The sequence below is a fragment of the Xylophilus sp. PBN-3R genome (assembly GCF_057747805.1).
In genome coordinates, this window is the sequence record NZ_JBYLEE010000002.1 from 57,672 (window position 1) to 111,951 (window position 54,280).

A 54,280-nucleotide genomic window follows, 5' to 3' on the forward strand; every position below is an offset into this window, starting at 1 on the left:
GATGCTCGCCGGCGGCTTGGACGTGCATGAGAGCGCCGTTGACGCGTTGAGAGCAGCAGCGGACATGCTTTCGAGAAGCAGTGTCAGGCAGCCTTTCGACTCGGGCGAGCCTTGCCCGTCGCCACACTTGCAAGCTTTGCGGCATCCTTCTTCGCTGGGGCAACCGGCGCTTTGACTGCAGGCTTTGCCTTGGATGCTACCGCCGTTTTTCGAGACTTGCTCGGAGCCGGCGCGACCATGCTCAACTGGGTTGGCTCGTGGCCCGATTTCCGCTGGAGGCTGCGCTGCAGCAAGGCAGTTAGGTCTACAACTTCGCCAACCTGTGGCGCTGTTTCGTCATCCACTTTCGATACCGCATGGATTTCGCCTGACTGGGCTTTTTCCTCGATCAGCTTCATCACTTCGTCAGCGAACGAGTTGCGGAACTGGTCCGCGTCCCAGGGCTGGCTCATGTCCTCGATGAGTTCGAGAGCCATATTGAGTTCGGCGTCCCGGATGCCGGCTTCCTTGGCATTGTTGGGCGGCAGCTTCAATGCCTCGGTCGAGCGGATTTCCCCGCCCCAGCGCAACAGGTTCAGGATGAGCGCCGGACCACACGGGATGAGCACGGCGAGATGCTGCTTGGTTGCAATCACCACCTTCGCGATCCCGACCTTGTTGCTCTTTTTAAGCGCCTCTCGCAGCAGCGCGTAGACCTTCTCTCCCCGGTTGATGGGTGCCAGGTAGTACGGCTTCTCAAGGTAGACGAACGGCACCTCGTTGGCATCCACGAAGGTCTCAATCTCGATGGTCTGAGTCGTCTTTGGGTAGGCGGCCGCGATCTCCTCTGGCGACAGGATCACGTAGCGCCCGTCACCGTAGTCCACCCCCTTGACGATGTGCTCGCTGGCGATGTCCTTGCCCGTCTTCTTGTTGATGCGTTTGTAGCCAACCGGGTCCATCGAACGCTTGTCCAACCAGTCGAAGTCGATGCCGGTGGTCGTCGTAGCAGAGTACAGACCCACGGGAACGTGGACCAAGCCGAAGCTGATCGCGCCTTTCCAGACCGTCCGGGTGGACGTGGGAGCCATGCCAGAGGAAGCCATATCTTCTCCTTACAGAACGACTCATCGAATCAGTCCCGCTGTTGACGGTAGGTTGCCGCGCCACGGTCCGGAGTCGGTGGTTAGAGGTAGGCCCAGCAACAGCCATTTCCTCGAGCTACCTGTTCATGGCGGATTCTGCCTAATTCCGGTTGACTCAAGGAGCGTTTCTGCTGCCTTTCATGCATGGGTCAAGTTGCCGAAGCCTGGTCGGAGCCGCTGGCGCTTTCAGCCTCGTCCACGCGGTCGTCATTCGTGGTGCTGCGAGTACCCTTCAGGTGCATCTCTACGTCAGTCGCGCGATTGCCGACCTGGGTAATCGCTTCGCGAATCTGCATTGCCGTCGAGTCGAGCTTTTTAGCCCACTCAGAAACGGACTGGTCCGAGGACGAGTCGATGAGATCTGGCTCTGCGCCGCCGGTGGGAGGTGTAGATTTTTCGCTGGTCATGATGGGTCCTTTGTTGTGGTGAGCGATCAGAGCACCTGGCTGATTTCGGCAGCCTGGCGTTGTTCGGCCGAGTAGCTCGCAAGCGCTTCGTCCCATTCCGATCCGGACGCGGGGTGCTGCGCTGGCGGCAGAAGTTGCAGTTCGGGTTTCCTGGCAACAGTGCCACTATCAGAGGAAAGAGGCTGTGCTGGCTGACGACTCTCGTCGAAGTAGAGGAGCTCGCCTCCAATCGAAACAACGTACTTCACGTTCATGCTGGTCTCCAATTCAAAACCCGACCGTACTTTTGCACTTGCGCCTTATTGCGCGGCAAACACCTTGTGCAGACGTCAGCGAAGCTCTGGCATTCAGGCCGGATAACCCAAGGTTTTCATTGCCTTGGTCAGCGCTTTGGCAGCCTTCGCGTAGCCCGCCCATGGCTCGTTACCCTTGTCGAGCCGATTCTGCGCAGTGCGGATCGTCCAGTGATCGCCACCGCGCAACGACTCCGGCTCATCCCATGACACGGGCACCGAGATACCGAGACCTGGCCTGGCACGCGCCGACCAGGCGCAGACGGTCGTGGCGCCAAGTCCATTGCGCAGGTAGTCGATGAAGATCTTGCCGACCCTGTTCTTCGGCCCACTCTTCGCCACAAACATCTGGGGCAGTGTCTTCGTCAGATGGTCCACGACCGCTTGTGAGAACCCTTTGGCCACATCCCATTCATGCTGCCGCTTGATGGGCACGACCACGTGCAGCCCCTTGCCGCCACTGGTCTTCAGAAACGAAGGCAGTCCCAGCTGGTCGAGGAAGACGTGCATCACGTTGGCGGCTTTCTGGATGTCAGTCCAGGAGACCCCTTCGCCAGGGTCCAAGTCGAACACCAGCCGGTCTGGAAACTCGAAAGTCGTCGAGACAGTGTTGAGGGTATGGAACTCAACGACGTTCCACTGCGCTGCGGACAGCAGTCCCTCCTTCTCCGCAACCTCCAGCATCGCCGGATGGCTCGCATAGAGGGCCGGGTCAAGTTGCCGGATTCCGGGTAGCTTTTCTGTCTCCGCGTGCTTTTGAAAGAAGAGCTGCCCGTCGACGCCCGAAGGTGCCCGCACGAGCGAGACCGGCCGATTCTTCAGGTGCTCCATCATCAGCGTGCCGATCAGGGCGTAATGGCGGACCAGTTCCACTTTTGTGATGCCGGTACTCGGGTCGATGACCCGGTCCGGGTTGGTCACGCGTAATTTTGTGGACAAAGCATGTGATGGCGGCTGCGACGCCTTCGTCTTGGGCGCAGCCGCTTTGGCCTTTGTACCTTTCGGCGCGCTCACGGCCTTCTCGCGGATGATTGCCGAAGCGTCCTTGTCCGTTCGCAGTCCGTGAAACACCGAGTGCCGGATATGGCCGCTGCCGGTCCATTCGCCGAACGTGACCTCCGCCACCAAGGTCGGTTTGACCCAGTGCGGCTTGCCGACCATCGCCGGTTTTTCGGCGAAGGCCGAGGTTGATGCCGCAACGCTGTCCAGCTTCTCCCGAACGTCTTGCAAGGATTTGGAGTTAAAGCCGGACCCCACATTGCCGACGTAGACCAGCTTGCCCTTGTCGTCGTGCACACCCAGCACCAATGCCCCGATACCGCGTCGCGAACCCTTCGGCTCCGTCCAGCCGGCGATCACGAATTCCTGCCGGTGGCTGCACTTCAACTTGATCCAGTCTGCCGACCGGGATGAGCGGTAGACCGAGTCCTTGCGTTTGGCGATGATTCCCTCGAGGCCGAGTTGGCACGCTGAGGTCACGATGCTCTCGGGCGGCGCGTCGAAGACGTCGCTGAACCTCACGGCATCCGACGGACGCTTTGCGAGTGCCGCCGACAGGAGATCGCGGCGCGCGGTCAGCGGTAGGGCCCGTAGGTCTCTACCGTCGAGATAGGGAGCATCGAACACAAAGTAGACGATCTCCGCGGTCTTCACTGCGTCGAACGCGTTTTGCAAAGCGCCGAAATCGGGCACACCCTTGTCGTTGAGCACCACGATCTCACCGTCGTACCACCCCTGAGGCAGCTTCATTTTCTTCAAGCTGCCATATAGGCCCTTGAGCTTGGCCGTCCAGTCGTTTCCGTTGCGTGTGAAGAGCTTAATGTCTGCGCCGTCGACCCTGGCCAAGAGGCGGTAACCGTCGAACTTCACTTCGTAGAGCCAGCCTTCCGGTTCATGCGGCGGGCCGTCAACAAGAGTGGCCAGTTGGGGTGCGAGGGTGTCAGGTATGGCTGCTGCTGGAGCGTCTGCTCGAGGCTCGGACTCAGCAGAGGGTGTCGTCGACTTCTCGGTTTTCGACGCTGGGAGATTCAAGCCCGCAACGCTGTCTGGAAACTCATCCACGACGCTGAACTCGGAAGACGGCTTCACATAGGCGTCCTTTTCTTTGATGAGCAGCCAAGCATCCTGCTTAGAGTCGCGCCTATTCTTGATGCGGATCAGGGCCCACTTGCCCAGCAGCTTGTGCCCCCTAAGCTCGAACTTCAGGTTTCCATCCCGGTAGCCCCGCGCGGGGTCGCCAATGGGATGCCAGGTGCCCTTGTCCCAGATGATGACCTTGCCCGCCCCGTACTGTTTCGCCGGGATTTCTCCCTCGAACGACGAGTAGGAAATCGGATGGTCCTCGACGTGGACCGCCATGCGTTTGTCGGCGGTGTCGTAACTAGGGCCCTTGGGCACGGCCCAGCTGAGCATCACGCCGTCCAGCTCCAAACGGAAGTCGTAGTGCAGCCGAGTCGCCCAGTGCTTCTGGACCACGAAACTCAATGCATCGACACCGTGCGTGCCGCCTTCAGCTGGCTCGCTGGTGATCGCAAAGTTGCGCTTTGCCTTGTAGCGGTCGAGCTTCTCGGCGGCAGCCATGGCGATGGCCTATTTCTTGGACTGAAGATGCTGTTCAACAGCAGTAGCGCTGACGCCCACTGCCTTCACCGCAGAGCGCAGGGTGTCGGCGTCGACACCGAACTTCTTCGTCCAGTAGGCCAACTCGTAATTTTCATTGACGTTGATGCGAGTGCGGTCTGCAGGTCCCCGATTTTCCTTGTTGTCAGACATTTTTGGCCCCGGTCCAGTTGAGAGGACCTCAGCATGCACCACGCGAGCGCCTTCGGTTGATTTGTTGCAGGTTTCCGATGTAGGACACCTTCCATGAAGGCGTACACACTGAAGTTCGCCTCGATGCCGAGGTCCCTCGCAACATGCGGCCCATCGCCCTAGGTTGCTTGACCAGCATCACCGCTTGCCGCTTGACCTCGTCCGTAAACGTTCTCGGGCCGCCGTCACATGAGGGCGGTCACTTCAACTTCGACCTTCAGTCCGAAATGCAGAGCTCCGGTCGGAATCACGGCCCGGGCAGAGCGGGACGCTCTGGCCCAGAGCGCATACAGCCGGTCGAATGCAGGCCAGTTGGTAACGTCGTCGACATAGACACGCACCTGTAGCAGCTTTTCGTTACCGGAACCTGCGGCGCCAAAGCGGCTTCAACATTCGCCAGCACTTGCGAGGTCTGCTTCGAATGAGGCCTCAAGCGCGTCACCGCCTTCTCGAGACAGCGGTCCGGAATGTTATGGACCACCGCAGTTGGTTGGTCGGGCTGACGGAATGCTGCCACTGCCACCGGGCAGCACCTTCCATCTTGTAAATGGACCGCGGCTGCGCGAGCAGCTCCACGGGCCTGACTGCCGAGTCGCCAGGCCGGTGCGGGTAGGGCCGAAAGCGAAGCCGTCCTTCTCCACCAAGAGAGACGCCGCAAATGACCTCGAAGTCCGGCACATCCCGGTGCCAGCCTAGAGGTGTCCCTGGCGCGTACTCCGCCACCAGCGCGTGCACCAGGTCTTCAGGAGGGACGTCCAGCCACGCTGCGACCCTCGCTCGTAGGGGCAGCAGCCGTGCATCCAGGGCTTCGCCCGGTTTGAGGGTGTTCGTATCGAAGTCGTATGAGCCTCCATAGCTCACGATGCGCCTGCGGGCCGTGTATTGCTTGTACAGGGCAGCACGCAGCGGAAGGCTACTCACCACCTGGAGCAGGTTGGTCTCTTCGGCGATGGTAAGGAAGTCAGCCTGGTACAGCAGCCCAGGGATCGCCTGCGTGGGTGGCTCTGCGTCAAAAAGGCCCGGTTGCACTGGCATACACATTTCGAGGGTTCGGCCCATCTGCGAACGATAAGGTTGCGCGTGGACCTCCCGCGGTTCCTCCCTGGCCACTACGACCGATGTTCGGCCCGAGCGCAGAAGTGGACTCGCGCGCGCTGGTTGATAAAGCTGAGCGGTGGGTTTTTTTCTTCTTAAGGTCCGTGGAGCACACCGGGGCGGTTGCCCGCCAGGGCATGGAGGGCTTCGCTCGCTGACGACTGCCACCGCGCGGAGCATGCGAGCATGCGAGCATGAGGTTGATGGGTAGGCCGAAGTCTTCGACCAGCATTCCCGACCCTGTCTCCCGCAGATGGCCATCGGCATCGCGTTCACAGCCAGTGACTGCAGCAGCTTCGACCCGATCTGCGTAGGTCGCAGCAGGAAGGCCATACCCCACCACAGGGATGCCTCGCGCAATGGCAAACCCGACCTCAAACACCGTGCCCGAGTCCGGCTCTACGCCGCGGAATGGTGCCAGGTTGGCGATGACCGCATCAGCCTCCTGCAGCTTCGCAAGGTTGCACTGGTAAATGTGCTGTGCAACCTCGGACGGCGTTGCGCCAGCAGGTGCCGGGTCGCAGTCGACAGGTGCCAGTGGCGTGAGGCCCAGCTCCCTTGCCTCAGCACACAGCGCATCGAAAACCGATGCTGCGTTGGGCTTGAAGACGTCAAAGCCGGCGAGGTACACCTTCATATGTGTTGGTCCTTGTGTGCAGCTCGCGTCTAAGCTAAGACCAGAGGCATCTCGTCCCAAGAGGTTGTGTAGTTTGGCGTCCTGCGCTCGGCCTTCGTCAGCCATTTGCGCCTTGCCCCGCCGGTGCCGGCACTGGCCATGGCAACCGTGCCGCGACCGTACCGGTCGTTGAGCTCGTCCATTGCCTGCATCAGGGGCGCTCTGTCTTCAACGCCTTCGCCCAGGTCCAGTTCACCCTGCTCGATTGAACCGTCCTGCAGGTCCAGGAGATGCACCCCAGCTTTGGCAATGTTGAAGCCGGGCCGGAAGATTTTCTGCAGCCCACGGACGGCCGCCTGCACCAGGAGGCCTGAGTCGGCCGTTGGTGAGCGCAGAGGAACAACAGTGGCCTTGCTGTATTGCTGGTCCTGCCGACGGAAAGGGCTGGTGTGGATGAACACGGCGACCTGACCGGCAACGCTATCCTGCTTGCGAAGCTTCTCGCCGGCACGTTGGGCGAACTCGGTCACGGCCTGGACCAACTGGTCGATGTCCGTCACCGTTCGCCCGAAGCTGCGGGTGCTCGCAATTTCCTTCTTGGCCGCAGGCTGCGTCTCCATGTCGACACAAGGTTGGCCCTGCAGCTCCCGCACTGTGCGTTCCAGCACAACGCCCCACCGGGCCCTCACCATGGCCGTATCGAGCCGTGCGACGTCCAGGGCTGTCTTCAGGCCGTCGGCCTGCAACTGGGCACCGATCCGCCGGCCAATGCCCCAGATATCACCTAGCTCAGTTGCCGCTAAGACGGCATCCATGTCCGACGCTGGCAGTGCGGCCAAGTTGGCGATCTGCTTGAGGTCATCGGGGTAGCTGCCAGGCTTGCGTTCGGCGGTCTTCGCCACGTGATTGCCTAGCTTCGCCAGGGTCTTGGTGCCAGCAATGCCGATGCCACACGGGATGCCTATCCACTGGAGGATTCGTCCCCGAACGATGACCGCACGCCTAGTCACGTCCCGCACTCCGCTGACGTCGATAAAGCTCTCGTCGATGGAGTAAATCTCTTGGCTCGGCCCCAAACCCGCGGCCAAGCTCATCATGCGATTGCTCAGGTCTCCGTAAAGCGTGTAGTTACTGGACAGCACGACAACCGAGCCCGCTTCGAGCTTGTCCCGGATCTCGAAATATGGAGTCCCCATCTTGATGCCAAGGGCCTTGGCCTCGTTACTACGCGAGATCGCACAGCCGTCGTTGTTCGAGAGTACGACCACGGGCTTGTCGCGCAAGCTCGGCCGGAAAACGCGTTCGCAAGACACGTAGAAGTTGTTCCCGTCGACCAATGCAAAGAGTGGCGCGCTCATTTGCGGAACTGCTTAATGGAGGCCGTCACTACTCCCCAAATCTCAAGGGTCTGACCCTCCCGCGGAACGATGTCTGGGTACGTCGGGTTGGCGGCAACAAGGCGAACATGGCCAGCACGCCTCTGCAGATACTTCACCGTGAAATCGCCTTGGTCTAGAACAGCGACAACGATGTGCCCGGGGGTTGGCCGCAGTGCTCGGTCCACAACCAGCACGTCACCATCGAAGATCCCGGCCTCCTTCATCGAGTCGCCGCGCACGCGAAGTAGGAAAGTCGCCTGTGGATGCTGAACTAACTGCTCGGTCAGGTCGATGCGGCTGCAGTTGAAGTCGTCCGCTGGGCTAGGAAAGCCACACTGGACCGTGTACTCGGCCAGTGGCAACACTAGCGGCAGCAGAGAGATGGGGACCGGGAGCCCCGGCAAAAGAGCGAGGCTCATGCGTCAAGTGGACAAGCAGGACAGCAGCGTTGCCGCTCAGGTCAGGCGGATCTCGAAATAGGCATCGAGGTCTTCGCCGAGCTCGCGACCGCCTGCCTGCTGGGCGGTATTGCAAGCGCGCTGCCAGGAGCTTGCAAGAGCTGCCACCTCTGCGCGAGGTGCCTCCTCTGAGTCAGCGGCTGATTGAAACGCAGCGAAGGCTTCCACAACCTGCTCAGCGCCGCCGAGCGCCTTTTCCAGCGCCGCGGAGTACCGGGTCTCAGCACGCATTCGTTGTTCGCAAGGTAGCGACTCCCCGCCTTCGAGGCTGACCACATAGGGAGAGTCGGTGATGGTGTCGTCCATATCGGCCTCACTCACAAAAGTTAAAACACTGGTCAAATATACAGTGATTGGGCAGAATGGCGCAATGCGATTTGACCGATTCCTTTCCGCCGTCCTTTGTTCTTCATCCTTCCGCATGGGTGACATATGGGGCACTTCCTACGAGTCGCGTGAATGGCCCTTACGAGTGGTGATTCGGAGTGGGACCCTAAAAATCGAGTGGAAACAGAGCCGACCCGACTGACCCGTTACGGAAGCGGCGGAAACGCGCGCAGGGAGACGGCAGGCGGATTCCGCCCATACACGCGTATCGGTTGGTCACGGTGCAGGTCGTAATGAGCCTCAGACTTTGAAAACAACCGGAGTTTTCATGGAAAGCCACGCCCTTCAAGTCATCTCTGACGATGCCGGATCTTTCCGGTGGCAGCTTCTGCAGCCGGGCGATGTTGCACTAGCATTCGAGCCACACAGCCACTCGGATGATGTCTTTACGGACTACGAAACAGCCCTGAACGCCGGCACTTTGGCCCTTGCCGCAGCTGATGACCAGGCTTACGAAAACGAGTCTGCTGACCCGGTCGGCGACAGTGATGGCGGTGTGGTTGCCGACGTTCCGCCTACATGACATGTGCAGCCGTTACGAAGCCCCGTTGAGGCAGCTGCTTCAGTCGAACTACCCCACCGCGGCAATCCCGGGCGCTTGGGACAAGCCGAAGGTCTGGCCTAGCTACGCCGCTCCGTTCATTCGCCGCACCCCGGAAGCCGATGCTGGAGACGAAGCGGTGCCACCGCTGCAAGTCGATGTTGGAAGCTTCGGGCTGATCCCGTTCTGGGCGAAGGACGACAGCATCGCGAAACGCACTACAACGCGCGCTCGGAGACCGTGGCTGAGAAGCCGGCGTTCCGGGACGCCTGGAAGCGAGCGCAGCACTGCATCATCTCAGCGCAGGCCATCTACGAGCCGGACTGGCGCAGCGGTAAGGCCGTACCGACACGCATCACACGAGCCGATGGCTTACTGCTGGGTATCGCAGGTCTGTAAGAGCGGCGCAAGGCCGCTGATGGCAGTTGGGCCTACAGCTTCACCATGCTGACGCTGAATGCCGATGCGCATCCGATCTTCAATCAGCTGCACAGACCGCACCCGAAGCGTCCAATCGAGCTGCAGGACAAGCGAATGGTGACCATCTTGCCGCGTGGCCTCTATGATGCATGGCTCGACGCGCCGCCTGAACAAAGCTTGGAATTCATGCGCATGTTCCCAGCGGATCGCCTGTCTGCGAAGGCGCGTCCAAAGGCGCCTGTATCGACCGACGTTTCTCTGCCAGGCTCACCAGACTGACCAACGACGGAGATGCCATGGACCCCAAGAAAAAGTCACTTGAACGCTTTGTCGAGGCGCAGGAGCCTATCTATTCGGAGGTCTGCGAGGAGCTGGCCGCGGGACGAAAAGAGCCGCACTGGATGTGGTTCATTTTTCCGCAGCTGCAGTCGCTCGGTCGGAGCTCGACGGCCCAGTATTTCGGCTTGGCTGGCAGGGCTGAGGCTCTCGCGTACTGGCAGCATCCGGTGTTGGGTTTGCGGCTGAAAAAATGCTGTGAACTCATCCTCCAGGTCGACGACCGTTCCACCCTCGAGATCTTCGGCACCACAGATGCGATGAAGCTATGGTCGTCGATGACGTTGTTCGCTGAAGCGGCGCCCGAGTCGACCGTTTTCGAGGCAGTCTTGCAGAAATACTGTGACGGCCAAAAGGATGCTGCCACCCTGGCATTGCTTGGCCACTGAGCGGCCTTCACTACCCCTGCGCGCGCCCGCGAATGCGCGCGTAGTTAACTCTGCTGAGGTGGGTGTTTTAGAGTCCAGGCTCACAGGAGACTCTCCTAAATACCAGTGGCCAGGGGAACAGCCTCACCTCGTTTTTAACTCGGTGTAGCGAACGACGTTTGCGCCGTAAGGTTGTACCGTGAACAGGCTCCGTGCAACAAGCTGCGGCTGAGCACCCAGCTGACCTGCGATTCACGCCCAACGACTTGCTCCATTGGGGTGCCCTGTCGTCTAAACCCAATACGCGGGCTAAATTCCGCAGACGGCTGCGTTCGCCTCCGAAGCCTCGACCCGCAAGGGTCAGGTGCCGCCTCGAATGCTGTTCGCGATGCCTGCCGCGTCGATGCACGCACTCGCGACAGCAGCATTCTCAGTGTCCCATTCCTCGATGGAAGGCAAATGGCGAAGCCGTCCATCGCGCTCCAAGATGTCAATGACACCAACCCACTTTTCGCCAGCTTTGCAGGCCTTCGGGAACAGCGTGAAACCGAGCACGTGATGAAACGGAAGCATGGGCTCAGTATGGATTGCAGGAGCGCGCGGGACAAGCCGTGCACACTCGGTCCGGGCAGGTAGGTTGGAACCTTTGGCTCCAACTGCCTACGCGTGCAGAACTTCAGCGGCCTTGGTGTCAAGGGCCTCGCGCAGCAGTTTGATTTTTCCGTTCTCCGCAATGAGGAGCCCCGCATAGGTTTGCCGGTAGACCTGGCCCCCTGCCGCCAGCGGTGCCTCTACGTCGTATTCGGCGAACGTCCTGTCGGGCGTCTCTATCCAGAAACGGATGTTCTTGAATCCGAAGCCCGGTACCTTGCCCAGCAGTCCCGTAATCAGCCGTTCGATGGCTGCAAGTCCCTGGGCGCGAGCCCCTACCCAGGGCAGTTCAAGTACGCCATCGGGTGCGAAGAGGGCGGCGCTTTCTGCCGGTGACTGGATGCCGGCAAGGTAGGTACGAAGTAGTTCGGGCGCAGTGTTCATGGTGTTCTCCGGAGGGTCATTGCCGAGATCAGACCTGGGCCTGGCCGCCGTCGGCGAACAGTTCGACGCCATTGACGAAGGACGAGTCATCCGATGCCAGAAACACGGCGACCTTGGCGATTTCCTCGGGCTGGCCCACCCGACCCAACGGCACTTGGCTGCTCATGTAGTCGAGCAGGCCCTGTTGCTGCGCTTGGTCCGGACCAGCTAACTCGACCAAGCCGGGCGTCTGGATGGGACCGGGCGACAGCGTATTGACCCGGATCGCCTTGCCCTTCAGGTCCAGCACCCAGCTACGCGCCAGGTTGCGCACGGCGGCCTTGGTGGCGCTATAGATGCTGAAATTGGCCGTGCCCAGAATGCTGGTGGTGGAGCCTGCGAGGATCACCGAAGCGCCTGAACTTGCTTTTTCCAGCAGCGGCAGCGCCTTCTGGACGGTGAACACCACGCCTTTGACGTTGCGGTCGAAAGTCTCGTCGAAGTGCGCTTCAGTGATCTCGCCCAAGGGCAGCATCGAGCCCCCGCCGGCATTGGCGTAGAGCACGTCGATGCGACCGTGCTGGGCAGCGATGGCGGCATAGAGAGTGTCGAGGTCTGTGAGTCGAGACGAATCGGCCCGGACGCCGACGGCCGACGAGCCCATGGCGGCAACAGCAGCATCCAGTTCGGCCTGGCGGCGGCCGGTGATGTAGACGACCGCACCTTCGACTGCGAACGCCTTGGCGGCTGCCAAGCCGATGCCCGATGTTCCGCCTGTGACGACTGCGACCTTGCCTGCGAGTTTCTGAGCCATGTTTTTCTCCGGTGTGTGGTTGATGGCTCAAGTTTGATTGCGCTGAATCAATGAATAAAGTAGCTGACGGCTACAACATAATTCATGCCCATGAATAATGCGAGCGGATATGGACCAACTCCTTGCCCTTCGAGTCTTTCTTCGCATCGCCGAATCCGGTGGTTTCTCAAAGGCCGCCGACCTGATGAACATCCCTCGGCCGACCGTGACCAAGCTGGTGCAGGACCTCGAGCGACACCTGGGCACAAAACTGCTGAGGCGCACCACACGCAAGGTACAGGTGACGGCCGAGGGTGCGGCGTACTACGAGAGGGCGCTGCGGGTGGTCGCAGAGGTCGAGGAAATGGACCAACTCGTTAAAGGCTCGCGTGTGCAACTGCGCGGTCGGCTGCGTGTCGATGTCGGTTCGGTACTGGCCCACCGCATCCTGCTGCCGGCACTCCCGAGGTTTCGAGCGCTTTATCCATCCCTGCGCCTGGAGCTGGGTGTGAGCGACCGACCTATCGACCTGGTCGGCGATGGCGTCGATTGCGCCATTCGGGGCGGGGAACTGCCTGACACCAGCATGGTGGCGCGGCGGCTGGCCTCACTGGGTTGGGTGACCTGCGCGAGCGCGGAGTATGTTCGCCTGCGAGGCGAGCCAAAGCATCCAGACGAACTGGTCGGCAACGGCGAAGGCAAAGCCGGCCACGAACTCGCCAGCTATTTTTCTTCACTGACCGGCCGTGCGTTTGCGCTGGAATTCCATCGCGGCGCACAGACCATTCTGGTCAAACCCGAGGGCGGTGTGCTATGCAATGAAAGCACGGCGCACGTCCACGCGCTGGTGTGTGGGTTGGGCGTGGGCCAGACCTTCCGATTCGCAGCAGCACCGTACCTGGCCAATGGCAGTCTTTGCGAAGTGCTACCCGACTGGACCCGGCCCGCTCAAACCTTCAGCTTGGTCTACCCGGGCGGGCGCGAGCTAAACGCCCGCGTCCGAGCGTTCTCGGACTGGGTGGCGGAGTTATTTGCGTTACTCGACGAGGGGAAAGTTCAAGTCACAGAAACTCTGTCCGAGAACACGCCAGCATCGCGTCCGGGCAGCTGCAAATGAGTTGACCGTTCAGGGTTGCACCCGGATTGTATTGATACGGCCGTCTCCACAGCCTTGGCTATGCCGGGGCGATGGGTCTTAGGATTGGCTGCCGCCATTGCGGTCGGTGCCGTCATATCTGCTGGTGCAGCAGTCGTTACCCTAAGCGAGCAAGCTGTTAAGCGGCCAGACGCGGTGATTGAGCTCCGCGATCCGGCGGCGAATAGCGGGCAAGTAATTGGTCCGCATCTCGGCCCGGTGGTAGACCGAAGGCACGTGCGTATTCACGGCTGAACTGGGTTGGGCTTTCGTAGCCGACTTCGAACGCTGCACTTGTCACACTCTTGCCACCGACGATCAACAGCGTGCGCGCCTGCAAAAGTCGCACCCGCTTTTGATATTGCAACGGGCTGAGCGCGGTAACGGCCTTGAAGTGCCGGTGGAACGCCGACACGCTCATGGCTGCCTTTCGGGCTAGCGCTTCGACGCGCAACGGTTCTGCAAAGTCGCGGCGAATCCATTGGACGGCCGAGGTCACCCGGGCGATAGCGCTGTCGGGCGTCGCGACGTCTCGCAGCATGGCACCCTGGGGACCCTGGAGCACGCGATAAAGAATTTCCCGCTCGTAGACCGGTGCCAGGGCCGGGATGTCATTGGGGCACTCCATCAATCGCAGCATCCGCACCCAGGCATCCATCAGTTCAGTCGTTACTGCAGTGACCGAGAAGCCAACTTCAGCTAGTGGCGTTGGAGCATTTTTGGGCAGGTCATCAATCAGCGATGCCACGATGGTGGGACGCAGCGTTAAGGCCACCGCGAGATAGGGCTCGCCTGTTTCGGCCGGCCACACCGTACCAAACGCAGGCAGGTCGACCGACATGACGAAATAGTTTGCTGGACAGTAGTGCAAGGTCTGGTCGCCGATGGACATCGACTTGCTACCCCGGAGAATGAGATTGACCATGGGGTCGTATACCGCACTCAGTTCATGTTCGGGAATCTTGCCCTGCACCATCGCGACACGCGGGATGCCGGTCTCGGTCATGCGATTCTGCGCCTTGGATGCGAGACGGCGGAGTTCTGTCAGTTGCTGTTCCATGGAAGCATCAGACCTCAATGCCACGGGAACCGCAAGTACTGACCAGTGTGATGGAAGAGGATTAGGCAGGTTTGAGGCAGGAACGGGCAGGCTCGAAAGCCGCTCGGCTCCTATCGTTCAGTCACCAACTTACTGAACGGGAAATCACATGAAAGTCGTCATCATCACCGGCGCAAGCCGCGGCCTCGGAGCCAGCGCCGCCCTTCAAGCTGCCAAGCGCGGCATGGGCGTTATCGTCACTTACAACAGCCACTCGACCGGTGCTGACGATGTCGTCCGCAAAATCGAAGCCGAAGGCGGCAAGGCAGTCGCGCTGAAGCTGGACGTGGCGCAGGTCGCCTCCTTCGCCGCCTTTCGCGACAGTGTCGCTGGCGTCCTGCAGGCCACCTGGGGCGTCAAAAGCTTCGACGCGCTGGTCAACAACGCCGGCTACGGTGCGTTCAACACCATCGACTCGGTCACTGAGGCGGAATTCGACGGTCTTCTGGGCGTGCACCTGAAAGGTCCTTTCTTCCTGACCCAGGCTTTGCTGCCCCTGATGGGCGTGGGCGGTCATATCGTCAACATGACCAGTGCCACCACGCGCGTCGCCACGCCGGGTGCAGCACCTTATGCAGCCTTCAAGGGCGGTCTGGAAGTGCTGACCCGATACATGGCCAAGGAGTTCGGCGCGCGCGGCATCCGTGCCAACTCGATTTCGCCTGGCGCCATCCGCACCGACATGACTAACGGCGCCTTCGACCAGATGCCCGAGTTCGTCACCCTGCTCGAAGGACAGACGGCTCTTGGCCGAATCGGCGAACCGGACGACGTGGGTCGTGTCATTGCCAGCCTGCTGTCCGAGGACAACGCCTGGGTCAACGCGCAGAACATCGAGGTGGCCGGCGGCTACGTCATCTAATTGAAGGACACCGACGATGCTCGACCACATCTTCTTGTCGGTGACCGACGTGGCACGATCGGTGGCCTTCTACGAGGCCACTCTCGCTCCACTCGGCATTCACCACCAGCACGACTACGACGGCAAAGATGGGCCGCCTGGGCATCCCGACCTCAAGGGGTTCGGGGCAAATGGCCGAGTCTTTTTCTGGTTGCGCGAAGGTATGGCCGAGGGTCGCGCTGTCCATGTTGGATTTGTAGGCACGGGGGCCGCAGCGGTAGATGCCGCCTACATGGCCGCGATGACTGCTGGCGCCACCGACAACGGAGCACCCGGGGCCCGATTGCATTACGACCCGCGGTACTACGCGGCCAATGTTCTAGACCCTGACGGGTACAGCCTGGAGTTCGTCTACAAGAGCTGGCAGCAGGCTGAGAAACCATGAGCCAGCAACTTGGCTACAGGCTTCCGGCTTCGCCGGCAGGGGTATGGCGCGACGTGCGTAGGTGGCGGGCCTGGACTTCGTCGTCCCGGGAAGGGGATGCACCGGTCGCTCCAGGCACGTGACGTCAAGAATCGCGGGAGTTGCTCCTGGCGCAGCAACGTGGGCGGATCAGCGCGTCGGAGCTGCGGCTGCACCAAATTCAGCTTCGAGTGCGCGTCCGGCAACCCTTGAACAATTCACAAGCTTGTCGGTGGAATAACCAAGACAGGCGTAAGAGGAAAGGCCGCGCAGAGTCAGCAGCACATAGTCCAAGATGCGGTCAACGTCGTCGGCCGAAGCATGGGCTTCGATGTAATTGCGGATGACGTCACTTCCGAGACCTGCCAGGCCGGTTGCGACGGCGGCGGCGTCAGGATCATCCGCGCGCATCGCTTCGGTGACCATGCAGCCGCGTTGGACCGTATCCCGTGTGTAGTGACGCGCTGCGGCAACGAAGAGGTCGGTCAACTCCTCCGCAGGAGGGGCGGTTGAAACCAGTATCCGGTCCAGAGACAGGAAGTCGGTCGCCACGTACTCGTCCAGCGTCCGCTGAAAAAGCGCGAGCTTGCTCCCGTATGCGGCATAGAGGCTCGGCGGCACGATGCCCAGCGCCTTGGTCAGATCGGCCACGCTCACCGCGTCATAGCCTCGCGCGTGAAAGAGCGCTTTTGCGATCCGCACGCCCTCGTCACGGTCGAACGGCGCTCGGCGTTGGCGCAGCGGTTTGTCCGACGGTTTGGGCTGGCTTTTCATACGGCTTTCGGCGGGCATCGCAAATATAGCGACCGCTATAAAATTCTTGCTTGGGACCACATTGTCTCATATAGTGCTCGCTAATATAGCAATCGCTATATGCAACCCATGGAAACCATCATGCAGTTTCAACACAAGATAGCACTCGTTACCGGCGGCTCTTCAGGCATCGGGTTTGGCATCGCTCAGCACCTGACTTCACTGGGTGCCAAGGTCATCGTGACTGGACGAAATGCCGCGAAGTTGGACAAAGCCGTCGGCGAACTTGGAGGCCAGGCTACCGGCCTTGTCGTGGACCTGACCAAGGTGTCGGAAATCGACGCGATGTACGAGTCGGTCCGTGCCAGCCACGGTCGCCTCGACGTACTGGTCGCCAACGCTGGAGGCGGGACGATTGCTCAACTGGGTTCCATCACCGAGGAGCAGGTCGACCAGATGCTGCACACAAACGTCAAAGGCGTCATCTTCACCGTCCAGGGTGCGCTTCAGTTGATGATGGGCGGCGGTGCCATAGCGCTCATCGGTTCGAGCGCGTCATTCAATCCTCCAGCGGGCATGAGCGTGTACGGTGCAACCAAGGCCGCAGTCCGCAACCTGGTTCGCGCCTGGATTCAAGAAATCAAGGGTTCGGGCGTCCGCATCAACGTTGTCAGCCCGGGCCCGGTTCATACCGACAGCCTGGAAACTTTTTTCTCGAAAGAACAGGCCGATGCCGCATTGGCCTATCTCAGAGAGCAAAGCATGGTTGGCCGGATCGGCACGCCCGACGACATTGCGAAAGCCGTCGCATACATCGTGAGTGACGACGCGAGTTACGTGAATGGCATAGAGTTCTTCGTCGACGGTGGTGCGTCGCAAATCTAAGATGAAAAATTGCCCGCCGTTGACTTTGGTCAGGGCGGGCAGTGCGGCGGACTCTCCGTCCACATTCTCGCGATGGAAATTTTGAGACGGAGAGCGCTGGGGCAGATCCTCTGCCCCAACCGCATCGCGTCAGGGTTGATTTGTCAGAACTACCACGGTTGTCGGCCGTGGCTTCCGAAGAAGCCGCCCGTGGGACCATCTACTCCGATAAGCGCGAACTTGATGGCTGTCTGGGCACCCTCGGTCGTCGTCACTTCGCCGGTGTGGTTGTTGAGGTCGGTACGAACCTGCCCGGGCTCCACGACATTCACCTTGATACCGAACGGAGCCAGCTCCTTTGCAAAGCAAACGGTCACTGCACTAAGTGCAACCTTGGACGTGGTGTAGTCCATGAAGTTGACGCTCGAAAAGATGGACGTGGGGTCGGTGATTAGGGCGAGTGAGCCGACGCCACTACCCATCATCACCACGCGCGCACCGCCAGCTGCTTTCAGAAGAGGTGTGAAGGCCTGTGTTACGCGAATGGGTCCGAAGAGGTTGACTTCGAAAGTTGCCTTGATGTCCACCATTCGAAGCACGCTTGGCGGCGACTCTTTATCGACCAATACGCCGGCATTGTTGACTAGCACGTCCAGTGCAGTGATCTTCGAAGCCAGAAAGTTTGCTGCATTCCGAACGCTGGATTCGTCTGCAACATCCATTTCCAACAGGTGAACTTCGTGCCCTTCGTCCCGCAAGAGTGCGACCGCAGCATTTCCGCGCGCCTTGTCCCGGGATCCTATCCAGACCGATAGGCCTTGTTCTGCAAGTCCTCGAGCAATGGCAAGACCGATACCCTTGTTCGCCCCGGTCACGAGCGCCTGTTTCTGTGCCATGGCGACGCCTGCCTCAAGCCGTCGCGACAGCTGCGGGTGGAATGACATGATGCGAGACGTCCCCGAAAAGGCGCGGAACGACCGCCCGAGAGCTAAACCGCCACTCGTCATCAATCAGCTCGAAAGTATCGTCATATCGACCCGTGACGATGGGCTGCAAATGAAGCTCGTCCACTTGCTGGTGGACGGTGAAGTAACTCTGCGCGGTCGCGGAAGTCGCAGACTGCATGTCGATGAGCGTATTGGCAATGGTGTGCCAGGTGCGCGGTGTGCCGTCTTCGTGGTGGCGAACGTTGCTCCTGAAAAATTGCGCGATGTTGTGTTCGCCGGTCACCACGACATCGACGACCTTGAAACGGGCGTCCGAGAGCAGCTTAGCGTTGTCCTCCACTTTGCCGTCGTCGAGATTGTGAACGTACGTGGCGATCAGTCGCTTGATGTCGCTTTCGGCGATAAGGCGCTCAACAGCAGTTGGTTTTGATGGATGTGTAGACATGGTTCTTCCTTAGGAGATGGTCAGAAGGACCGACATTCGAGCGTCGCGAAAACGAGCAAACCCAACGCCAGTCCACATATAGCGAACACTATATATCGAGCACTATAAGTAGGAGCCACTTGTTTGACAAGCGGCTTGTAGTTATCGCTACATAGATGAGCAGGGTCTATTTGCCCAGCGCTGTGGCCGGCCCTGGAAGGTCCTAATCTGCCCCCCCGCGTATCGCCCACTACAAGGACCCCCATGGATACCGCTTCCACCGCCGCAGCAGCACAGCCCCGCCATCCGCAGCTGACACTGGCTGCGACCATCGTGGGCTCGAGCCTGGCGTTTGTCGACGGTTCGGTGGTGAACGTCGCGCTGCCCGACATCGGCCGTGGGCTCCAGAGCGACACTGCAGCGCTGCAATGGACCGTCAACGCCTACCTGCTGCCGTTGAGCGCCTTACTGCTTTTCGGCGGGGCTGCGGGAGACCACTACGGCCGGCGCCGCATCTTTCTCTGGGGCGTTGCCATCTTCGCGCTGGCATCGGTGGTGTGCGCCCTGGCCCCTGGCCAGCCGGTGCTGCTGGCCGCGCGCGGGTTGCAGGGCCTGGGTGCAGCGATGCTGATGCCCAATTCGCTGGCCATTCTGGGTGCCGCCTTCTCTGATGAGGCTCGGGGCCGCGCTATCGGCACCTGGGCCGCAGTGGGTGCCATCTCAGCTGCTGTCGGACCGCCGCTGGGCGGTTGGCTGGTCCAGGCGGCCGGCTGGCGGTCCATCTTCCTGCTGAACCTGCCATTGGCCCTCGCGGCCTGGTGGTTGGCATATCGCTACGTGGATGAAAGCGCCAATCCCAACCGGCCTCTTGACGGGGTAGGTGCGCTGCTCGCCACGATGGCGCTCGGCGCGTTGAGCTGGGCATTGACGGTTTGGTCCGGTAAGGGGCCATCGGGTCTGGCGGTGCTGCTGCCGCTATTGGCAGGTGTCGGGCTGCTGGGAATGTTCCTGCTGTTCGAGGCCAGACTCGGCGACCGGGCCATGATGCCGCGCGGCATGTTCGCCTCGCGCCCTTTTGTGGGACTAACCGTACTGACCTTTCTTCTGTACGGTGCGCTTGGAGGCTTGCTGGTTCTGCTGCCGTATTTCCTCATTGAGGCCGCGCACTACACGCCGCTCCAGGCAGGACTGACCTTTCTTCCGTTTTCCATCATCCTGGGGTTCGGATCGCGCGCCATGGGCCGACTGGCCGAACGCGTGGGCCCGCGTTGGCCGCTGACCTTGGGGCCGCTGGTCGCCGGCTTGGGCCTGCTGCTGTTCATGCGCATCACGGCCGACGCCAGCTATTGGGTATCGGTTTTTCCTGCAATGGTAGTTATGGCACTCGGCATGGCCGGCGCGGTGGCACCGCTCACGACTGCCGTGCTGTCTTCGGTCGACCGACATCACACAGGTACTGCATCCGGCTTTAACAGTGCTGTAGCCCGCACTGGAGGGCTGATCGCCACAGCCTTGTGCGGTGCTGTGATCGGGCAGCAAGGTGCCGAGCTTGCATCTGCCTTTCATGCCGCCGCAATGCTGGGTGCAGGCTGCGCCTTTCTATCAGCGCTGGCGGGATTTCTTACGCTGTCGAGCGTTAAGAGGCAGCAAGCGTAAGTCACCCAAGATGAGGACTGGAACGCAACGGTGGTGCTGGCACGGGTTGGCGAGCGCCTGCAGTTAGGCAGCACCAATGGCAACGACACCGTGCCGGCTGGTGAGCGGTGGCAGGCCGCAACATACCTGTAACAGCTCCGGTGACAGGTGGTGTATGGGCATTACCGGCAGAATGCGCTTCGCTCTTCGAGAGAGGAGTGTCTAAAGCGTCTGCAGGCTTCGCGTAGCTGCGCAGGAACTGCCCTTATCTGCATCGCTATCGTCGTCGCTTTGCAGAATATGGGCTTGCGTGCGCAGTCCCGAATAAACGGACCAGCCACCAACTGTGAACAAGGGCACCGTTAGACAGAGCGTAGCAATGCATGCAGCCCGAAAAATCATGCCGCGCCGGTACGCAGTTGCAGCCTTGGCTTCCGCCCCAGTCAACCGAGCCATCGTGTCGGCGGCAAATGCTGACTGAGACAGATACCGAAGGCCGGAACTCAACGCAACCAAGACAAAGGCGCTGCCGAAGCTAAGTAATGCGGAGCCGATGCTATCGATTAGCACCTGGGTGACCTCGCTCTGCGCAGAAGTCACCAGGTGACCGAGGAACGCCAGGAGTGCGGCAGTCCCGCCGCTGGCGACCAGCAGTGCGCTTTTGATGGCCTGCTCTCCCGACGAGACTGTCGCCTTGAAGATCTCGGTGGCCATCGAGATGTTGAGCGGGTGCAAGGCGCGGTGTTGCAGCAATTGGTCTAACTGAGCCTTGGCGACGTCAATCGGTATCGTTTCGGCACCGCCATCTTGCATCTTCTGGAGCTCGGATTTGAGCTGCTGTATCTGGTCTTTCAACTGCATCACTCCACGCACAACCTCCGATCTTAAAACTGCGTGGGTAGCCGCCACCTGTAAACAGGGCCACGGAGGGTAAAGGTAGAGCACTCCATACACAGGTCTGGCGGCAATGGTGCTGCCGAAAAAAGGACCTCATGGACAAGAACCTCTACGCTCGCGTTAACGCTGCCTACAATGCCGCGAGCTCGTACGCCCGCCACATCGTGCCGTTCGCAGTTGCCACGACGGACGTCGTGCGCACAAACTCTGTCAAGCAAGGGATCATTCCGGTTTTCAGCGCTTGTTTCGCCGAAGGCGGTTTTGGCGAAGTGCTGAGCACATTCCCGACGGGGATCACCCCGCTCGCCATTGGCGATGTCGACACAATCTGTTTTTGGTACCGGAGCGGGCGAGTGGTGCGGATGGTGATCTGCGATGCGGAGGAATCGAGAGTGCATTCGATGCTTGCAGGCATCGACGCATACAGCCGCCTACCTGATTCCGACTACAGCGAGCAGTACGACGCGTACAACCGAGAAGCTATTCACTCGATGCAGTACGTACCTGGAAGCATCAAAAAGCCTGCGCACAACCCGTTGGCGTTTACCTTCCCCTGGCCAGTCACTGCGGCTATCCGCCTAGGGCAAATGCCACGCATCGCGCAGATGTTCCTCAAGGACGAGCGAGTGACCGATGTGAAGGCCTGCATTCTTCTAGACCGCGAGTCCGAACGCGCCTTCGGCTTCGCTGACCCAATGCCTGAAGCTGAGGCAGACAATCTGATCCGGGTTCGATAAGCGTGCGCGGTCGGCTACGTCACACCAGCGGCCGGCCGCTCCTGCGGATCACGGGTACCTCGCGCGCTCCTCATCCGAAGCAAATACGGATGGGCACATTTGGCCAGCGAGGTCCATCTCCATATCCAGCGGGTAGTGCCGCAACAATGTCAGCGCCTTGTGCCGAACCTCCTCCGGAACGCCCTCAGCTGCCGCAGGGGAGATCAGCCAGTTCAGCAGCATGCGGGTCCTGATGACCGAATTCGTTCGCTCCGATGGCGTCGTCACTGGGCGCTCCTCTTGAATGGGGTGGTCAGAGCTTGCCGGATTGCCGGCAAATGGTCTGGCAGCAAGCCAACATTCACGTCGCAAAGCACGACTCGACCGCTTTGCCGCCATGGCGGTTCGTTGAGGCCTGTGCCGCTCATGGTGTCGTCGAGAATGACGAACGGCTCACCACGATGGTTGGAAGCAAGCCAGTTGGCGATGGCGTCAGCACGGGTTCGGCCGCGAGTGAATGGGGCCTCGGGTTGTCCATGGAGATTGTTGGCAACGAAAGCTAGGCCGGAGCGCTGGAGGATCTGAACCATCCCCTCTGGATGCACGAATTGGAGCCAGAGGTCGTGATCACAAAAGCCGGAGAGAACCCGTCGCTGACCTTGCGGAGTACTGCGACGGCAGGGGCGTGGAAGAGGTTATCCCAGAGGTCGGCCGGCGGATTCGAACCAATGGCGTTATAACCGCCGTACTTGCCTTCGCACGTTCCATCGTCAACCCAGATGACGTCGTCGAAATCTAGGAATACAACCGGCCTTTCATTGGCGCTCACGAGAGGCTACGAGTGTGTCGGTACTCTGACATCGTGGCTTTAATCTTGGCGAGGCTGTGCTCAGAGAGGGGCAGTCCGATATCGCATGGGGCTATGCGCCCTTTCACCGGCCACTGTGAGTCGGCTACCCACGTGAAGGATTCGACAGACTCAGGACGAAAGTGCTTTTCAGCAAGCTCCAGTGGGCCTCTAGATGGCCCGGCCTTTGTGAAAGTGCCGCCGGTGACCTGACTAGCGAGGTTGTCGTAGTCCAGGAAGACGGTTAGACGCAGGGAGTGGGGCCAGGACGTAGACGGACCTTCGGCGAGCTAAGCCTGCCCTGAGCATTTGTGGAAGCCGCCTCCATAGTCACATCAACCACCTTCCCCTTATCGCCACCACCTGCCACCGAGGCCGATGGTCACATCGCTGCAACCGTCGGTCAAACAGCGCCAATTAGCCGACAAAAACGTTGGTAAAGGCGGATCTGGTTTTGGCTGACATCAATGGCCACGGACCGTAAGAATGAGGACTCTTAAGGCCGAGCAGCCAAGTGATGGGGCAAGGCGCAGAAAGTCAGAAACTGCCTTACCTTGACGCGTCTCCTGCCTAACAGGCATCGCATCTGCCACACCACCTAGCTACTGGCCAAACAATCCTGGCGGCGCTTATAACTGAGGCGAGAGGTGTCGCCATTGTTCGCGGGCGAACTGCAAGATGCCTACAGCGCCTTTGTACGCGGCGTTTTCGCGCTGCCGGTCCTGGGGATGTTCATTGCTCTGGACCTTTTCCCAGGCCTCGAGGACAGCCTCCAGGTCTTCGACTGCATAGGCTTCTTCCAGTTCATGAACAGGCGCACCGCGCCTACCGCGAGGCGGTGGACGGTTTTGCCGCCGCCTTCGTTGATTTCACCCGGCCGCTGGTGCCGGCCATGGCCAATGCCAACGCGCTGATCGCGCCGGCCGCGGTGCTGGGTGTAGTGCTCATCGCGGGCACCGGTTTTGTGGCCGGCGGCTGGATGGAGCCGGTCGAACTGCTGCCTTTCGTGCTGGTCGCGCCGGGCATTTCCGGGCCGCTGTTGCTGCTGCATTACCTGACCCACGACCTGCATGCCGCCACGGCCGTAGCACAGCGGGTGCAGGTGCTGCTGCAGACACCGGTGCTGCCGCAGCCATCTCAGACGAACGCGGTACCGTCGGCCAACGCCGAGGTGCGCTTCGAGAGGGTCAGCTACCGCTACGACACCGACACGCCGCTGCTGGCGGACATCCTTGTACGCTCTTCTCGCAGTTGCGCTTTGTTATCACGCCTCCGCGTTGCAAAAAGAGCCAGCTCAGCTGCGCTGGAACGCTGGGCGGCAGCAGGATCACTGGCAGGAGGGGTAACGTTCTTTGGCTTTGCCGCAGCAATAGTGGTCTTGCTGACAGTGGCGGAGACCAGAGAAGACAGTGCGTAGTTAGTAGCCTCGTGCGTGGCCGCAACGATAACGGTGGCTCGTTGCAACCAGCTAGCTGATCACGCCAACGGGAAGCAGGTGACACACGCTGTTGAGCCAGTTGCGCGAGACAACTGATTCTGGCGGGGTGACACGGCCGGTGGACAGCACCTGCAGCAAGCGTCGCGCGGCTACCGCATCGAGGCTATCCGGCTTCTGCTGAGCCGTTACGTTAACAAAACGGCCGGGTGTTCAAGCCGTAAGTTTACGGTTCAGGGTGGAGCTCTATACGGGTCTGAAGCCGCTTCGTGCTTCGGAACCAAGGACCCAACATGAACTTCCAAAAAGCCTCTTTTGACCCGCTGAATGCCCTGTCCCAGTTTGCTGTGCCCTGGGCCTCGATTGCTCCTCCCCACATCCGCGACTATTACGCCGGCGGGAACCCCCGAGTCGGCCGCGCCCCGCTCATCGCGGGTCACTTTCGCGACGTCGAGTCGATTCCGAGCTACAACCCGCGGGTGCAGGAACTGGACATCCGCATGATGAGGATCGGCAACGCAAACGTGGCCACTTTCTTCGCGCAAGTCGATAGCACGCTCTTGATGTATCTCGCGGACTCGAGTGACGCTTCGACCTGGTCTTTGCTGCGCGATTGCTCGTCAGAGGGCGGGATCCTCTTGGGCGTTTACAAAGCAGCGCGCCTCGACATGGTCGGTGCACGGCTGCGCAGCTTCGACTGCGACGCTTTGCGGTCTTCCGTCGAGGCTCCGCATGCGCCGGGGGCGTTCTATTCGGACGTCATGAAAACCGTGATGGATGGCAGCATTGAGGAGATCGGAAAAAAGGCCTGGATCGCCCCGGTAAAGGACGTGCGTGCTTGCATGCTCGAGACGCCCGACTCCCCGCGGGTGGTTGTCTCGCCTCAGGGGTTGAACAGCAAAGCCAAGAGAAACCTGGTGCGGATCTGACACAGCCGTTCTGCTGCATCCACGGCGGTCGCGGAGAGCTGCGGTTCACGCTCAGCGGCTCTGCACCACAGCCCTCCGTCGCTGGGCCTGGAGGCGCACCAGTCGACGCTGGCCTTTCACGTGGCAGCGTGCGGTGGTCCAGGATAGCCGGCTCATCGTCGGGCCTCTGTCGGCAGGACGTCGAGACTACGAGAAAAAGCAGCCCCCGAGGGGGCTGCTTCAATCAACTCATCATTGCATCAGCTTGTCGGCTTTGGGGCGGAGATGTCCGGTCTCTCTCAACCGCGCTGTGATGAAGGTGAAGCTGCCGCGCCCAAGCTCGGCGTACACGTTCCGGGTGGTGATGCGCCTTGCCTTCTTCTTCAGCTCTTCGACCGCCTGGTCGACGTTCTGGTTGGTTAGGCCCTTCGGGCCACGTTTTTTTGCGGGATCTTCAGTGGTCGTCACATGGTCTTTCAGCGCAGGCGAAGGCCCTTGCTTCGATGTGTAGCGACAGGAAAAGAATCGGGTGAAATTGATAACAAATTTCGCTTGGCTGATTCGCCGGCCTCGCGCAAGATAACGACGAAGAACACTGCAGCGGCGATATGAAAATCATCGCAAACAAACACTCAGGATTACTGTCGCCTCGGTCTGATTTCGCCCCCCAAAAAAGTCGAATTTTTAGTTTCGGGTAATTGAAGCCGCGCCACATTGGCACGAGTGATTCGCGGCTTTATGCGTCGTCACGGCGACCGAAAGAAACTCACGCAAACCATCTACCAAAATGTCTAAAACAAGTATTCGTTTTCGCGCTTTGAATCTTATTGGCATAGACCAAGAGTCACTCGTGGATGCGTTAAATTCGGTCGACTGGGATGATGAGGCCGGTACTAAAGATGCGGTTTCTCGGTGGGTTAGCGAGTATGGGGTAAAGGTCCCTGCCCTAGAGTTGTACGTAAAGGAACGGCTGGTTCAGAAATTGTTTCGGCCTGCACCGCCAGCGCGTGAAAAAGCCATCTGCATCGCCATTGGTGGCGGCAAGGGCGGCGGTGGCGGATCACTCGTTTCCACTGCCTTAGCATTCACCGCTGCCCATCTTGGTTACCGGGTCGCGCTATGTGAGCAGCACGTGTCCTGCGTCAACCCAGTAATTATTGGAGCAAGCACTCCCTACAACATCCCCAATAACGTCACACTTTATCCGCCGGAAAAGCAGGCGCATCCAATGCGATACGACATGATTTTTGTCGATGTTCCATCTCGGGAGTTCATGGCTTTCAAGAACGACGCGCAAACGATCTTAGATGTTTATGGGCGCTATGACTTTGTGCTTATTCCTTGCAATCTGGCAAATAACCTCGACCTCACGACAGAAATGTTTTCATACATCGACAGCATTTCGAATTTCCCCAAATGGGGAGTCGTACACGTGTGCCAGGAAATGTATGTCTCCAAGATGCTGCTATCCGGGAGTAAGATTCAGCCATGGGCCAATAGAATTTTCTCGGAGCCACTCATCACAGAGCCTCAATGGTCACTTCATAATCAGGCTTTCGTAGCAGATCCCGCATTTCATATTTGCTGCAAGCTTTTGGATGAAGTCTGCTCCCGAATCGGCTTAGAACTACCGGACGGTTACTTGTATGAAGAGGGGGCGCGGGCCATGTCACTAGAGTACCTGGTAGACCGACTTGAAGCGCGGCAACAAGCCCTCGTATTTGCCTGATTTAAACACCATCGGATGGACCAAAATTACAACCCGAAGGATGGGGCTCGAATTGGTGCAAACGTCAAACCTACGGTCCTATTAGACTTCGACGACGTCATTTGCCTTAATAAAATATATGGGGGTTATGATGCTATTGCTGAAAATCCGCCAGAAGACCTATGGCAGCACCTGTTCCATGCACCGGCCGTTGCGGTCCTGCGCGCAATTGCCGAAGAGTTTTCTCCTCATTTTGTCATTACCACCTCTTGGCTCCAGTTTTTGCATCCGGAGGGCCTGGTTCAAATTCTCACACGTTCAGGTCTGAATTTCGTTGCTGAGAATTTGCACCCGCATTCAGAAGCGCCTTTCACACGAGGCCACACACGGGCGGATGCGATATCGAAATGGCTTCGAGAGCATCATGCCGGTGAGCCTTATGTCGTATTGGATGACACATTGAGCGGTACCGGGCTTGACGGGTTTCCTTGGAGCAACACTGGCAGGGTTGTGCTTTGCGAAGTTTCAGTTGGTCTGCTTGAAAAACATCTGCCCGCGATACGTTCGGCGCTTTCTCGCCCTGCTGGTACTGACGGTTCACATTCAACGGCGCATCCATAAAGCGCTCCGCACTTGAGGTGGAATTTCATGACAGTCCCCTACGAACGTTCGCTGGCGGTCCTCAAAACGCGAGAGTTCCTGAAATGGCTTGAGGATCCTGGGCAGTCCAAGCGGATTCCGAAGGGGGTGCGAAAGAAGGCCACGCATTTGCTCCGGCACTATCCGCACCCGATGGAAATGGAGCTCGCAGCACACACGTCCCCATCCATATTCGCCGTGCGAGATCTGTGATGAAACCGGTGGCCAAACATCTTGCGATTTTGGGGCAGGGCGGTTTAAGCAAAGCAGCCGAGCCGCATGTGGTTCGCCATCAGGTAGTGGGTATGTCTTGTGTTTAGTCTTCAATAGACCTCCGAGCTTCACCCTCAGATGAAGAACACGAAGCGGATCCTGCCGAAAGAGGCCAAGTGTTCTAGCGATCGAGCCCGAACCGTCCTGGCGCTGGGGAGCTTCTTCGCCTGCCTCATCGGCCTGGGGGTCGTGCTGCTCGCCAACGCAATTTATTTGTAGGTGGTAAGAGTAGGATGCCCCCGCATGCGCGGGCTCGCAGGCAACCGGTCAGATGCCAAGGCATCTGTAAACTGCTTTCGTGACCGATGCCGCCAACCTAACCACACCAGACGGACGATACTTTGTGGTCAATGGCCGGTTGTGGCGGTCGACGAATCCTGCGTTGTCCGAGGGTGACAAGCAGTTCTGGGTCGACCAGCTCATGCGTGCACGACGCAGGGTCGCGGCAGCGTTGAAAGCCGACGACCAACCTGCCGAAAAGGCAGCTCGGGCCGCAGTGGATGCCGCCAAGCGGGCATTAGGCGAACGGGGACCGGTGTGGGGGACTGACGGCACACCGGATTTCAACCGCCGCAAGGTGACTGACACACCTTACAAGTCTTGGTTTGACCAGCTGCCCTTTGACTGAATTGCTGCCTTTTTAAGCGCCGTACGCAAAGCAAGCACCCGTGCGGGTTCGCAGACTTTCCACCAGAGTTTTCGACAAGTCTTTCCACAGGTCGTAGGGATAAGTTGGATTGCTCTAGCCCGGCATCGCGTCACCGTTGGCCTGTGCCCGGTGTGCCACTGGAATGCACCCGCGTCAGCACGCGCGCATGCAACACGCACGTAGCCAGTAGACATGAAATCGCCGAGGGGCAGGGTGGCGGACGTTTGCGTATAAAACCATGACCTATAGGAGGGGCAGAGGCAACGATCTGGCGCGCCGCAAACCTTGTTGTGGAATTTGAGCCTATGCTGCGATGAGCAGGCTGGCTCCTTTCCGGCGGAAGGCTAGCTTCATTCAGGCGGCCCCGCCGTAGACTTGAGTTGGACGTCACACTCGCTTAGGTTCTGTGTGGCCGACGGTACGTTATCCGGCAGCTGCGGTAGGCCATTACCCATTGCCGGACACCGGTTCCGCTGGGCCCTTCATCAGCTAGTCTTCTAGCGAGCTGAAGCAGGCCATGCAGATCGATTTCCCGCCCCTGTCCTAACTCAGCGCGCACGCTGAAAGGTCGTCGTCCGTACATTGGCCGCGGTACTGATGTCGGTGGCCAACCCGTTCGCCCCTGGTCTGACAACCCGTCGTCATAAAATCGAATGGAGGGGCAGCCGATTCCTCGGCCCCCCTCGCAAAGCCGCAGAACACCGCGGCTTGTTGACGCTTAGATCGCGAACTGCGCGCGATCCTTGCCGGCAATCCACTTCGGCGCCTTGCCCCGGCCGGCCCAGGTAACGCCGGAGATAGGGTCCCGGTACTTCGCGGCGACCTTAGTGCCCGCAGCCGAAGAAGGGCGATTCACGGTGAGCGGTTTGAACACCTCGGCTTCGGTCAAGCCGAACTCAGCAATCAGGGTCAGCACCTTCCGTACCGCTTCAGCGATTTCGTCATCGCGAGCAGCAGCGATCTGCGCGTCGAGCGCCACTTTCTGCACGAGGAGTTCTTTGTGAGATGCCAAAGGTTTGGAGGTGGAGAGATCCTGGCTAACGACGCGGGCATCGACGTTCTCCGCGACCTGATCCGAGGCCGCTTCCCCAGTGGCGCTATCGGGGGTGAAGGACGTCTGCTGGGCACACTCCGGGAGCACGCCAGCCGCGGTCAAGGGCCAAGCTTCGGGGAGGTCGACCTGCGGTGCCAGCTCGACAGTGGTGGTGTGGGTATGAGCGGTGTCGGTAGTCTTTTTCACGAGTTTTCCTATGTTGCTTGCAGCGGGGTGCTGCGGAGAGGTGTAGCGAAGTAAGGCAGCCGGGCCTGCCTTACCGTTGGGGCTTTACGCTTCGATGGACGCGTCCGCGCCCATGCCGTTCGTGTTGGTCGTTTCCCGGCGGTCTTTCACCTTTGCTGGCAAGACCAGGGTCGCGCGACCGCGCCCGGCGTTCGTTCCCGCGGGACTCATCGCCGTGTTCTCCTCCGTGGTCAGAGCCATGGCCACATCGGACGCGGAAACAGCCGCAGGGGCGGCTATGCCGACGTCGTGATCGGCCACATCGAGGATCACCGGAGCGTCAACAGACGTGTCATCGTCGTTGCCCAGGCTTGCTTCCCCCGTGAGCGCTTCGGTGATGATCGGAGCGTTCTGGACCTCGCCAATGAGGAACGAGGCCTTGTCCTTGCCGACGATCCAGCGCGGGGCCTTGCCGCGGCCGACCCAGGTTTCGCCGGTAAGGGGATTGCGGTACTTCGGGGGCGCTTTGTCACCCTTGGGCGTGGAGGCCCTGCCCACGGCGAGCCCGGGGAACAGGTCTTCTACGGTAATCGCGAGGTCCCGGATCTTGTCCAGGGCTTCGCGCACAAACGCCAGCCGCGTGTTCGCGAGAGAGGCAGAACGCTCCTCCCGCAGCGAGAGAATGATCTGGTCGTGTTCCGAGAGGTGGGCGTCGATTTCTTCGACAGTGCGCATGATGAATCCTTCAATGTGGTTACGGGGGTACTACGGCGCCGCATTCGAGGTGCCGCAGGGCAACGCGAAATCGTCACCAGGTCCTATAGGCACCAGAGCTATGTGAGGCGGGCGGTCTTTAAGGTTGGCTTGTTTACCGTCGGGCAGTGCACGAGGTGCGCAGCGCTCGGCCCCCCACGCTTACGCATGCGTTGTCGGCCGGGCACACGTTGACGTATCGCCTTTCGGCGCCATTGCGTCGCCGAGGCGTGCCGCTGTAGGAGGCGTCATCGACTCAGCGGCAGCAGAGACATGGCTAACGTCGATGTTTACTGTTCGCCCCCCCAAACGGCTCATTTCGTGCCGCTGCAGGCGGTATTTCGAACATCAGATGACCCGTGGGCGGTCGTCGAAATGACGGCGGGCCACATTCTTCGGACAGTCTGGGGAGAGCTGGCGGTGGCGTTGCAGGCTTCGCACGCGCTGTCTCTCGTGCTGCGAGCCTGTGGAGGTCGGGCGAGCAGGCCCGTAGCATTAAGAAAGAACTCTCGCAGCGGATCGATTGGTCTGCGTTTCCGTCAACCGATCGCCTGTGAGGATCCCGATGTGCAGCGCGAATTGCCCCAATTCACGGGCCACAACTAACCGCACGGCATGCCGAGCGGCCGACGCAATGGCCGTTGACCTGTCGCAAAGGCGACGGCATCCAGCTCTTGGGCGAGACCATTGGCGCGCATGACAACGGCAGCTTCATCGCTCGGTGGGTCAGCCATCTTGGATGATCTCGCATGCTGGTTATCGCGAGCTGAGACGTCGGCGAATTTTGGCCTTGGCAGATGGCATGCCGTCCCCACGCGTAAGACAGGATCTTCTTGATGCCCGGTACTAGCAAGAGGGGCATGCGCAAGTTCTATCCCAGCGCAGCCAAGCAAGATCGGGCCCGGCTCCGTGCAAAAAAGGTCGCAGCGCGAGCGCACAGGCCACCCCCCAACAGGCCGGGATGCAAGATATGGACGCCTTGAACGCCTGGTGCCCGACGGGGCAGAGTTACGTCGGAAAAAATCACCGGGCTCTTGGCATCCGCAAGTTTGCGCTGGTGCTACGGAGCAACAGCGGCTGGCGTTACCTTCTGCTTCGCAGCAGTGATCTGCTGCTTCCGCTCCATCGCCTCCAATTTTTGGCCGAGGCGATTTCCCCGCATGGGACTCTCACTCACCGCCGAAGAAACTACTACGTTGTCATTACAGATAGACGGAAGAGTCATCCTGGCAATACGGGTAAGGTGCGTCATGCTGGTCAGGTTTGAGACGTGCCTGGCCACGTCAACATGTGCCAGGAACGGGCATGCGTTTACGTCTTCGGAGAGTGGAAAAGGCATCTCGATTTCGAAGGCGCCGAGAAATTCCGTGCCGTTAGCCGCCGTGATTCGGACGCTAAGTTGGGTGCACATGAACTTGATGCTATAGAGCAGCTCCCAGAGCCTCGGGTCGTAGCGGTCAACAAGACACATATGTAACTGGCCAAAGAAGTCAAACGAGAAACAGACCAAAGGAGTACCAGCAATGTTGAGAAGTCGGCAGTCACCATCCAGTTCGTCCTGGCCGGCTCCGTCCGTTCGAATCTCGATAACTTTGCTGCCGCTGTCGGGATAGGAGAGAGCAATGCCATCGTCATGCTCAAGCGCGCTAAAGGTGTGATGGAAGGTCAGCTGGCTGGAAAGGATGGTGTGACGCGCTTTCGCGTCATCAAGGCTGGTCACGTGAATCATGGGATGCTTTCAGAGGTAGGCAGCGGATTGCTGCTTCACCGTCTAGGCACCGGAGCCAAGCGTAAGGAGCCAGCTTGTTTACAACTGACGGTATGCATCGTTGTATCGGGTATGCGTTCTGCCTGCCTGCCAACGTCAAGCGGGGAGGGAGGCGACGCAAGGCGAACGGCGCAGCACATGCCCGCACCGGGGGCCAAGCGTCGCGCAGGTCTCGATCGGTTGAGGCAGATTCTTGTCGCACACTGCGAACGAAGATTTGCCCACCTCACCGACTCTCTGGCGCCACAATGCGCCCCGTAAGTCTTCAGTTCGGTGAGAACAGGTTGACGACCTGGCCACTTGCAATCGGCTGACCGTGCCCAATCAAATCTTCGAGCAAGCGCGGTTGCACCCACATCTGGCGAGCCACCGCCGGAAGAGATACGCCTAGGTGGTCGCGCATCATCTGCAGTCCGTCGGCCACGACTTCTGGTGTTTCAATCACCATCGCCGCGTCCTCATGTTCCTCAATGGCTTCTCCGTGCCGGTTGAGCTTGATATAAGCGGAGCGGACTTGCTCGTCGGTAAAAACACCCAGCTGTCGGCCGCGATAGATCAACGCGGATTTCGACACGCCCCAGCGTAGCTTGAGCTCGCTGAGGCCATCCCAGTTGAGGCGTGACCGACGCAAGGCCTTGTGGCTCTCTGCCAGGAACGCTGCCCGTGGCAGCAGGAACGAGCTCGCGAATCGGTTGGCTTGCGTCTCCGTCAGCCGATCGCCTGTTAGAACGCCAATGTGCAGTGCGAAGTGACCGAGCTCATGCGCCACGCCGAAGCGGGCGCGGCATGCCGATCGGCCGACACTGTTGAGTGCAATGACTGGGCGACGTGTTGCGAACGAGACCGCATCTACCTCCTGAGCCAGGCCGTTGACGCGCATGACAACCGCGCCGGCGTTTTCTGCCACGCGCGTGATATTGCTGATCGGTCCCCAACCAAGGCCCCAATCTGAGCGGCACTGTTCTGCACCCCGCTCAATGGCTTCGTCGCTCGAGGAGTCCGCTTCCTTTATGCGGTACTCAGGCAAGTCGAGATGGTCATCGAGTACACACACAAGGCGCTTGAGCATTTCTCCGCGCGCCCGCGCGTACTGGCGTAGTGCCACTTTCGTGGTCAGTTGCTTGCGGAAATGGCATTGCTCGTCCATCAACGGCATCGGGTCCACATGGCGGAGGAATTCCGGCAGGATGCCCAGATGATCGACCAGGCCCTGCTCTAAAGCTGCGGACACAGGCTCGGCACCGGTCTCGATTCGACTCAGGTACTGCTTGGATTTGCCGAGGATTTCGCCGAGCTCTGCCAGCGATAAGCCGTTGAAAAGACGCGCGAGACGCACGTTTGTAGAGAGTACCGGGCTCATGCTCCTGCCATGGCACCAGCACTCCCGCTTCCGAGGTCACGTAACTTCGGTTTGATCGCGGGCTTGGGCACATCAATGGCCACGGGCAGTGTGGCCTGCGCATCGCCAAGTCTGCGAAACACCGAACCGGAGGTCCACCGGCACGCCTCTTCGCCGGATTGGGTAAACCCTAGGACCACCACCCGCGGATCACTGGATTCATCCATTCCACGGTCAATCACGAACACGAAACGCGCTGCCTCGTCCGGTGCGGCTTCCTCAAGCAAGGGGATCTGGAAAAGATGGGGCTGCAAAACAGCTCGCTTGCGGGGAGCGTCCGCACAGTCATTGCTGAATCGGAAGGGGATGTTGCAGATCGAGAAAACAATGTCGAGGCTGTTGTTCTCGACGCGGAGCCAACGGTGGCGGCCCGACAAGTATTCGAGGGTGATGCGCTGCTTCTGACGGCCGAAACGGGCGGTACCCCGTGTGTACGACGTGTCGGTCTCTCGGGCCAGATCATCCTCGGTCGCCCGCCATTCGTCCAAGAACCATGAGGCAACCATTTCAAGGTACTCGACCTTGAGGGCTTCGGGGAGGCTGCCGGCATGGGACTGTGTTGCGTGCATATTTGTGCAGTATGGCGAATTCGTCAATGCATTATGTGCAAAATTCGACGATCGTCAACCAATCTCCTGCACGCAGTCGCTCATCACTGAACCGAAGTTGGCTAACCAGAACCAATTTAAGGCCAAGGTGCAAATCCGGCATTCGACGTCGGGGCAGGCACGGTGCATGGTTGCCCGGTGACGGGCAACTCAACGCGACTCTCTATTGCTTGTCTGTCGTCGATGCCTCCGTCGGGCACCACAAACGGCAGAGGTCTTCAGCGCCCCGACGCAAAGGTCGGGTTGGCGTTCGGCGATAGAGCCAAGCGCGTGCATGGCCTGAAATTCTTGGCCGTTAGCGCTGCCTCCTGGATCGCAATCCACGCAGGTCTTCCCGTTCGAACAGTAAGGTAAAGACGCTAGTAAGGCAGTGCGATAGTGGCGTGCCTATACCCGGGGTGCATGTGCACAGTTTCAATGGACCCCATCATGTTCGACAACTTCAAAACCACCACCATCTTTGACGCGATGTACAGCGAGAAGGCCGACGCTTGGCCGCTCGTTCACCAGATCGCGCAGTCTTGCCGTTCCAGCCTGTATGGCGAGAGCTCCCCCTGGCTCACCCCGGTGAATACCACTTACCCGGCGCTCTTGGAGGAGTTGGTCAAGAACGATGTTCTCGATGATCGCCTTCTCCTGAAGTTCCAGGTCCTTCATCTTCCCGAGCACTTCGAGTACCACCTGGACGAGCTCAAGGAGTTGGGCTACATGAACATCAACATGATGTGCGAAAACGGTCTTCGCTCCCATAACGTCAACCGCATTTACACAAAGCATATTAGCTTGTCTTTCCCGTCAGCCAGGTGGGAGCCTATCGATCTCCGGGGTGAAAAGGCGGAAGGCCGGAACTTGCTGGCAGTCATCTGCAGCAATCGTTTTGTCCTCTTGGACATTCAGGTTAACTGGGAGCAGTTTGGCGACCAGTGGGAGTATTGGGATCTTGGCTCAAGCGTTTCTGACTACACGCCGTTTGAGCAACCAGGCTGGGCCGAGCGCAAGAAGCGCCGTAAACTGCCCGATCCTTTTTTTTCAGTAGCGGTTATCGTCCCTTGGCGAGATCCGGAGGCGATACCTAATCGCTTCCGGGCCAATTGACAGGCAAAAGGTAACGCTTAGCCTCAGCTCCGGCTGGGGCTATTGCACATCATCAGCTGCGTATACAGAAAGGGTTGGACGCTTCGTGCTAACAGGTCAAGTATGCGCAACGAGCCGAGTTGTTGAACTGCATTGATGAAGTAGCCACCTTGATGTTAAAGTGGCAACTGAATCATGAATAGCTACCTAGCATCGCAGCGTCATCAAAGTTTTGATGGCCGCTGGTCAGGCGAGCATGGGGACGTGCTGGTCGCGATAAAGCGCAGCAGCAACATCCGCGACGTCCGAGCTTCGCTTCTTGCCCTGACCTATGTCTTGGCCGAGGAGCAAAATGCAGCCTCTGTACTGTGCGTACTGGTGGAGTCAAAACTGTCCGACGCTCGACTCCGAAATGAACTTGAGCGATTTCGAGCGCTGATCAAGCCCAACCTGGCGAGCAAAATCGAGGTCTGCTCGATGGAGCGACTGCGACGAGGCCCACTCGCCATGACCCTGCAGCCACAAGCGGCGTTCCTTTCTTGGCTCGACGAGTTGGTAGAGCGAGAGACAGGCTCGTCCCGTGTTGCTAAGCAAACAGTGGTTGCGGCGCTGGCAGTGAGCTGGTTGCGCGGGCAGGAGTTCGAATCGACCAAACAAATACAAGGCGGTTTTGGCGCGAGCTATCCGACGGTGGTAGCGGCCTTGAAGGAGTTCTCTGATCGGGAACTAACCGAGGCAGGCACACGCGAGTTCCGGCTTAGCCATATGCCCACGGACTTTTGGATGCAGCTTGCGGACAAGCAGCTCCATCAACGCAAAGTGCTGCGCTATGCAGATCCGTCCGGGCTCGCCCGTTCCCCGGAAAGCATGTTCAAGCGGCTGGAAAAGCTCTGGCTGCAAAGGGAAGCGCTACAGGTCGCTGCCGGAGGAGTCCTGGGTGCGAAGTGCTATTTTCCCGAGCTGGACATCACGGGTAGCCCGCGCCTTGACCTCAGCGTCTATGGTCAGCCCCCAAAGGACTTAGTGAAGAAGCTCGATGCAGCCCTGGAGCCAGTTGGCCCCAAAGAAAAGGCGCATTTGGTCGTGCACATCACGCACGAGCCAGGCTTTCTGATGCACACGGTAGGCCCCCAACAATGGGCCTCCGAGATGGAGTGCACCGCCGACCTTATCGAAATGAATCTGACACGCGAAGCTCGGGAGATGGTTTCGCACATGCTGAATACAAGTAGGACCGAGGCTTGAACCGCCCTGCAATCAATCCGCCGGCGCCACCCCTGTTGCCGAGTGAAGTGCTGGCACAGGTTGCTGCCGCACTACCTTCGCAGTGCCGCCAGGATGTGATCATCATCGGTAGCCTGGCAGCTGGATGCTACTTCGCCAAAGACGGCATCAGGACCTTGCGAACGAAAGACGTGGACTGCATGTTCTCGCCACACGCCAAGGCGGTGATAGCCGCACAACGTGTCACGGAGGAGCTGTTCGCTGCAAACTGGACGCAGCGGCCGGGTCCTCAGTGGACGGAGGCGGGGAAGCCTTCAGATCCAACCGACCAGTTACCCATGGTTCGGCTGCGCCCGCCCGAGGGCAGTGAATGGTTTCTTGAACTGCTTGGAGCCCCGGCCGAGGGGAGCTCCGCGCAGGCGTTCAAGCAATACCATCGTATCTCGACGTCCGCAGGCGACTATGCCATTTGTAGCTTCAGCTTTCTGGGCCTGACAGAGGTCGACCCGATTTCCATGCCCCAGGGCCTGCGCATCGCGCAGCCGTCCATGATGGCTCTGGCGAACCTGCTGCACCATCCCGAGATCAAGGACGAGTTGATGTCCGGAACGATGCAGAAGCGTTCTAACAAGGACCTGGGCCGCGTACTCGGACTCAGCCAACTGACGATCACACGCGATCGCAACCGCGGCGTAGAAGAGTTCGAGGAATGGGCGCCGCGTATGTGGGCTGCGCTCCAGGCAAGGTTTCCTGTAGAAGCCAAGGCGCTGGCGCTGCGTGCGGGTGACGGTATCAGGGCCTTGTTGGCCAGCCCGGGTGACTTGCGTGAGGCTGCCGTTATTGCCGAGGCAGGCCTTCTGAGCTACATCGGCGTAGACAGCGCAGGCTTCGCAGCCATTGGCCGGCGGTTCATGGCTGAAGTTATCGAGCCGCTCGAAGCGCTTGCTCGATAAGGTTGATGCCAACGTGGCATGTTGACTGTCGAATGCGGACGCGCACCGACGTACAGCAATTGCCCTGCGGTCAAGATCGTGAGCAAAGGGCTGACGGTAAACATCAAGCCCATGTTTACGCTTCGACGCGTTGCCCTATACGAAGTGCAAGGCCATCCGGCCTTGTTCGTTCTGCAACTTAAAGGCCTTGTATGCCCGTGTATTCCCCAACCCGCACTGCGCCGACGTCGCAAAAGGAAGCTCAACCCAACGCCGCTGGACCGGCTAGGCAGGAGGTGCGTGCCGAATCTGTGGGCCCTGACGCACCCTCGGCGGTTCCCATCAGCTTGCGCATGCTAGTAGATGTTGTCGAGCGTTTTAGCCCTGCCTACGTAGAGGAATCCAAGGGGAAACCTTCGATTGAATTCAAATGTGCCGCAGTGGCGGAGCAATGTGTTCGTTTGGCCGATGCCCTGAGGCAGGTGTCGGCAATTCCACCTACGTACGTTGTCCTTTCACTCGCCGGGAGGAATGCGTTTGTGATGTCCACCGCGGCGCTGTTGGTTGAAGTAGGCGAGAAAGAAAACTTCGACGCCGAGAAAGTGCTTGCCCAGGCCGACGTGACGATGAAAGACATTGCAGCCATGACTGACCTCTTCGAGAGTGCTCATAAGGCATGGCTGAAAGACACCGGGACCTAACCCCTGCAAGTTGATTCTCGCAGCAGCAATCCGTATCAGAACGGGATGTCGTCATCCATGTCATCAAACCCAGAAGAAGCTCATGTAGCAGCGGGACTGGGCACCGGCGAGAGCTGAGCGGTGCAGGACACTGAGGCAGGTCTGGCGACAGGCCGCTAAGCGGCAGGGGTACCGATGTGATGGCCAGCGGCCGCACCACGCCCTCGATTGATGCCCTCAACGATGCCTCGACTGCCTTGAGCCACTGGTCGCAGATCTTGTAGGCATCGACTCGGTAACGATGGTTAGCAAGTCGTCGATGTTCGACTCGCTTGCACACGAAGGGAGTGGAACTGGTGAGACATCATGCGAACATTGACCGCAGCGCCGTGCGCTGCCTCTGTCGACCAGATCTCGACATCGCTGATCGCCCAGCCAATCGCCTGGCGAGCTCGGCTCAGGTGTGACTTGGCGTCCGAGCGGATCTGGGCGTCGATGTTGTCCACGCCATGGCGCGCACGCTGCGCCGCCTGCGTGGCTGTGATAAAGGTCCGTTCCACTGTTGCGCCGCCTTCTTACGCACGCGGCAGGATCAGGTGCTCAAACGCCGACAATGACCGTGCTTGACCTGTCAAATCGCGTATAGGGTCACATCGTCAGGAAGGGTACTGTCGCGCTCGTGAGGGACCGCAGCGGCATGCTCTAGTCGTTCTTGACTTGAGGCTGCGGAGGAGTGGTCCGCGTTTATCACAGACGCTGAACTAAAAATCCAGCGGTAAAGACAGGCCAGCTTTACAGGCGGTGGGGGGTGCCTACACCTCGTGCAGCAATCTGCCTGCAACCACTCGGATATCAAGTCATGCATACCCTGAAGCCCTCTTTCGCACCCGCACCACCGCTCTGCGCGATACCCTCAACGTCGGGGGAGCGCCTGCCGAACGCACCTTCCCAATCTGCCGGATCGGCTCTGACTCGTCACCGCTGCGGCAGATGTTGCCCGAGCATTTCGCAGGAGGGCCGTTGCTGGCAGCGAGGTTTGAAAGCACTCTTACCTTCCCGGCCCCTATTAGCGGAGACGGTCGTCTGACGTTCGAACGCGTGCAGATCGGCAGCTAGTTGGCCCTGTGCGTGAAGCTCCGCATCGAGTCCACAGCACACATGATTCTCATGGATGCTGCTGATCGCGAGGCTCAAGATCTGATTCGCCACATGTCAAACTACCGCACCTTGGCCCTGGCAATTGCCATTGGCAAGGATGAACTCGGTTGTCGAATCTACGGGTTTAAGCTTTCGGAGGGCAGCATTCGCACCTGTTTGCAGGCTCAGGCGGAGTGCTTGCAGCGCCGCAGTCAAGGTGATCAGGAACTCCCCACGAGCATTGGCGAGGCATTGTTCAGCGAACGCTTTGGCGACAGTTTGAACAACTTTGTACCGTTCTCCAAAGTACGAGAATTCGAGTTTATATGCTGGCAACCTCCGAGCATCCTCCCTTCGCGGTGCCGGAAAAATCGAAGGCAACGTACACGTGGAAGACGGAACACGCCGAACGCGCGGTGTTTTCGCTGTAAGAGCCGTTCATCTGCCATGCGTGCTGTGCACGCTCTTGATGGCCCGTGTCTCAAGCGCTCAGCGAGGTGTCGAAGACGCGACGCTGCGCGGCGAGAGCCTTTGTGCGATGCAAATACGCACCTACAAAACTGCACAGCAGGGGCGCAGGCGCTATCGGTCTCCTAGTGATTTCGGGGGGCGCAGACATGCGCCCAACGGCAGAGCTGGACTCCCTCCAGGGTCGAGACCTCAGGTTCGATGCATCGCAAGACAGCCCGGCCGACGCCAACGATCACGCCATGGAACCGTCATGGACGGCCATGACCGCATTCTGCGGCTGGTGCATCCACGGGCGCAGCAAACAGCGTTTAGTCGGCGTCCCCGGCCCTTGTCTTCAGTCGACAGCTCACGGCCGAACATCGCATTTAGTTTCACGCCTGGGGTCCCCGCGGCCAGCCTATCGAAGCGACCAGGCTCGGCGATGGCCTTGACTGCTCTCAAAAAGCCGGCCCAGACACGGTGTGCCAGGGCATCGCCGAGGCGACCCCACCGCACCCCCGAGCCCGGCCAGGTCCTGCAGCGTGAACTCGCTTGCGCCTGCCATCGGCACATTTACCGGCCTGGACGCCACCGCCGCGGCGAGCGTTGTTCTCGAGGTGTAAGAGCATCTGTAACCAAGGCAAATTTTCACTTCATACAATATAGGTTATGTATAGTTAACGCGCTACAAGAACGAGGTTTAGCTTTGACGCGTTGGCCGAAGATGGCGCCTTGGCATTCAGGACGCTTCAGCCGTCGAATTTGTCCTGCTACCCATGAACACAAAAATACTAATGCTCATCTGAACAGGGGCAGAACCGTAGCCGAAAGCGGAAACCGTTCGAATTTGTGCCACATCCTGACGCAACGCGACTACCGATGCATGGATCAGCTTGCACCTTCACCCCCTGAATCAAGGCGGTAGATCCGTGAGGCCGTATCGTGAAACATCCGCTGCTTTTCTTCAGCAGATGCTCCGGATGCCAGACGTTTAAAGGCATTCCAAACTACGCCATAGGAAGCCGCCGTGCGGTCCACCGGGAAATTGCTTTCGAAGAAACACCGACCAGCTCCGAAACGCTCGATCACCGGCTCGATGGCGGGCCGCCAGGCATTGGCGAGCTTTTCCGATGACGGCGCCCGCGCTTCTCCGGTGAAGTCGAAACCGAAGACCGCCGTCCCCAGACCGCCTAGCTTGACCGAAACATTCGGGCAATCCGCCAGCGCCCCGATGCCGGGCAGCCATTCGCCTATGGCCGCACGCGGGTCGTCACGGTAATGGGCAACGCCCAGCAATCCGCCGATGTGATCGAGGATCAATGGCGTCTCGGGAAACGCACGGGCCAGCGCCAGCACATCGTCCAGCTGCGTGTGATAGACCCATGCGTCGAAGGACAGGCCGTGCCGCGCCAGGCAGGCATAACCAGCCCTGAAGTCCGGGTCGGCATATAGGTGCTGTATCGGTCTGGCCAGCACCCCGTGGCGGAAAGCTGGGTGAAAGGCTCCACTGTTGCGAATGCCCCGGAACTTCCCTTCGCCGGCCGCCACCTGCGCGGCCAGCACCTCGTCGACCGCCGCGCCCAGTCGCAGATCCGCGTAACCGACGATGCCCGCCGCCACCCGAGTATGCGATTGCCGCCGGTTCGGTTCACGGGTGCAGGCCACGACCGCCTCGGTCTCGCCGACCGGACGCAGCGCCTGCGGACCATCGGTGCGGTAGTTCCAGCCGCACTGCACGTACACGGTGGCGCGGATGTCGTGGCCCCTGCCGTCTTTCAACAGGTCGTCCGGCAGGTAGCCGCCCCAGTGCTCCGAAAAATGGTGGTGGGCATCGACGATGGGGAGGTCGGGCTCCAGGGCCGGTTCTTGTCCTGCCGCCAGCCATTCGCGTGACGGCTGTCGTTGCTCGACCTGGATGAGGTCCGGAGCCGTATCGATTGCATTCATGTCCAAGCCCCTTCAGACACCGAGATAGGCCTTGCGGACGAACGGGTCGTCCAGCATTTCGGCACCCTTGCCGGACTTCACCACCTCACCCCTCTCCAGCGCATAGGCGTTGTGGGCCAGGCGCAGTGCCAGCCGCGCGTTCTGCTCGACCAGCACGATGGACATGCCGCCGATGTTGAGCTTGCGGATCGCATCGGCGATTTCCGCCACCACCTTCGGGGCGATGCCCAGCGACGGTTCGTCCAGCATCAGCAGGCGGGGTCGCGCCATCAGCGCCCGTCCGATGGCGACCATCTGCTGCTCGCCTCCCGACAAGGAACCCGCCAGCTGCGCCCGGCGCTCGTGCACCCGCGGAAACAGCGAGTAGATGCACTGCAGGGTCTCCGAGCGCTCGGCGGCCGACTTGATGGTGTGCGCGCCGACCTGCAGGTTCTCCAGCACCGTCATCCGGCCGAACAGGCGCCGCCCCTCGGGTGACAACGCGATGCCGCGCTGCACCCGCTGCTCGGGCATCAGCGTCTGGATGGGCTGGCCGTCCAGGTGGATGCTGCCCTGTCCCGCCGATACCAGGCCGGCGATGGCTTTGAGGGTGCTGCTCTTGCCGGCGCCGTTCGAGCCGATTAGCGCCACCACCTCGCCCTTATCGACCCGAAAGCCGATGGACGACACCGCCTTCATCAGTCCGTAATGGACACTGACACGATCCACTTCAAGCATGCGCATAGTCGGGCGCTCCCAGGTAGGCTTCCATGACGGCCGGATTGGCGCGGATCTCTTCGGGGCTGCCTTCGGCAATCTTCTCGCCCTGCACCATCACCACGATGTGGTGGCAGATTTCCATCACGATGGCCATGTGATGCTCCACCAGCAGCACCGTCAGGCCGTGTTCCGCCCGCAGCTTGCGTAGCAGCCGGGTGAGTTCGTTGCATTCCTTGTGGTTGAGGCCGGCGGCGGGCTCGTCCATCAGCAGCATCGAAGGCCGCGCCGCCAGCGCGATGGCAATGCCCAGCTTCTTCTGCAGCCCGTAGGCCAGCGCACCGGCCGGCACGTCTCGCCAGGCCTGCAGGTTGACGATGTCGACGATGCGCTCGATCTCCTGCGCCACCTCGGATGCCGGCAGCAGCGCACGGCTACGGCGCATCAGGCGTTGCGGCATGGAACCGGCGATGCGCGACAGCAGTGCGCATTCGATGTTGCGGGCCACGGTTTCCTCGGCAAAGGACACCGTCGACTGGAAGGTGCGACCCAGCCCCAGCGCCACGATGGCGCTGGGCCGTTTTCCGGTGATGTCAACCCCGTCAAAGATCACCTGCCCGCGTGTCGCTGCCAGCGCGCCGCCGATGGTGCTGAAGGCTGTGGTCTTGCCGGCGCCGTTGGGACCGATCAGGCCGACGATGTCTCCCTGGCGGACGTCGAAGGAAAGGTCCTTCACCGCGGCCAGGCCGCCGAACTGCTTGGTCAGTTTCTTCACTTGCAGGAGCGCGCTCATGCGGCACCCCCTTTGCGACTCAGCAGCTTGAACAGGCCGGCGATGCCGCCGGGCAGGAAACGCAGGATCAGGATCAGCGCGGCGCCGTAGAAGATCTGCTGCGTCTGCACCGCGCCCCTGAACAGTTCGGGCAGCGGCGTCAGCACCAGGGCGCCGACCATCGGCCCGAACAGCGACTTGCGGCCGCCGATCACCAGCATGGTGATGAAAGCCACCGATGTTCCGGTGTTGAACGATTCCGGTGAAATGAAGCCGATGTAGCGTGCCGTCAGCGCGCCGCCCAGGCTAGCCAGGGTGCAGCCCAGGATGTAGGCGACCAGCTGCAGCCGGCTCACATTGAGCCCGGTCGATTCGGCCAGCGCGGGGTTGGCCGCCACCGCCACGATGGCATGGCCCAGCGGTCGGCGGAACAAGCACAGCATCAGGCCGACCGAGCCGGCGGCCAGCACCAGCGCCAGGCCGTAGAAACGCTCTCGGGTGTCGAAGGCAAAGCCGGCGATGACCAGCGGATCGATGTTGGCGATGCCGTTGGCGCCACCGGTGACCGGGGCCGCGTCCAGCAGCACCAGCCGCACCAGTTCGGCAAAAGCGAAGGTCACCAGCACGAAGTACACGCCGCGCAGCCGCAGGATGACCCAGCCGATGGCACCGGAGACCAGGGCACTGCCCACCAGCGCCAGTGCGGTGGCCGATATGCTGCCCAGGCCGAACAGCGAGGACAGCAGCACCGAGCCGTAAGCGCCCATGGCGACCGGTGCCGAATGCCCGAACGACAGTTGCCCTGAACGCTCGATGATCGACAACCCGTTGACGATGACGATGTTGATGCAGGCCAGCGCCGCCAGGTGCAGCACGAACTGACCACCCACCCAGGGCCAGGCAGCGGCGGCCAGCAGAAGGAGGCCGAGAACGATCTTTAGCGCGCGGGTGCCGGGCCCGGCCCGGTGTGTGGCTTGCATGCCGAGGTTCTCGATGTGGGGTTTGAGGATCGTGGTGTTCATCTCAGGCCTCTCCCCGGCCGATCACGCCACGCGGAAAGGCCAGCATGCCCAGCACCACCAGGACGAAAAGCATCATGTCGGCGGTGCTCGAACTCAGGAACAGGGACGAATAGCTTTCGAGCAGGCCCAGCAACAGCCCTGCCACGGCCGCACCGGGAATGCTGCCGAGCCCGCCCAGGATCACCACCATGAAGGCCTTGAGCAGCGGCGCGTGGCCCATGAAAGGCGATACCGAGAACAGCGGTGCCATCAACGCGCCGCCGATGGCCGCCAGGCCCACGCCGATGCCGAAACCCAGCGGGTAGTACAGCCGCGCACGCACCCCCTGGATGGAAGCGGTCTGGGCATCTTCCACCACCGCACGCAGGCCGCGGCCGCCCCGGGAATGCTTGAGAAAGCCATACAGCAGCAACAGCACCAGCACCGCGCTGCCGACCACGTAGAGCCGGGAATTCGCCACGTTCACCCCCAGCAGCCGCGACGACCCTTCGGCGATGGCCGGCATGGCGACCGGATCGGGTCCGAAGGTGATGAGCGCGAGGTTCTGCACGATCAGCGCCAGGCCGATGGTGACGATCATTCCGTTCAGTTCGTCCTTGCGGAAAGGCTTGAGGATCACCGCCTCGACCAGGCAGCCGCCGGCGCCCACGATGACGAAACTCGCCGCCACCGCCAGCAGGAAGGGCAGCCCCAGCTTCACGGTGAGGTAGTAGGCGCAGAAGGCGCCGAGCATGTAGAACTCGCCGTGGGCGAAGTTCACCATGCGCATAACGCCGAAGACCAGGGTGAAACCCACGGCCATCAGCAGGTACAGCAGGCCGACCACCAGGCCGTTGACCGTGGCCTGACCCAGCAACAGATACCAGTCCATTGGTTTTGCCCGGTCTTACTTGCAGCCGTCGGCCACGGTGCAGCGGGCCAGGATGGTCTCGGCCCCGCCCCTGATCTCCGCCACGTAGAACGGCACGGCCATCTGGCGGTCGATGCCGTAGCTGGCCTTGCCGGTCCAGTTGAGCTGGCCCAGCACGCCGGGGTAGTCCTTCATCTTCTCCAGCTCGCCCGCCACCCTGGCGGCGTCGGTGGTGGTGCCGGCGCGGCGCATGGCTTCGAACATCATGGTCGTGAAGTCGTAGAAGGCCGGGCTGAAGCCGTTGGGCGCCACCTTGTACTTGGCGACGTACTGGTCCAGGTAGGCCTTGGTACTCGGCATGTTGGGGTCGATGGCCGCATGGACGATCATGCCGTCCGACGCATCCTTGCCGGCCACCGCCACCAGCTCGGCGGTGGCGGGCCCGCCAGTGCGGACGATCTTGCCCTTGAAGCCCAGCTCCCTAGACTGCTTGGCGATCAGGCCGGCAGTGGCCGGCGAGTTGCCGTCTAGCTCGATGGTGTCGATGCCGCGTGCCAGCATGCGGGTCAGCAGCGGGGTGAAGTCGACCCGGTCGCGTTCGAAGAATTCCTTGGCCGCCAGCTCACCGCCGTGGCGTTTGTAGGCCGCGTCCAGGTCGCGTGCGATGACCTGGCCGGACTCGTCGTTGGGGAACAAACCGCCGGCTTTTTTGACGCCCTGGTTCCTGATCATCCAGGCGATCTGCGGCTCGGCGAATTCCATGGTGGTGATGACCGGGCGAAAGCTCAGCGGCTTGGCTGCCGACAGGGCCTTGTCGGTAAAACCCAGCGTGCTGGTAATCACCCCATTCTTTTCGGTGGTGGGCTGCACCGCCAGCGTGGGGGCGGATCCGGTCGGGCCGATGATGAATTTCACCTTGTCCTCGAACACCAGGCGATTGGCGACCGTCACGGCCTCGCCTGCTTGGTAGCGGTCGTCGTAGGCCACTACCTGCACCCTGTATTTCTTGCCCGCGACCTCCAGGCCGCCAGCGCCGTTGACCTTGTCGGCAGCCAGTTCGGCGGCGTTTTTCATGGCTTGGCCCCAGGCCGCGCCCGGGCCGGACAGGGTGACGATGGCGCCGATCTTGAGCGTCTCCTGTGCGGCGGCTTGCTGGGCCTGCAGGGCGAAAGGCAGGGCGACGCAGCAGGCGAGAAAGGCTTTGTTCATTGTGTCTCCGGATAGAAAGATGGAGCCGTCCGAGACCCTTTGGGGCGTCTGGCGCGGTCGGCAAAATGATTCTGTTCCGCAGGCCCGGTGAACAAAAATGGGCAATGCGTATGCACTTATTCAGGCCGCTGATAAACGGCACGGCCGCCTGGCAAGCCCGGCTATGGATGCGTCAGAACAGCGGCTGGAAATCGCGGTGCAGATGCTCGCGAAAGCTCTGTACCGCCGTGGTCAGCACCGCCTTGCGCGAGACGATGCTGCCGTAGCTGCGCACGGCATGGAAATCGGATAGCTCCAGGATGGCGCGCGACTGGCGGGCATTCGTCTGCGCCATCGAACGCGGCAGGAAGGTGACGCAGGTGCCGGTGTCGATCATTCCCATCAGCACCGGCAGGGTGGCCGCCGTGCCGGCCTCCAGCGCCGCGCCGTATTGCGAAAAAGCTTCTGCCAGCCGGTAGCGGAGCACCGTGTATCGCTCTAAAAAAATCATCCGGTAGGGAAGCACCATTTCCAGCGTCGCTTCCTTTTCGCGGGCCAGGGGATGGCGTGCATTCACCACCAGCACCACCGGCTCTTCCGAAAGAGGCTGGAACAGCAGGTTGTCATAGTCACCGTCGAGCGCCGTCACGCCGATGTCGGCCGTACCTTCGCCGATGGTCTTCAGCAAGGCATCGAAGGGCATGTCGCGCAGCACCACCTGGACATCGGGAAATGTCTCGACATACGAATGGATGATCTGCGGCATGAAGGTGGCCGCGATCATCGGCGTGGCCGCGATGACCACCCGGTTGCGGGCTTCTTCCGAGCGGTCGCGAAACTGCTGCAGCACCCCGTACAGGCCGGCCAGCGCCTCTTCGGACGCGGCGCGCAGCAGGTTGCCATCGGCAGTGGCTTCCACGCTGCGGGTGGTGCGGGTGATGAGTTTGACCCGCAGCACGTTTTCGAGCCGCTTCACCCGGTTCGAAACCGAGGGCTGCGAGATGCAGAGCCGTTCGGCCGCCCGGCTGAAACTGCGCTCTTCCAGTACCACCAGAAAGGTTTCCAGTTCGGGAAGATGAAAACGCAATTGCGGATGGGGGCTCAAGGTGCTCACGGTACTCAGGATGCGGGCCTGTGGAACTTGGCTTTTGAGCTTAAGCCAGGCAAAGGCATCGACACGACGCCCGAGGGCGTCGTTTTCACGCTTGACTAGCTGCCCAGCGCGGCGGTAATCGTGCGTACGGGCGTGTCATGCGAGGCCGACAGCAGCGCCTCCAGCACCGCATCGACCCGCGCGGGCGGCAAGGTGACACCCGCCGTGCCACGGAACTTGGCCACGATGTCCTCACGCGACAAGGCACGCTCGCCGCTGCCCAGGTTCACCGGAATGCGCCGGCTCAGCGTTTCGCCGGACGCCAGCGTGACCGACACCGCCCCGGAGAAGTGCTTCGGGAAAGCCGACCCGACCTCCTCCACGCAATCGATGCGCTGGCACAGCGCCAGGATTTCCGGATCCGCCAGGCTCGTATCGTCGAGTTCGGCCAGCCCGAAACGGCCGCGCAGCAGGCAGGCGGCCACCACGAAATGCGCACTGAACTTGCCTTCGTAGTCGGTTCGCGGCACCCGTTTGGCATCCGCCGGTTCGGCCACGATGTGCAGCGTGGCTGCCGGCAGGTCGCAGGTGACACGGGCTATCTGTCCGACCTCGCCTCGCTGCGAGATCTGTGCATGCAGTTGCAGCGCCGCTTCCGCCGCACCGTGGATGAAATGGCACACCGGATAGGGCTTGATGGCGGTGTCCAGCAGCGTCCATTCGTCGCCCAGCCCGGCTGCGATGGATGTCACGTCGACATCTCCGGCATGCGTCTGCATGTGGGTCTCGAAGAAACCGAAGCGGCCTTCGTACGGGCGTTGCGGTGCATCGAAACCGTGCTTCACCAGCGTGGCGGCCGTGATGCCGGCCAGCGCACCCCAGCCGGGATGCAGGCGTTTGGTCCAGGCGCCGGTTTCCAGGAAGACCTGCACACCCGCCGCCGTGCTGGCCGCGATGCCCTGCGCGCCGACGATCTGGCCGGCATCCAGCCCCATCAGCTTGCCGGCGACCACCGCCGCGCTGAAGTGCGACACCAGGCCGGTGGCATGGAAACCGGTGTGATGGAAACCGCCGTGTACCGACCGGCCGACGCGGATGCAGGTTTCCATGCCCGCCACGTAGGCGGCGACCACTTCGCCCCAGGTCGCGTCCTGTGCCTCGCCCACGGCCAGCGCGGCCGGCAGGCAGGCCACCGTGGGGTGGACGATGGCGCCGGGGTGGGTGTCGTCGAAATCCAGCCCGTGCATCAGGTAGCCGTTGGCGGCGGCGGCATCCCGTGGAGCCAGTTTCAGCTTGCTGCCGACCACCGTGCCCTCGCCCGCGCCGCCGGCGGCGGCGATGCCCGCCAGGCCCGGTCCGGCGAATCCGAAATGCTGTGACGCGAAGGCCAGGCCGATGGCATCCACGATGTGGTGGACCGACTTGTTCCAGACGTCCTGCGGCAGGTCCGCGGCCTTCAGGCGATGGCCGAAATCGGCGAGCGCAGCTGCCACGTTGCCGGTCGATTGGTGGAGTTCGGGTGTGTTTTTCATTCGATTGCCCAGAAGTTGGCTGCGTTCATTCGCCGGCCCTGATGCGCGCGTCGCGCACCACGACGGCGTATCGGTCGATCTCGGTCTTGAGCAGCGCCCGGAACTGCTCCGGTGTGCCGCCCGCACCGTCGACGCCCTGCGGTGCGATGCGCTCGTTGATTTCCTTGTCGCGCACCACCGCGTTCATGTGCCGGTTCAGCGTGGCGACGATCTGCGGCGGGGTGCCCTTCGGCGCGAGCATGCCGTGCCAGGCGACGACTTCGTATCCGGGAACTCCCGCCTCCTCGACGGTCGGGATGTCCGGGTACGCCGAAAGCCGCTTCGGCGTACCCACCGCGATGGCCCTCAGCTTGCCGGCCGCCACGAACTGCATCAGTGCCTCGGTGCCACCGAACATCATGTCCACGTTGCCGGCCAGCACGTCGGCAACGCCCGGACCGGTGCCGCGGTACGGAATGTGTTTGGCCTTCACCTTGGCCAGCCCCAGCATGTATTCGGTCACCACCTGCAGGTGCCCGCCCTGCCCGCTCGACGCATAGGTCAGTTCGCCCGGCCGCCGGCGCATCAGCTCGATGAGCTCGGCCAAGTTCTGCGCCGGCACCTTGGGGTTGACCACCAGCACATAGCCGCTCTCGGTCAACTGGATGATGGGCTCCACATCGTTCACCGGATCGAAACCCAGCTTGTACAGGCTGGGATTGACCACGTAGCTGCCGGAGATGACCAGCAGCGTGTAGCCGTCCGGCGGCGACTTGACGGCATAGGCGGTGCCCAGCGTCGACGCGGCGCCCGGGCGGTTTTCGACCGTCACCGGCTGGCCCAGGCGCTCCCCCAGCCTTGCGCTGAAGACGCGGGCCGAGAAGTCGGTGCCCCCGCCCGGTGCGAAGGGCACGATGATGCGCACCGGCTTGCTCGGATAGACGTCCTGCGCACCGGCTTCCCGCCCGGCCATCACACCGGGCAGGGCCAGCGATGCGGTGCAAAAGGTTCTGCGGCTGATCGGCATTTTCTTGTCTCCTTTTCAGGCGGCGGACCGCTCAGACCGGCACTTCGATATCGAGCAGCGGCGCATGCTGCTGCGCGCCGTACACGTCGGTGTCGCCCACCGCACCCGAGGCGATGCGGCGCGGAATCGTCGCCTTCCAGGCCAGCGCGGGCGGGTATTCGGTGAACAGCACCGAAGCCTCCGGCACGCCGTACAGACGGGCGATCAGCCCGGCGGTGATGACACCCGAGGCGCGCACTTTCTCGAACAGCTCGGGCTTGTCGAACATGATGTCGAGGGTGATGTGGAACGGCCCGGCGTTCTTGCTCTTGCAGGCCTTGGCGATGTCCTTGAGGCGGGTCATGCGGTGTCTCCGACCTGTTCGTAGCCGATGGGGAACATGCGCAGCGGGTCGTCGATCTCGACCACGTGCTGGAGCATGAATTCGTAGATGGCGCCGCGCTCGATGTCCGAGGGCGAAAACGGGAAAGCCATGTTTCCCTCGCGGCACATGCGGCCCGGGAAGTCCGAATGCAGCAGCGTCACCCGGGCCAGCGAAAGCGCGGCGTTGGCGGTGTCCTGCGTGACGGCCACCACCTCGGCGATCAGCACCATCTCGACCGGCACCACGTCCCGGCTCGGCTCCCAGCTGCCCATCACCCCGTTCTGCCCGTAGGCTCGAATGACCAGCTGGTAGTCGTCCGGCGAAATGCCCAGGGCGGTCACCTTGGTGGCGGTGGAAGCACGCACGAAGTCCAGGAAACTGTCCATCTGCCCGATCAGCCCCGGGTCGCGCGTGGCGGCGGTGGCCGTGGCGCTGTAGCCCACCATGCGGGCGCCTTCGAGCTTGATCGAATACGGCATGGGCTGCCAGCGCATGCCGGTGATGCGCACCACCCGGTCGGTCACGGCCTCGATGACGCAATCGGTCGAGTCGACGATGCCGCCGGGTTCGTAACGGATGACCGGGCTGGCGTTTTCATGTAGCGCCTGCACCGCCACCGAAAGCGGTGTGCAGCGGAGCTCGGGGTTCAGGGGCTCGGCCTCCACGAAGTCCTCGCCCACGGTCACCAGCAGGCAGTCGTGTTTCTTGGGGATGGCCGCGTTGCAGGCGCACTCCAGCATCTTGCCGGCGTACCAGGCCGGCGCCGGAGGCAGGCCGTGGTGCATGGCCAGGGCCACCCACGGCGCGGGGTCGGTGCCGCGCCCGCCGAGGATCACCTGGGCACCGGCGGCCAGCGCTGCGCGGTAGGGTTCGGGGCCCATCATTGCGACGATGCGTTCAGCTGCACGGATATCCGCTGCGCTGATCTGCGGCGCATTTCCCAGGGGACGCACCTTGCCGGCTTCGAGCTGCTCGACGATGAAACCTGCGTCCTGCTCGGAGTGGATGAGCGCCATGCCGAAACTCAGGCCGTGTTCACGCGCCACCTCCCGGATGATGTCCGCGCAGGCCTGCAGGTGCGGCTCGCCGCCGGCACCGCCGCAGGTGCCCACCATCAGCGGAATGCCGTTGCGGATGGCGCCGCGCAGCAGCAGCGAAAGGTCGCGTTTCACGGCCAGCCGCGAATTGAGCGTCTTGCCGGAACCCAGGTAATGCGGGCCGGGGTCGGAGCTTCCGCCGTCCACGCCGATCATGTCGGGCTTGCGGGCCAGGGCGGCCTCCAGCGAGGCCTCCGGAAAGCCGTAGCCCAGGATGCCGCTGGCCGACATCATGCTGACGGTCTTCTTGGCCATCACGCCACCTTCTTCCAGTCGCCGGCGTTCGGCCGCGGAACACCCAGGGTGTCGCGCAGGGTGCTGCCCTCGTATTCCTTGCGGAACAGCCCGCGCTTCTGCAGTTCGGGCACCACCAGCCGCACGATGTCTTCGTAGGTGCCGGGCACGGTGGTGCCGGACAGCACGAAACCGTCGCAGGCGTTCTCGAACCATTCCTGCATCTGGTCGGCCACCTGCTTGCCGGTGCCGACGAAACACGGGCCGTCGTTGAGGGTGCCCCGACCCGATGCCTCGACGAAATCGCGCACCGAAGGGTTGGCCTTGCCGCTGACCTGCACGACCTTGTCGCGCAGGCTCTGCCAGGAGACGGCAGCCAGTTCCGCGTCGGTGAAGGGTTCGTCGTAGGGCCGGCCGGAGAAGTCGATGTTGAGCGTCTCGCCGATCATGGTCAGGCCGTCGATGGGGCGGGACATGCTGGCGATCTCGTCGCGTTTCTCGCGGGCCAGGCTCTCCGTCTCGGCCACGATGATCTTCAGCTCGGGTGCGATTCGCACCGACGCGGGATCGCGGCCGGCGTTGGCGATGCCGTCCTTCAGCGCCTTGTATTGCTTCTTGCCGTTTTCCAGCGTGGGGTATTTGGCGAAGACCAGTTCGGCCCAGCGGGAGGCGAAGGCCAGCCCGCGCCCGCTCTGCCCCGCCTGCAGGATGACCGGGTGGCCCTGCTGCGAGCGCGGCACCGACAGCGGCCCACGCGACTTGAAGAAGGCGCCGGCATGGTCCAGGCGATGCACCTTGTCCGGGTCGGCGAACACGCCGGCTTCCTTGTCGGCCAGCAATGCGCCTTCCTGCCAGGTGTCCCAGTGGCCCATCACGACTTCCATGAATTCGTCGGCGCGGTCGTAACGCAGGTCGTGTTCCAGATGCTCGGACTTGCCGAAGTTCGCGGCCTCCGAGTCGTTCATCGAGGTGACCACGTTCCAGGCCACGCGGCCCTTGGTCAGGAGGTCGAGCGTGGCGAACAGGCGGGCCACATGAAAGGGTTCGTAGTAGGTGGTCGAGTACGTGGCGCCGAGGCCGAGGCGCGAGGTCACCATCGCCATCGCCATCAGTACCGAAGTCGGCTCCAGCTTGATGGCACGCACGCCGTATTTCACCGTGTCGTGGTGGCTGTTGCCGTAGATGTCGGGCATGGCCAGCCGGTCGTCAAAGAAGGCCATGTCGAACTTTCCTTCCTCGAGCGTACGGGCTACCCGCTGGTAATACTCCGGCGACAGGTAGTCCGTCATGCTCGACGGATGGCGCCACGAGCCGGCGTAGTTGGTGCAGTTCTGCGCCTGCATGAAGGCGATCAGCGTCATCTGGCGATTTGGTTTTTGCATCGAATTGCTTTCGTTTGGAGCGGGAGTCCCATGCCGCTTCGGCAGGCGTTTCGATATTTGCCGCAGGTGCTGTTTGCCGCAATTTCCGCTCTGCAATGAACCTATAGCCAAGCCCAATAAATGGCGTTCGCAGCGCACGCATGAATCGCGGCGCGGCGATTTATAGGGCGTGCCCATAACTCCATTGGGTTTCGCCATTTGTCTATGCGGCGCCCCACTTCGACACTGGCTCCACCTAGACCGATGGAGTTGTCGTGCAACAGTTATTTGCCTTGTTGGAGCGTTCGAAAGGCCTGAAGAACGCAGCCGGATTCGATAGCGCCGAAGCCGCCATAGCGGCCGTCGCCCGCGGTGAATTCGTGGTGGTGGTGGACGACGAGTCGCGGGAAAACGAAGGCGACCTGATCGTCGCGGCCGATGCGATCACCCCGCAGGCCGTCGGTTTCATGCTGCGCTACACCAGCGGCCTGATCTGCGTGGCCTTGCCCGGTGAAGTGCTGGACCGCCTGTGGCTGCCGCCGATGGTGCGCGACAACCACGAATCCTTCGAGACCGCTTTCACCGTCAGCGTGGACCTGCGCCACGGCGTGTCGACCGGCATATCGGCCACCGACCGGGCGGCCACGCTGCGTGCGCTGGCCGATCCGGCGGCGTCGGCGGGTGACTTCGTGCGGCCCGGCCATGTGTTCCCGCTGCGGGCAAGGCCGGGCGGTGTGCTGGAGCGGCCCGGCCATACCGAGGCGGCAAACGACCTGGTGCAACTGGCCGGCCGATCCCCGGGCGGCGTGTTGTGTGAACTGGTCGACGGCAACGGCGAGGTGCTGCGCCGGCCGGGGCTGCTGCAGTTCGCAAGGGCGCACCGTCTGGTGATCACCACCATCGCCCAGCTCATCGCCCATCGCCGGGCCGCGGCATCGGCATCGGCTCGGTTGCAGGAAACATCAGAGAAGGTGTCGCCATGAACTTCGACAGCCGCCAGTTGCGCCAGGTGCTGGGCGCGTTTCCGACCGGCGTCACCGTGGTCACCACGCTGGATTCCGAAGGCAAGGCCTATGGCGTCACCGCCAATTCATTCAGCTCGGTTTCGCTGGATCCGCCGCTGGTGCTGTGGAGCCAGGCGCTGACATCGAGCAGCCACCATGCCTTCCGCGACTCCGACCGGTTCGTGGTGAACATCATGGCCGACGACCAGGTGCCCATCGCCAACCGGTTCGCCAGATCGGGCGACGACAAGTTTGCAGGGATATCCGTGCGCCCCGGACTGGGCGGAGTGCCGGTGATCGAAGGCAGCGCGGCCACGCTCGAATGCGTGAAGGTGGCGGCCTACCCGGGCGGCGACCACATCGTTTTCATCGGCCGGGTCGAACACATCGACCGGCAGCCGCGCAAGTCGCTGGCCTTCGGCGACGGCCGGTACATGGTGACGTTCGCCCACGACCTGGGCGGTGCCGTCGGCGCGGGTGGCGCGGGCGGCAGCAGCACCTTGCCGGCGCTGGAGGCGGTGCGCCTGGCCAGTGCCGCGCTGCCGCAGATCTGCGAGGAGATCGGCCAGCGCACGGTCGGCCTCGCGGTATGGGG

58 protein-coding genes and 2 pseudogenes (1 of these 60 running past the window's edge) are annotated in these 54,280 nt (G+C 61.3%); 21 read left to right on the forward strand and 39 right to left on the reverse strand.

Annotated elements, in window-relative coordinates; translation table 11 throughout:
* Nucleotides 1–83 precede the first annotated feature (83 nt).
* The 11 genes and pseudogenes from ku to AC3ANW_RS23425 all read right to left on the reverse strand — a co-directional run bounded on the left by ku (nt 84) and on the right by AC3ANW_RS23425 (nt 8,489).
* Nucleotides 84–1,085, reverse strand: a complete 1,002-nt coding sequence (gene ku / locus AC3ANW_RS23375) for a non-homologous end joining protein Ku (protein ID WP_488345666.1) — start codon at nt 1,083–1,085, stop codon at nt 84–86.
* Nucleotides 1,086–1,273: 188 nt separating this feature from the next.
* Complete coding sequence (locus AC3ANW_RS23380; protein WP_488345667.1) at nt 1,274–1,531, reverse strand: DUF3606 domain-containing protein; 258 nt, start codon at nt 1,529–1,531, stop codon at nt 1,274–1,276.
* A 26-nt stretch (nt 1,532–1,557) separates the two neighbouring features.
* Nucleotides 1,558–1,785 (reverse strand): hypothetical protein, encoded by a 228-nt coding sequence (locus AC3ANW_RS23385; RefSeq protein ID WP_488345668.1) that lies wholly within the window; start codon nt 1,783–1,785, stop codon nt 1,558–1,560.
* Between the two features lie 93 nt (nt 1,786–1,878).
* Nucleotides 1,879–4,404, reverse strand: a complete 2,526-nt coding sequence (ligD, locus tag AC3ANW_RS23390; RefSeq protein ID WP_488345669.1) for a DNA ligase D — start codon at nt 4,402–4,404, stop codon at nt 1,879–1,881.
* A 9-nt stretch (nt 4,405–4,413) separates the two neighbouring features.
* Nucleotides 4,414–4,596 carry a DUF3606 domain-containing protein gene (locus tag AC3ANW_RS23395; RefSeq protein ID WP_488345670.1) on the reverse strand — a complete coding sequence of 61 codons (183 nt, stop codon included), beginning with the start codon at nt 4,594–4,596 and terminating at the stop codon, nt 4,414–4,416.
* A gap of 224 nt (nt 4,597–4,820) precedes the next feature.
* Nucleotides 4,821–5,050 (reverse strand): annotated as a pseudogene (locus AC3ANW_RS23400) (RidA family protein); the annotation flags it as partial.
* Nucleotides 5,051–5,073: 23 nt separating this feature from the next.
* Entirely contained in the window at nt 5,074–5,694 is a 621-nt protein-coding gene (locus tag AC3ANW_RS23405) for an alpha-ketoglutarate-dependent dioxygenase AlkB (protein ID WP_488345671.1), read from the reverse strand.
* Nucleotides 5,645–6,367, reverse strand: coding sequence for a nucleoside 2-deoxyribosyltransferase (locus AC3ANW_RS23410; protein ID WP_488345672.1), 723 nt, complete (start codon nt 6,365–6,367; stop codon nt 5,645–5,647). Before AC3ANW_RS23410 ends, AC3ANW_RS23405 begins: the two co-directional genes overlap by 50 nt.
* A 29-nt stretch (nt 6,368–6,396) precedes the next feature.
* Complete coding sequence (locus AC3ANW_RS23415; protein ID WP_488345673.1) at nt 6,397–7,704, reverse strand: Y-family DNA polymerase; 1,308 nt, start codon at nt 7,702–7,704, stop codon at nt 6,397–6,399.
* A complete protein-coding gene (locus tag AC3ANW_RS23420) occupies nt 7,701–8,144 on the reverse strand; it encodes a LexA family protein (RefSeq protein WP_488345674.1) in 444 nt (147 codons plus the stop codon). Before AC3ANW_RS23420 ends, AC3ANW_RS23415 begins: the two co-directional genes overlap by 4 nt.
* Nucleotides 8,145–8,180: 36 nt before the next feature.
* The gene (locus tag AC3ANW_RS23425) at nt 8,181–8,489 is read right to left on the reverse strand and encodes a hypothetical protein (RefSeq protein ID WP_488345675.1); all 309 of its coding nucleotides are present in this window, start codon (nt 8,487–8,489) and stop codon (nt 8,181–8,183) included.
* A 349-nt stretch (nt 8,490–8,838) separates the two neighbouring features.
* Here AC3ANW_RS23425 and AC3ANW_RS23430 point away from each other — a divergent pair, with 349 nt between their 5' ends.
* The 3 genes and pseudogenes from AC3ANW_RS23430 to AC3ANW_RS23440 all read left to right on the forward strand — a co-directional run bounded on the left by AC3ANW_RS23430 (nt 8,839) and on the right by AC3ANW_RS23440 (nt 10,256).
* Complete coding sequence (locus AC3ANW_RS23430; protein WP_488345676.1) at nt 8,839–9,093, forward strand: hypothetical protein; 255 nt, start codon at nt 8,839–8,841, stop codon at nt 9,091–9,093.
* A 1-nt stretch (nt 9,094) separates the two neighbouring features.
* A pseudogene (locus AC3ANW_RS23435) lies at nt 9,095–9,810 on the forward strand (SOS response-associated peptidase).
* Nucleotides 9,811–9,827: 17 nt separating this feature from the next.
* The gene (locus AC3ANW_RS23440) at nt 9,828–10,256 is read left to right on the forward strand and encodes a DUF1810 domain-containing protein (RefSeq protein WP_488345677.1); all 429 of its coding nucleotides are present in this window, start codon (nt 9,828–9,830) and stop codon (nt 10,254–10,256) included.
* A gap of 339 nt (nt 10,257–10,595) precedes the next feature.
* Here AC3ANW_RS23440 and AC3ANW_RS23445 read toward each other — a convergent pair whose 3' ends face one another.
* The 3 genes from AC3ANW_RS23445 to AC3ANW_RS23455 form a co-directional block, all read right to left on the reverse strand.
* Entirely contained in the window at nt 10,596–10,808 is a 213-nt protein-coding gene (locus AC3ANW_RS23445) for a hypothetical protein (RefSeq protein ID WP_488345678.1), read from the reverse strand.
* A gap of 87 nt (nt 10,809–10,895) precedes the next feature.
* Nucleotides 10,896–11,270 carry a nuclear transport factor 2 family protein gene (locus tag AC3ANW_RS23450; protein ID WP_488345679.1) on the reverse strand — a complete coding sequence of 125 codons (375 nt, stop codon included), beginning with the start codon at nt 11,268–11,270 and terminating at the stop codon, nt 10,896–10,898.
* A 28-nt stretch (nt 11,271–11,298) separates the two neighbouring features.
* Nucleotides 11,299–12,063, reverse strand: a complete 765-nt coding sequence (locus AC3ANW_RS23455; RefSeq protein ID WP_488345680.1) for an SDR family oxidoreductase — start codon at nt 12,061–12,063, stop codon at nt 11,299–11,301.
* A 109-nt stretch (nt 12,064–12,172) separates the two neighbouring features.
* On the opposite strand from AC3ANW_RS23455, the gene AC3ANW_RS23460 reads away from it, so the two are divergent.
* A complete protein-coding gene (locus AC3ANW_RS23460) occupies nt 12,173–13,159 on the forward strand; it encodes a LysR family transcriptional regulator (protein WP_488345681.1) in 987 nt (328 codons plus the stop codon).
* 157 nt (nt 13,160–13,316) lie between these two features.
* Here the strand turns inward: AC3ANW_RS23460 and AC3ANW_RS23465 are convergent, their stop codons facing one another.
* The gene (locus AC3ANW_RS23465) at nt 13,317–14,237 is read right to left on the reverse strand and encodes an AraC family transcriptional regulator (RefSeq protein WP_488345682.1); all 921 of its coding nucleotides are present in this window, start codon (nt 14,235–14,237) and stop codon (nt 13,317–13,319) included.
* A gap of 148 nt (nt 14,238–14,385) precedes the next feature.
* Here AC3ANW_RS23465 and AC3ANW_RS23470 point away from each other — a divergent pair, with 148 nt between their 5' ends.
* Both AC3ANW_RS23470 and AC3ANW_RS23475 read left to right on the forward strand, forming a co-directional pair.
* Entirely contained in the window at nt 14,386–15,138 is a 753-nt protein-coding gene (locus AC3ANW_RS23470; RefSeq protein ID WP_488345683.1) for an SDR family NAD(P)-dependent oxidoreductase, read from the forward strand.
* A gap of 16 nt (nt 15,139–15,154) precedes the next feature.
* Nucleotides 15,155–15,562 (forward strand): VOC family protein, encoded by a 408-nt coding sequence (locus AC3ANW_RS23475; protein WP_488345684.1) that lies wholly within the window; start codon nt 15,155–15,157, stop codon nt 15,560–15,562.
* Between the two features lie 168 nt (nt 15,563–15,730).
* Here the strand turns inward: AC3ANW_RS23475 and AC3ANW_RS23480 are convergent, their stop codons facing one another.
* Nucleotides 15,731–16,354 carry a TetR/AcrR family transcriptional regulator gene (locus tag AC3ANW_RS23480; RefSeq protein WP_488345685.1) on the reverse strand — a complete coding sequence of 208 codons (624 nt, stop codon included), beginning with the start codon at nt 16,352–16,354 and terminating at the stop codon, nt 15,731–15,733.
* A gap of 108 nt (nt 16,355–16,462) precedes the next feature.
* On the opposite strand from AC3ANW_RS23480, the gene AC3ANW_RS23485 reads away from it, so the two are divergent.
* Nucleotides 16,463–17,218, forward strand: coding sequence for an SDR family NAD(P)-dependent oxidoreductase (locus AC3ANW_RS23485; protein WP_488345686.1), 756 nt, complete (start codon nt 16,463–16,465; stop codon nt 17,216–17,218).
* 149 nt (nt 17,219–17,367) lie between these two features.
* On the opposite strand, the gene AC3ANW_RS23490 is transcribed toward AC3ANW_RS23485, so the two are convergent.
* Nucleotides 17,368–18,093 carry an SDR family NAD(P)-dependent oxidoreductase gene (locus AC3ANW_RS23490; RefSeq protein ID WP_488345687.1) on the reverse strand — a complete coding sequence of 242 codons (726 nt, stop codon included), beginning with the start codon at nt 18,091–18,093 and terminating at the stop codon, nt 17,368–17,370.
* 13 nt (nt 18,094–18,106) lie between these two features.
* Nucleotides 18,107–18,589, reverse strand: coding sequence for a nuclear transport factor 2 family protein (locus tag AC3ANW_RS23495; protein ID WP_488345688.1), 483 nt, complete (start codon nt 18,587–18,589; stop codon nt 18,107–18,109).
* Nucleotides 18,590–18,832: 243 nt separating this feature from the next.
* Between AC3ANW_RS23495 and AC3ANW_RS23500 the strand changes: the two genes are divergently transcribed.
* The gene (locus AC3ANW_RS23500) at nt 18,833–20,224 is read left to right on the forward strand and encodes an MFS transporter (RefSeq protein WP_488345689.1); all 1,392 of its coding nucleotides are present in this window, start codon (nt 18,833–18,835) and stop codon (nt 20,222–20,224) included.
* Between the two features lie 201 nt (nt 20,225–20,425).
* Here the strand turns inward: AC3ANW_RS23500 and AC3ANW_RS23505 are convergent, their stop codons facing one another.
* Nucleotides 20,426–21,064, reverse strand: coding sequence for a hypothetical protein (locus tag AC3ANW_RS23505; protein WP_488345690.1), 639 nt, complete (start codon nt 21,062–21,064; stop codon nt 20,426–20,428).
* A 131-nt stretch (nt 21,065–21,195) separates the two neighbouring features.
* Here AC3ANW_RS23505 and AC3ANW_RS23510 point away from each other — a divergent pair, with 131 nt between their 5' ends.
* Nucleotides 21,196–21,837: a hypothetical protein gene (locus AC3ANW_RS23510; RefSeq protein WP_488345691.1), complete on the forward strand. Its 642-nt coding sequence runs from the start codon at nt 21,196–21,198 to the stop codon at nt 21,835–21,837.
* Nucleotides 21,838–21,885: 48 nt separating this feature from the next.
* Here AC3ANW_RS23510 and AC3ANW_RS23515 read toward each other — a convergent pair whose 3' ends face one another.
* Nucleotides 21,886–22,215, reverse strand: a complete 330-nt coding sequence (locus tag AC3ANW_RS23515) for a BPSL0761 family protein (protein WP_488345692.1) — start codon at nt 22,213–22,215, stop codon at nt 21,886–21,888.
* Nucleotides 22,101–22,406, reverse strand: coding sequence for an HAD domain-containing protein (locus AC3ANW_RS23520; protein ID WP_488345693.1), 306 nt, complete (start codon nt 22,404–22,406; stop codon nt 22,101–22,103). Before AC3ANW_RS23520 ends, AC3ANW_RS23515 begins: the two co-directional genes overlap by 115 nt.
* A 1,095-nt stretch (nt 22,407–23,501) precedes the next feature.
* Here AC3ANW_RS23520 and AC3ANW_RS23525 point away from each other — a divergent pair.
* Nucleotides 23,502–24,080, forward strand: a complete 579-nt coding sequence (locus AC3ANW_RS23525; protein ID WP_488345694.1) for a hypothetical protein — start codon at nt 23,502–23,504, stop codon at nt 24,078–24,080.
* A 311-nt stretch (nt 24,081–24,391) separates the two neighbouring features.
* Nucleotides 24,392–25,027 carry a hypothetical protein gene (locus AC3ANW_RS23530; protein WP_488345744.1) on the forward strand — a complete coding sequence of 212 codons (636 nt, stop codon included), beginning with the start codon at nt 24,392–24,394 and terminating at the stop codon, nt 25,025–25,027.
* Between the two features lie 231 nt (nt 25,028–25,258).
* Here the strand turns inward: AC3ANW_RS23530 and AC3ANW_RS23535 are convergent, their stop codons facing one another.
* Nucleotides 25,259–25,474, reverse strand: coding sequence for a DNA-binding protein (locus AC3ANW_RS23535; RefSeq protein WP_488345695.1), 216 nt, complete (start codon nt 25,472–25,474; stop codon nt 25,259–25,261).
* A 319-nt stretch (nt 25,475–25,793) separates the two neighbouring features.
* Between AC3ANW_RS23535 and AC3ANW_RS23540 the strand changes: the two genes are divergently transcribed.
* The 4 genes from AC3ANW_RS23540 (at nt 25,794) to AC3ANW_RS23555 (ending at nt 28,254) form a co-directional block, all read left to right on the forward strand.
* The gene (locus AC3ANW_RS23540) at nt 25,794–26,735 is read left to right on the forward strand and encodes a hypothetical protein (RefSeq protein WP_488345696.1); all 942 of its coding nucleotides are present in this window, start codon (nt 25,794–25,796) and stop codon (nt 26,733–26,735) included.
* 15 nt (nt 26,736–26,750) lie between these two features.
* Nucleotides 26,751–27,335 carry an HAD domain-containing protein gene (locus AC3ANW_RS23545; RefSeq protein ID WP_488345697.1) on the forward strand — a complete coding sequence of 195 codons (585 nt, stop codon included), beginning with the start codon at nt 26,751–26,753 and terminating at the stop codon, nt 27,333–27,335.
* Between the two features lie 27 nt (nt 27,336–27,362).
* Nucleotides 27,363–27,566 carry a BPSL0761 family protein gene (locus AC3ANW_RS23550; RefSeq protein ID WP_488345698.1) on the forward strand — a complete coding sequence of 68 codons (204 nt, stop codon included), beginning with the start codon at nt 27,363–27,365 and terminating at the stop codon, nt 27,564–27,566.
* A 358-nt stretch (nt 27,567–27,924) separates the two neighbouring features.
* Nucleotides 27,925–28,254 (forward strand): hypothetical protein, encoded by a 330-nt coding sequence (locus AC3ANW_RS23555; RefSeq protein ID WP_488345699.1) that lies wholly within the window; start codon nt 27,925–27,927, stop codon nt 28,252–28,254.
* A gap of 739 nt (nt 28,255–28,993) precedes the next feature.
* Here the strand turns inward: AC3ANW_RS23555 and AC3ANW_RS23560 are convergent.
* The 5 genes from AC3ANW_RS23560 to AC3ANW_RS23580 all read right to left on the reverse strand — a co-directional run bounded on the left by AC3ANW_RS23560 (nt 28,994) and on the right by AC3ANW_RS23580 (nt 33,983).
* Nucleotides 28,994–29,287 (reverse strand): H-NS histone family protein, encoded by a 294-nt coding sequence (locus AC3ANW_RS23560; RefSeq protein WP_488345738.1) that lies wholly within the window; start codon nt 29,285–29,287, stop codon nt 28,994–28,996.
* A 312-nt stretch (nt 29,288–29,599) separates the two neighbouring features.
* Nucleotides 29,600–30,229, reverse strand: coding sequence for an H-NS histone family protein (locus AC3ANW_RS23565; RefSeq protein WP_488345700.1), 630 nt, complete (start codon nt 30,227–30,229; stop codon nt 29,600–29,602).
* Between the two features lie 1,078 nt (nt 30,230–31,307).
* Nucleotides 31,308–31,976, reverse strand: a complete 669-nt coding sequence (locus tag AC3ANW_RS23570) for a hypothetical protein (protein WP_488345701.1) — start codon at nt 31,974–31,976, stop codon at nt 31,308–31,310.
* Between the two features lie 304 nt (nt 31,977–32,280).
* Nucleotides 32,281–33,375, reverse strand: coding sequence for a helix-turn-helix domain-containing protein (locus AC3ANW_RS23575; protein ID WP_488345702.1), 1,095 nt, complete (start codon nt 33,373–33,375; stop codon nt 32,281–32,283).
* Nucleotides 33,372–33,983 (reverse strand): hypothetical protein, encoded by a 612-nt coding sequence (locus AC3ANW_RS23580; RefSeq protein ID WP_488345703.1) that lies wholly within the window; start codon nt 33,981–33,983, stop codon nt 33,372–33,374. The genes AC3ANW_RS23575 and AC3ANW_RS23580 overlap by 4 nt, the downstream gene beginning before the upstream one ends.
* Nucleotides 33,984–34,451: 468 nt before the next feature.
* On the opposite strand from AC3ANW_RS23580, the gene AC3ANW_RS23585 reads away from it, so the two are divergent.
* The 4 genes from AC3ANW_RS23585 (at nt 34,452) to AC3ANW_RS23600 (ending at nt 37,953) form a co-directional block, all read left to right on the forward strand.
* Nucleotides 34,452–35,117, forward strand: a complete 666-nt coding sequence (locus tag AC3ANW_RS23585; RefSeq protein WP_488345704.1) for a hypothetical protein — start codon at nt 34,452–34,454, stop codon at nt 35,115–35,117.
* 174 nt (nt 35,118–35,291) lie between these two features.
* On the forward strand, nt 35,292–36,341 hold the full coding sequence (locus AC3ANW_RS23590) for a hypothetical protein (RefSeq protein ID WP_488345705.1): 1,050 nt from the start codon (nt 35,292–35,294) through the stop codon (nt 36,339–36,341).
* On the forward strand, nt 36,338–37,273 hold the full coding sequence (locus AC3ANW_RS23595) for a hypothetical protein (protein ID WP_488345706.1): 936 nt from the start codon (nt 36,338–36,340) through the stop codon (nt 37,271–37,273). The genes AC3ANW_RS23590 and AC3ANW_RS23595 overlap by 4 nt, the downstream gene beginning before the upstream one ends.
* Before the next feature lie 332 nt (nt 37,274–37,605).
* Nucleotides 37,606–37,953 carry a hypothetical protein gene (locus tag AC3ANW_RS23600; protein ID WP_488345707.1) on the forward strand — a complete coding sequence of 116 codons (348 nt, stop codon included), beginning with the start codon at nt 37,606–37,608 and terminating at the stop codon, nt 37,951–37,953.
* 2,454 nt (nt 37,954–40,407) lie between these two features.
* On the opposite strand, the gene AC3ANW_RS23605 is transcribed toward AC3ANW_RS23600, so the two are convergent.
* From AC3ANW_RS23605 to AC3ANW_RS23660, 12 genes are all read right to left on the reverse strand, one after another.
* Nucleotides 40,408–41,466 (reverse strand): amidohydrolase family protein, encoded by a 1,059-nt coding sequence (locus AC3ANW_RS23605; RefSeq protein ID WP_488345708.1) that lies wholly within the window; start codon nt 41,464–41,466, stop codon nt 40,408–40,410.
* Between the two features lie 12 nt (nt 41,467–41,478).
* Entirely contained in the window at nt 41,479–42,189 is a 711-nt protein-coding gene (locus AC3ANW_RS23610) for an ABC transporter ATP-binding protein (protein ID WP_488345709.1), read from the reverse strand.
* Nucleotides 42,176–42,955 (reverse strand): ABC transporter ATP-binding protein, encoded by a 780-nt coding sequence (locus tag AC3ANW_RS23615; RefSeq protein ID WP_488345710.1) that lies wholly within the window; start codon nt 42,953–42,955, stop codon nt 42,176–42,178. The genes AC3ANW_RS23610 and AC3ANW_RS23615 overlap by 14 nt, the downstream gene beginning before the upstream one ends.
* Nucleotides 42,952–43,956, reverse strand: coding sequence for a branched-chain amino acid ABC transporter permease (locus AC3ANW_RS23620; RefSeq protein WP_488345711.1), 1,005 nt, complete (start codon nt 43,954–43,956; stop codon nt 42,952–42,954). Before AC3ANW_RS23620 ends, AC3ANW_RS23615 begins: the two co-directional genes overlap by 4 nt.
* Before the next feature lies 1 nt (nt 43,957).
* Nucleotides 43,958–44,827: a branched-chain amino acid ABC transporter permease gene (locus AC3ANW_RS23625; protein ID WP_488345712.1), complete on the reverse strand. Its 870-nt coding sequence runs from the start codon at nt 44,825–44,827 to the stop codon at nt 43,958–43,960.
* 15 nt (nt 44,828–44,842) lie between these two features.
* A complete protein-coding gene (locus AC3ANW_RS23630; RefSeq protein ID WP_488345713.1) occupies nt 44,843–46,015 on the reverse strand; it encodes an ABC transporter substrate-binding protein in 1,173 nt (390 codons plus the stop codon).
* A gap of 172 nt (nt 46,016–46,187) precedes the next feature.
* On the reverse strand, nt 46,188–47,108 hold the full coding sequence (locus tag AC3ANW_RS23635; protein ID WP_488345714.1) for a LysR family transcriptional regulator: 921 nt from the start codon (nt 47,106–47,108) through the stop codon (nt 46,188–46,190).
* Nucleotides 47,109–47,203: 95 nt separating this feature from the next.
* A complete protein-coding gene (locus AC3ANW_RS23640) occupies nt 47,204–48,619 on the reverse strand; it encodes an MmgE/PrpD family protein (protein WP_488345715.1) in 1,416 nt (471 codons plus the stop codon).
* A gap of 25 nt (nt 48,620–48,644) precedes the next feature.
* Entirely contained in the window at nt 48,645–49,625 is a 981-nt protein-coding gene (locus AC3ANW_RS23645) for a Bug family tripartite tricarboxylate transporter substrate binding protein (protein ID WP_488345716.1), read from the reverse strand.
* Between the two features lie 31 nt (nt 49,626–49,656).
* On the reverse strand, nt 49,657–49,968 hold the full coding sequence (locus AC3ANW_RS23650) for a DUF4387 domain-containing protein (RefSeq protein WP_488345717.1): 312 nt from the start codon (nt 49,966–49,968) through the stop codon (nt 49,657–49,659).
* A complete protein-coding gene (locus AC3ANW_RS23655; RefSeq protein WP_488345718.1) occupies nt 49,965–51,341 on the reverse strand; it encodes an acyclic terpene utilization AtuA family protein in 1,377 nt (458 codons plus the stop codon). Before AC3ANW_RS23655 ends, AC3ANW_RS23650 begins: the two co-directional genes overlap by 4 nt.
* Complete coding sequence (locus AC3ANW_RS23660) at nt 51,341–52,702, reverse strand: LLM class flavin-dependent oxidoreductase (protein ID WP_488345719.1); 1,362 nt, start codon at nt 52,700–52,702, stop codon at nt 51,341–51,343. Before AC3ANW_RS23660 ends, AC3ANW_RS23655 begins: the two co-directional genes overlap by 1 nt.
* Nucleotides 52,703–52,956: 254 nt before the next feature.
* Here AC3ANW_RS23660 and ribB point away from each other — a divergent pair, with 254 nt between their 5' ends.
* Together ribB and AC3ANW_RS23670 are read left to right on the forward strand one after the other, a co-directional pair.
* The gene (ribB, locus tag AC3ANW_RS23665) at nt 52,957–53,664 is read left to right on the forward strand and encodes a 3,4-dihydroxy-2-butanone-4-phosphate synthase (protein ID WP_488345720.1); all 708 of its coding nucleotides are present in this window, start codon (nt 52,957–52,959) and stop codon (nt 53,662–53,664) included.
* Nucleotides 53,661–54,280, forward strand: the 5' portion of a protein-coding gene (locus AC3ANW_RS23670) for a flavin reductase (RefSeq protein ID WP_488345721.1). 481 nt of this gene lie beyond the right edge of the window; only the first 620 of its 1,101 coding nucleotides appear in the window; the start codon lies at nt 53,661–53,663; its stop codon lies beyond the right edge, outside the window. Before ribB ends, AC3ANW_RS23670 begins: the two co-directional genes overlap by 4 nt.

What these genes read in the sequence shown, in the direction of transcription:
- ku (WP_488345666.1), bottom strand. Translation starts at nt 1,085, where the DNA reads ATGGCTTCCTCTGGCATGGCTCCCACGTCCACCCGGACGGTCTGGAAA.
- AC3ANW_RS23380 (WP_488345667.1), bottom strand. Translation starts at nt 1,531, where the DNA reads ATGACCAGCGAAAAATCTACACCTCCCACCGGCGGCGCAGAGCCAGAT.
- AC3ANW_RS23385 (WP_488345668.1), bottom strand. Translation starts at nt 1,785, where the DNA reads ATGAACGTGAAGTACGTTGTTTCGATTGGAGGCGAGCTCCTCTACTTC.
- ligD (WP_488345669.1), bottom strand. Translation starts at nt 4,404, where the DNA reads ATGGCTGCCGCCGAGAAGCTCGACCGCTACAAGGCAAAGCGCAACTTT.
- AC3ANW_RS23395 (WP_488345670.1), bottom strand. Translation starts at nt 4,596, where the DNA reads ATGTCTGACAACAAGGAAAATCGGGGACCTGCAGACCGCACTCGCATC.
- AC3ANW_RS23405 (WP_488345671.1), bottom strand. Translation starts at nt 5,694, where the DNA reads ATGGGCCGAACCCTCGAAATGTGTATGCCAGTGCAACCGGGCCTTTTT.
- AC3ANW_RS23410 (WP_488345672.1), bottom strand. Translation starts at nt 6,367, where the DNA reads ATGAAGGTGTACCTCGCCGGCTTTGACGTCTTCAAGCCCAACGCAGCA.
- AC3ANW_RS23415 (WP_488345673.1), bottom strand. Translation starts at nt 7,704, where the DNA reads ATGAGCGCGCCACTCTTTGCATTGGTCGACGGGAACAACTTCTACGTG.
- AC3ANW_RS23420 (WP_488345674.1), bottom strand. Translation starts at nt 8,144, where the DNA reads ATGAGCCTCGCTCTTTTGCCGGGGCTCCCGGTCCCCATCTCTCTGCTG.
- AC3ANW_RS23425 (WP_488345675.1), bottom strand. Translation starts at nt 8,489, where the DNA reads ATGGACGACACCATCACCGACTCTCCCTATGTGGTCAGCCTCGAAGGC.
- AC3ANW_RS23430 (WP_488345676.1), top strand. Translation starts at nt 8,839, where the DNA reads ATGGAAAGCCACGCCCTTCAAGTCATCTCTGACGATGCCGGATCTTTC.
- AC3ANW_RS23440 (WP_488345677.1), top strand. Translation starts at nt 9,828, where the DNA reads ATGGACCCCAAGAAAAAGTCACTTGAACGCTTTGTCGAGGCGCAGGAG.
- AC3ANW_RS23445 (WP_488345678.1), bottom strand. Translation starts at nt 10,808, where the DNA reads ATGCTTCCGTTTCATCACGTGCTCGGTTTCACGCTGTTCCCGAAGGCC.
- AC3ANW_RS23450 (WP_488345679.1), bottom strand. Translation starts at nt 11,270, where the DNA reads ATGAACACTGCGCCCGAACTACTTCGTACCTACCTTGCCGGCATCCAG.
- AC3ANW_RS23455 (WP_488345680.1), bottom strand. Translation starts at nt 12,063, where the DNA reads ATGGCTCAGAAACTCGCAGGCAAGGTCGCAGTCGTCACAGGCGGAACA.
- AC3ANW_RS23460 (WP_488345681.1), top strand. Translation starts at nt 12,173, where the DNA reads ATGGACCAACTCCTTGCCCTTCGAGTCTTTCTTCGCATCGCCGAATCC.
- AC3ANW_RS23465 (WP_488345682.1), bottom strand. Translation starts at nt 14,237, where the DNA reads ATGGAACAGCAACTGACAGAACTCCGCCGTCTCGCATCCAAGGCGCAG.
- AC3ANW_RS23470 (WP_488345683.1), top strand. Translation starts at nt 14,386, where the DNA reads ATGAAAGTCGTCATCATCACCGGCGCAAGCCGCGGCCTCGGAGCCAGC.
- AC3ANW_RS23475 (WP_488345684.1), top strand. Translation starts at nt 15,155, where the DNA reads ATGCTCGACCACATCTTCTTGTCGGTGACCGACGTGGCACGATCGGTG.
- AC3ANW_RS23480 (WP_488345685.1), bottom strand. Translation starts at nt 16,354, where the DNA reads ATGAAAAGCCAGCCCAAACCGTCGGACAAACCGCTGCGCCAACGCCGA.
- AC3ANW_RS23485 (WP_488345686.1), top strand. Translation starts at nt 16,463, where the DNA reads ATGGAAACCATCATGCAGTTTCAACACAAGATAGCACTCGTTACCGGC.
- AC3ANW_RS23490 (WP_488345687.1), bottom strand. Translation starts at nt 18,093, where the DNA reads ATGGCACAGAAACAGGCGCTCGTGACCGGGGCGAACAAGGGTATCGGT.
- AC3ANW_RS23495 (WP_488345688.1), bottom strand. Translation starts at nt 18,589, where the DNA reads ATGTCTACACATCCATCAAAACCAACTGCTGTTGAGCGCCTTATCGCC.
- AC3ANW_RS23500 (WP_488345689.1), top strand. Translation starts at nt 18,833, where the DNA reads ATGGATACCGCTTCCACCGCCGCAGCAGCACAGCCCCGCCATCCGCAG.
- AC3ANW_RS23505 (WP_488345690.1), bottom strand. Translation starts at nt 21,064, where the DNA reads ATGCAGTTGAAAGACCAGATACAGCAGCTCAAATCCGAGCTCCAGAAG.
- AC3ANW_RS23510 (WP_488345691.1), top strand. Translation starts at nt 21,196, where the DNA reads ATGGACAAGAACCTCTACGCTCGCGTTAACGCTGCCTACAATGCCGCG.
- AC3ANW_RS23515 (WP_488345692.1), bottom strand. Translation starts at nt 22,215, where the DNA reads ATGGCGGCAAAGCGGTCGAGTCGTGCTTTGCGACGTGAATGTTGGCTT.
- AC3ANW_RS23520 (WP_488345693.1), bottom strand. Translation starts at nt 22,406, where the DNA reads ATGGTTCAGATCCTCCAGCGCTCCGGCCTAGCTTTCGTTGCCAACAAT.
- AC3ANW_RS23530 (WP_488345744.1), top strand. Translation starts at nt 24,392, where the DNA reads ATGAACTTCCAAAAAGCCTCTTTTGACCCGCTGAATGCCCTGTCCCAG.
- AC3ANW_RS23540 (WP_488345696.1), top strand. Translation starts at nt 25,794, where the DNA reads ATGTCTAAAACAAGTATTCGTTTTCGCGCTTTGAATCTTATTGGCATA.
- AC3ANW_RS23545 (WP_488345697.1), top strand. Translation starts at nt 26,751, where the DNA reads ATGGACCAAAATTACAACCCGAAGGATGGGGCTCGAATTGGTGCAAAC.
- AC3ANW_RS23550 (WP_488345698.1), top strand. Translation starts at nt 27,363, where the DNA reads ATGACAGTCCCCTACGAACGTTCGCTGGCGGTCCTCAAAACGCGAGAG.
- AC3ANW_RS23565 (WP_488345700.1), bottom strand. Translation starts at nt 30,229, where the DNA reads ATGCGCACTGTCGAAGAAATCGACGCCCACCTCTCGGAACACGACCAG.
- AC3ANW_RS23570 (WP_488345701.1), bottom strand. Translation starts at nt 31,976, where the DNA reads ATGATTCACGTGACCAGCCTTGATGACGCGAAAGCGCGTCACACCATC.
- AC3ANW_RS23575 (WP_488345702.1), bottom strand. Translation starts at nt 33,375, where the DNA reads ATGAGCCCGGTACTCTCTACAAACGTGCGTCTCGCGCGTCTTTTCAAC.
- AC3ANW_RS23580 (WP_488345703.1), bottom strand. Translation starts at nt 33,983, where the DNA reads ATGCACGCAACACAGTCCCATGCCGGCAGCCTCCCCGAAGCCCTCAAG.
- AC3ANW_RS23585 (WP_488345704.1), top strand. Translation starts at nt 34,452, where the DNA reads ATGTTCGACAACTTCAAAACCACCACCATCTTTGACGCGATGTACAGC.
- AC3ANW_RS23590 (WP_488345705.1), top strand. Translation starts at nt 35,292, where the DNA reads ATGAATAGCTACCTAGCATCGCAGCGTCATCAAAGTTTTGATGGCCGC.
- AC3ANW_RS23600 (WP_488345707.1), top strand. Translation starts at nt 37,606, where the DNA reads ATGCTAGTAGATGTTGTCGAGCGTTTTAGCCCTGCCTACGTAGAGGAA.
- AC3ANW_RS23605 (WP_488345708.1), bottom strand. Translation starts at nt 41,466, where the DNA reads ATGAATGCAATCGATACGGCTCCGGACCTCATCCAGGTCGAGCAACGA.
- AC3ANW_RS23610 (WP_488345709.1), bottom strand. Translation starts at nt 42,189, where the DNA reads ATGCGCATGCTTGAAGTGGATCGTGTCAGTGTCCATTACGGACTGATG.
- AC3ANW_RS23615 (WP_488345710.1), bottom strand. Translation starts at nt 42,955, where the DNA reads ATGAGCGCGCTCCTGCAAGTGAAGAAACTGACCAAGCAGTTCGGCGGC.
- AC3ANW_RS23620 (WP_488345711.1), bottom strand. Translation starts at nt 43,956, where the DNA reads ATGAACACCACGATCCTCAAACCCCACATCGAGAACCTCGGCATGCAA.
- AC3ANW_RS23625 (WP_488345712.1), bottom strand. Translation starts at nt 44,827, where the DNA reads ATGGACTGGTATCTGTTGCTGGGTCAGGCCACGGTCAACGGCCTGGTG.
- AC3ANW_RS23630 (WP_488345713.1), bottom strand. Translation starts at nt 46,015, where the DNA reads ATGAACAAAGCCTTTCTCGCCTGCTGCGTCGCCCTGCCTTTCGCCCTG.
- AC3ANW_RS23640 (WP_488345715.1), bottom strand. Translation starts at nt 48,619, where the DNA reads ATGAAAAACACACCCGAACTCCACCAATCGACCGGCAACGTGGCAGCT.
- AC3ANW_RS23645 (WP_488345716.1), bottom strand. Translation starts at nt 49,625, where the DNA reads ATGCCGATCAGCCGCAGAACCTTTTGCACCGCATCGCTGGCCCTGCCC.
- AC3ANW_RS23650 (WP_488345717.1), bottom strand. Translation starts at nt 49,968, where the DNA reads ATGACCCGCCTCAAGGACATCGCCAAGGCCTGCAAGAGCAAGAACGCC.
- AC3ANW_RS23655 (WP_488345718.1), bottom strand. Translation starts at nt 51,341, where the DNA reads ATGGCCAAGAAGACCGTCAGCATGATGTCGGCCAGCGGCATCCTGGGC.
- AC3ANW_RS23660 (WP_488345719.1), bottom strand. Translation starts at nt 52,702, where the DNA reads ATGCAAAAACCAAATCGCCAGATGACGCTGATCGCCTTCATGCAGGCG.